At 63.3% G+C, this 55,667-nt stretch carries 55 protein-coding genes, 1 tRNA gene and 1 pseudogene (1 of these 57 running past the window's edge); 28 read left to right on the top strand and 29 right to left on the bottom strand.

The window, feature by feature from the left end; translation table 11 throughout:
• Nucleotides 1-114: the end of a LysR family transcriptional regulator gene (locus ACFE8X_RS11810; protein ID WP_375451675.1), read on the top strand. The gene continues 777 nt to the left of window position 1, outside the view; 114 of the gene's 891 nt are visible here — the last part of the coding sequence; its start codon lies beyond the left edge, outside the window; its stop codon occupies nt 112-114.
• Between the two features lie 224 nt (nt 115-338).
• Here ACFE8X_RS11810 and ACFE8X_RS11805 read toward each other — a convergent pair whose 3' ends face one another.
• Nucleotides 339-695 carry a hypothetical protein gene (locus ACFE8X_RS11805; RefSeq protein WP_375451674.1) on the bottom strand — a complete coding sequence of 119 codons (357 nt, stop codon included), beginning with the start codon at nt 693-695 and terminating at the stop codon, nt 339-341.
• Nucleotides 696-763: 68 nt separating this feature from the next.
• Between ACFE8X_RS11805 and ACFE8X_RS11800 the strand changes: the two genes are divergently transcribed.
• From ACFE8X_RS11800 to ACFE8X_RS11785, 4 genes are all read left to right on the top strand, one after another.
• Nucleotides 764-1,243: a hypothetical protein gene (locus ACFE8X_RS11800; RefSeq protein ID WP_375451673.1), complete on the top strand. Its 480-nt coding sequence runs from the start codon at nt 764-766 to the stop codon at nt 1,241-1,243.
• Between the two features lie 110 nt (nt 1,244-1,353).
• Nucleotides 1,354-2,001 (top strand): hypothetical protein, encoded by a 648-nt coding sequence (locus ACFE8X_RS11795; protein ID WP_375451672.1) that lies wholly within the window; start codon nt 1,354-1,356, stop codon nt 1,999-2,001.
• 13 nt (nt 2,002-2,014) lie between these two features.
• A complete protein-coding gene (locus tag ACFE8X_RS11790; RefSeq protein ID WP_375451671.1) occupies nt 2,015-2,395 on the top strand; it encodes a hypothetical protein in 381 nt (126 codons plus the stop codon).
• The gene (locus ACFE8X_RS11785; RefSeq protein WP_375451670.1) at nt 2,392-2,922 is read left to right on the top strand and encodes a recombinase family protein; all 531 of its coding nucleotides are present in this window, start codon (nt 2,392-2,394) and stop codon (nt 2,920-2,922) included. Before ACFE8X_RS11790 ends, ACFE8X_RS11785 begins: the two co-directional genes overlap by 4 nt.
• A 144-nt stretch (nt 2,923-3,066) precedes the next feature.
• Here the strand turns inward: ACFE8X_RS11785 and ACFE8X_RS11780 are convergent.
• Nucleotides 3,067-3,189 (bottom strand): annotated as a pseudogene (locus ACFE8X_RS11780) (hypothetical protein); the annotation flags it as partial.
• 48 nt (nt 3,190-3,237) lie between these two features.
• Between ACFE8X_RS11780 and ACFE8X_RS11775 the strand changes: the two are divergent.
• Nucleotides 3,238-3,675 (top strand): zinc ribbon domain-containing protein, encoded by a 438-nt coding sequence (locus ACFE8X_RS11775; RefSeq protein WP_375451771.1) that lies wholly within the window; start codon nt 3,238-3,240, stop codon nt 3,673-3,675.
• 268 nt (nt 3,676-3,943) lie between these two features.
• Here the strand turns inward: ACFE8X_RS11775 and ACFE8X_RS11770 are convergent.
• The 3 genes from ACFE8X_RS11770 to ACFE8X_RS11760 form a co-directional block, all read right to left on the bottom strand.
• Nucleotides 3,944-4,036 (bottom strand) — tRNA-Ser (locus ACFE8X_RS11770).
• Nucleotides 4,037-4,156: 120 nt separating this feature from the next.
• Nucleotides 4,157-4,861 (bottom strand): glutathione S-transferase family protein, encoded by a 705-nt coding sequence (locus ACFE8X_RS11765; RefSeq protein ID WP_375451669.1) that lies wholly within the window; start codon nt 4,859-4,861, stop codon nt 4,157-4,159.
• A 92-nt stretch (nt 4,862-4,953) separates the two neighbouring features.
• Nucleotides 4,954-5,394 (bottom strand): glyoxalase superfamily protein, encoded by a 441-nt coding sequence (locus ACFE8X_RS11760; RefSeq protein WP_375451668.1) that lies wholly within the window; start codon nt 5,392-5,394, stop codon nt 4,954-4,956.
• 379 nt (nt 5,395-5,773) lie between these two features.
• Here ACFE8X_RS11760 and ACFE8X_RS11755 point away from each other — a divergent pair, with 379 nt between their 5' ends.
• The gene (locus tag ACFE8X_RS11755) at nt 5,774-6,541 is read left to right on the top strand and encodes a sulfite exporter TauE/SafE family protein (RefSeq protein ID WP_375451667.1); all 768 of its coding nucleotides are present in this window, start codon (nt 5,774-5,776) and stop codon (nt 6,539-6,541) included.
• 138 nt (nt 6,542-6,679) lie between these two features.
• Here the strand turns inward: ACFE8X_RS11755 and ACFE8X_RS11750 are convergent, their stop codons facing one another.
• From ACFE8X_RS11750 to ndk, 6 genes are all read right to left on the bottom strand, one after another.
• Complete coding sequence (locus ACFE8X_RS11750) at nt 6,680-8,818, bottom strand: molybdopterin-dependent oxidoreductase (RefSeq protein WP_375451666.1); 2,139 nt, start codon at nt 8,816-8,818, stop codon at nt 6,680-6,682.
• A gap of 227 nt (nt 8,819-9,045) precedes the next feature.
• Complete coding sequence (locus ACFE8X_RS11745) at nt 9,046-9,642, bottom strand: hypothetical protein (protein WP_375451665.1); 597 nt, start codon at nt 9,640-9,642, stop codon at nt 9,046-9,048.
• A gap of 233 nt (nt 9,643-9,875) precedes the next feature.
• Nucleotides 9,876-10,190, bottom strand: a complete 315-nt coding sequence (sugE, locus tag ACFE8X_RS11740) for a quaternary ammonium compound efflux SMR transporter SugE (protein WP_375451664.1) — start codon at nt 10,188-10,190, stop codon at nt 9,876-9,878.
• Between the two features lie 132 nt (nt 10,191-10,322).
• Entirely contained in the window at nt 10,323-11,132 is an 810-nt protein-coding gene (locus tag ACFE8X_RS11735; protein ID WP_375451663.1) for a hypothetical protein, read from the bottom strand.
• Nucleotides 11,133-11,158: 26 nt separating this feature from the next.
• Complete coding sequence (locus ACFE8X_RS11730) at nt 11,159-13,039, bottom strand: DEAD/DEAH box helicase (protein ID WP_375451662.1); 1,881 nt, start codon at nt 13,037-13,039, stop codon at nt 11,159-11,161.
• Nucleotides 13,040-13,414: 375 nt separating this feature from the next.
• Nucleotides 13,415-13,837 (bottom strand): nucleoside-diphosphate kinase, encoded by a 423-nt coding sequence (gene ndk / locus ACFE8X_RS11725; protein WP_375451661.1) that lies wholly within the window; start codon nt 13,835-13,837, stop codon nt 13,415-13,417.
• 207 nt (nt 13,838-14,044) lie between these two features.
• Between ndk and ACFE8X_RS11720 the strand changes: the two genes are divergently transcribed.
• From ACFE8X_RS11720 to ACFE8X_RS11710, 3 genes are all read left to right on the top strand, one after another.
• Nucleotides 14,045-14,860 (top strand): hypothetical protein, encoded by an 816-nt coding sequence (locus ACFE8X_RS11720; protein ID WP_375451660.1) that lies wholly within the window; start codon nt 14,045-14,047, stop codon nt 14,858-14,860.
• Nucleotides 14,861-15,001: 141 nt separating this feature from the next.
• Nucleotides 15,002-16,861 (top strand): ABC-F family ATP-binding cassette domain-containing protein, encoded by a 1,860-nt coding sequence (locus tag ACFE8X_RS11715; protein WP_375451659.1) that lies wholly within the window; start codon nt 15,002-15,004, stop codon nt 16,859-16,861.
• Between the two features lie 74 nt (nt 16,862-16,935).
• Nucleotides 16,936-17,841 (top strand): DUF4344 domain-containing metallopeptidase, encoded by a 906-nt coding sequence (locus tag ACFE8X_RS11710; RefSeq protein WP_375451658.1) that lies wholly within the window; start codon nt 16,936-16,938, stop codon nt 17,839-17,841.
• 189 nt (nt 17,842-18,030) lie between these two features.
• On the opposite strand, the gene ACFE8X_RS11705 is transcribed toward ACFE8X_RS11710, so the two are convergent.
• Nucleotides 18,031-18,477, bottom strand: coding sequence for a DNA polymerase III subunit chi (locus ACFE8X_RS11705; RefSeq protein ID WP_375451657.1), 447 nt, complete (start codon nt 18,475-18,477; stop codon nt 18,031-18,033).
• A 33-nt stretch (nt 18,478-18,510) separates the two neighbouring features.
• The gene (locus ACFE8X_RS11700; RefSeq protein WP_375451656.1) at nt 18,511-19,998 is read right to left on the bottom strand and encodes a leucyl aminopeptidase; all 1,488 of its coding nucleotides are present in this window, start codon (nt 19,996-19,998) and stop codon (nt 18,511-18,513) included.
• Nucleotides 19,999-20,210: 212 nt separating this feature from the next.
• Between ACFE8X_RS11700 and ACFE8X_RS11695 the strand changes: the two genes are divergently transcribed.
• From ACFE8X_RS11695 to rsmA, 6 genes are all read left to right on the top strand, one after another.
• Nucleotides 20,211-21,281: an LptF/LptG family permease gene (locus ACFE8X_RS11695; protein WP_375451655.1), complete on the top strand. Its 1,071-nt coding sequence runs from the start codon at nt 20,211-20,213 to the stop codon at nt 21,279-21,281.
• Entirely contained in the window at nt 21,278-22,348 is a 1,071-nt protein-coding gene (locus ACFE8X_RS11690) for an LptF/LptG family permease (protein ID WP_375451654.1), read from the top strand. The genes ACFE8X_RS11695 and ACFE8X_RS11690 overlap by 4 nt, the downstream gene beginning before the upstream one ends.
• Nucleotides 22,349-22,374: 26 nt before the next feature.
• Complete coding sequence (locus ACFE8X_RS11685) at nt 22,375-24,636, top strand: LPS-assembly protein LptD (protein WP_375451653.1); 2,262 nt, start codon at nt 22,375-22,377, stop codon at nt 24,634-24,636.
• A 99-nt stretch (nt 24,637-24,735) separates the two neighbouring features.
• On the top strand, nt 24,736-25,644 hold the full coding sequence (locus ACFE8X_RS11680; RefSeq protein ID WP_375451652.1) for a SurA N-terminal domain-containing protein: 909 nt from the start codon (nt 24,736-24,738) through the stop codon (nt 25,642-25,644).
• Between the two features lie 41 nt (nt 25,645-25,685).
• The gene (gene pdxA, locus ACFE8X_RS11675) at nt 25,686-26,693 is read left to right on the top strand and encodes a 4-hydroxythreonine-4-phosphate dehydrogenase PdxA (RefSeq protein ID WP_375451651.1); all 1,008 of its coding nucleotides are present in this window, start codon (nt 25,686-25,688) and stop codon (nt 26,691-26,693) included.
• Nucleotides 26,690-27,547 carry a 16S rRNA (adenine(1518)-N(6)/adenine(1519)-N(6))-dimethyltransferase RsmA gene (rsmA, locus tag ACFE8X_RS11670; protein WP_375451650.1) on the top strand — a complete coding sequence of 286 codons (858 nt, stop codon included), beginning with the start codon at nt 26,690-26,692 and terminating at the stop codon, nt 27,545-27,547. Before pdxA ends, rsmA begins: the two co-directional genes overlap by 4 nt.
• On the opposite strand, the gene ACFE8X_RS11665 is transcribed toward rsmA, so the two are convergent.
• From ACFE8X_RS11665 to ACFE8X_RS11630, 8 genes are all read right to left on the bottom strand, one after another.
• Nucleotides 27,544-28,242 (bottom strand): TetR/AcrR family transcriptional regulator C-terminal domain-containing protein, encoded by a 699-nt coding sequence (locus tag ACFE8X_RS11665; RefSeq protein ID WP_375451649.1) that lies wholly within the window; start codon nt 28,240-28,242, stop codon nt 27,544-27,546. The two genes, rsmA and ACFE8X_RS11665, sit on opposite strands and share 4 nt — an antisense overlap.
• 202 nt (nt 28,243-28,444) lie before the next feature.
• A complete protein-coding gene (gmk, locus tag ACFE8X_RS11660; RefSeq protein ID WP_375451648.1) occupies nt 28,445-29,086 on the bottom strand; it encodes a guanylate kinase in 642 nt (213 codons plus the stop codon).
• A gap of 69 nt (nt 29,087-29,155) precedes the next feature.
• Nucleotides 29,156-30,268: an endolytic transglycosylase MltG gene (mltG, locus tag ACFE8X_RS11655; RefSeq protein WP_375451647.1), complete on the bottom strand. Its 1,113-nt coding sequence runs from the start codon at nt 30,266-30,268 to the stop codon at nt 29,156-29,158.
• A gap of 163 nt (nt 30,269-30,431) precedes the next feature.
• Entirely contained in the window at nt 30,432-31,694 is a 1,263-nt protein-coding gene (gene fabF / locus ACFE8X_RS11650) for a beta-ketoacyl-ACP synthase II (protein WP_375451770.1), read from the bottom strand.
• Between the two features lie 28 nt (nt 31,695-31,722).
• Nucleotides 31,723-31,959: an acyl carrier protein gene (locus ACFE8X_RS11645; RefSeq protein WP_035100440.1), complete on the bottom strand. Its 237-nt coding sequence runs from the start codon at nt 31,957-31,959 to the stop codon at nt 31,723-31,725.
• A 199-nt stretch (nt 31,960-32,158) separates the two neighbouring features.
• Complete coding sequence (gene fabG, locus ACFE8X_RS11640) at nt 32,159-32,896, bottom strand: 3-oxoacyl-[acyl-carrier-protein] reductase (protein ID WP_375451646.1); 738 nt, start codon at nt 32,894-32,896, stop codon at nt 32,159-32,161.
• A 45-nt stretch (nt 32,897-32,941) separates the two neighbouring features.
• Complete coding sequence (fabD, locus tag ACFE8X_RS11635) at nt 32,942-33,892, bottom strand: ACP S-malonyltransferase (protein WP_375451645.1); 951 nt, start codon at nt 33,890-33,892, stop codon at nt 32,942-32,944.
• Between the two features lie 168 nt (nt 33,893-34,060).
• A complete protein-coding gene (locus ACFE8X_RS11630; RefSeq protein ID WP_375451644.1) occupies nt 34,061-34,369 on the bottom strand; it encodes a hypothetical protein in 309 nt (102 codons plus the stop codon).
• 281 nt (nt 34,370-34,650) lie between these two features.
• On the opposite strand from ACFE8X_RS11630, the gene rpsF reads away from it, so the two are divergent.
• The 10 genes from rpsF (at nt 34,651) to ACFE8X_RS11580 (ending at nt 44,492) form a co-directional block, all read left to right on the top strand.
• Nucleotides 34,651-35,058, top strand: coding sequence for a 30S ribosomal protein S6 (rpsF, locus tag ACFE8X_RS11625; RefSeq protein WP_375451643.1), 408 nt, complete (start codon nt 34,651-34,653; stop codon nt 35,056-35,058).
• 17 nt (nt 35,059-35,075) lie between these two features.
• Nucleotides 35,076-35,330 carry a 30S ribosomal protein S18 gene (rpsR, locus tag ACFE8X_RS11620; RefSeq protein WP_375451642.1) on the top strand — a complete coding sequence of 85 codons (255 nt, stop codon included), beginning with the start codon at nt 35,076-35,078 and terminating at the stop codon, nt 35,328-35,330.
• Nucleotides 35,331-35,547: 217 nt separating this feature from the next.
• Nucleotides 35,548-36,120: a 50S ribosomal protein L9 gene (rplI, locus tag ACFE8X_RS11615; protein ID WP_375451641.1), complete on the top strand. Its 573-nt coding sequence runs from the start codon at nt 35,548-35,550 to the stop codon at nt 36,118-36,120.
• 378 nt (nt 36,121-36,498) lie between these two features.
• Nucleotides 36,499-37,983, top strand: coding sequence for a replicative DNA helicase (locus ACFE8X_RS11610; RefSeq protein ID WP_375451640.1), 1,485 nt, complete (start codon nt 36,499-36,501; stop codon nt 37,981-37,983).
• A 1-nt stretch (nt 37,984) separates the two neighbouring features.
• The gene (gene alr / locus ACFE8X_RS11605; RefSeq protein ID WP_375451639.1) at nt 37,985-39,109 is read left to right on the top strand and encodes an alanine racemase; all 1,125 of its coding nucleotides are present in this window, start codon (nt 37,985-37,987) and stop codon (nt 39,107-39,109) included.
• Nucleotides 39,110-39,347: 238 nt separating this feature from the next.
• Nucleotides 39,348-40,745 carry a DNA repair protein RadA gene (gene radA / locus ACFE8X_RS11600; protein ID WP_375451638.1) on the top strand — a complete coding sequence of 466 codons (1,398 nt, stop codon included), beginning with the start codon at nt 39,348-39,350 and terminating at the stop codon, nt 40,743-40,745.
• Nucleotides 40,746-40,872: 127 nt separating this feature from the next.
• Nucleotides 40,873-41,505 carry a CvpA family protein gene (locus tag ACFE8X_RS11595; protein WP_375451637.1) on the top strand — a complete coding sequence of 211 codons (633 nt, stop codon included), beginning with the start codon at nt 40,873-40,875 and terminating at the stop codon, nt 41,503-41,505.
• Nucleotides 41,506-41,648: 143 nt separating this feature from the next.
• Nucleotides 41,649-43,139, top strand: a complete 1,491-nt coding sequence (gene purF, locus ACFE8X_RS11590; protein WP_375451636.1) for an amidophosphoribosyltransferase — start codon at nt 41,649-41,651, stop codon at nt 43,137-43,139.
• Nucleotides 43,139-43,873, top strand: coding sequence for an SDR family NAD(P)-dependent oxidoreductase (locus ACFE8X_RS11585; RefSeq protein WP_375451635.1), 735 nt, complete (start codon nt 43,139-43,141; stop codon nt 43,871-43,873). The genes purF and ACFE8X_RS11585 overlap by 1 nt, the downstream gene beginning before the upstream one ends.
• 13 nt (nt 43,874-43,886) lie before the next feature.
• A complete protein-coding gene (locus ACFE8X_RS11580; RefSeq protein ID WP_375451634.1) occupies nt 43,887-44,492 on the top strand; it encodes a GNAT family N-acetyltransferase in 606 nt (201 codons plus the stop codon).
• Between the two features lie 399 nt (nt 44,493-44,891).
• Here the strand turns inward: ACFE8X_RS11580 and ACFE8X_RS11575 are convergent, their stop codons facing one another.
• The 4 genes from ACFE8X_RS11575 to ACFE8X_RS11560 all read right to left on the bottom strand — a co-directional run bounded on the left by ACFE8X_RS11575 (nt 44,892) and on the right by ACFE8X_RS11560 (nt 49,504).
• Nucleotides 44,892-46,154 carry a hemolysin family protein gene (locus ACFE8X_RS11575; RefSeq protein ID WP_375451769.1) on the bottom strand — a complete coding sequence of 421 codons (1,263 nt, stop codon included), beginning with the start codon at nt 46,152-46,154 and terminating at the stop codon, nt 44,892-44,894.
• 313 nt (nt 46,155-46,467) lie between these two features.
• Nucleotides 46,468-47,919, bottom strand: a complete 1,452-nt coding sequence (der, locus tag ACFE8X_RS11570) for a ribosome biogenesis GTPase Der (protein WP_375451633.1) — start codon at nt 47,917-47,919, stop codon at nt 46,468-46,470.
• Between the two features lie 37 nt (nt 47,920-47,956).
• A complete protein-coding gene (locus ACFE8X_RS11565; protein ID WP_375451632.1) occupies nt 47,957-48,781 on the bottom strand; it encodes a tetratricopeptide repeat protein in 825 nt (274 codons plus the stop codon).
• Nucleotides 48,782-48,868: 87 nt separating this feature from the next.
• Entirely contained in the window at nt 48,869-49,504 is a 636-nt protein-coding gene (locus ACFE8X_RS11560; RefSeq protein ID WP_375451631.1) for a 2'-5' RNA ligase family protein, read from the bottom strand.
• A gap of 262 nt (nt 49,505-49,766) precedes the next feature.
• Between ACFE8X_RS11560 and ACFE8X_RS11555 the strand changes: the two genes are divergently transcribed.
• Entirely contained in the window at nt 49,767-50,249 is a 483-nt protein-coding gene (locus ACFE8X_RS11555) for an AAA family ATPase (RefSeq protein ID WP_375451630.1), read from the top strand.
• A 46-nt stretch (nt 50,250-50,295) separates the two neighbouring features.
• Here the strand turns inward: ACFE8X_RS11555 and guaA are convergent, their stop codons facing one another.
• A complete protein-coding gene (guaA, locus tag ACFE8X_RS11550) occupies nt 50,296-51,861 on the bottom strand; it encodes a glutamine-hydrolyzing GMP synthase (RefSeq protein ID WP_375451629.1) in 1,566 nt (521 codons plus the stop codon).
• Nucleotides 51,862-51,983: 122 nt separating this feature from the next.
• Here guaA and ACFE8X_RS11545 point away from each other — a divergent pair, with 122 nt between their 5' ends.
• A complete protein-coding gene (locus ACFE8X_RS11545; RefSeq protein WP_375451628.1) occupies nt 51,984-53,177 on the top strand; it encodes an acyltransferase family protein in 1,194 nt (397 codons plus the stop codon).
• On the opposite strand, the gene ACFE8X_RS11540 is transcribed toward ACFE8X_RS11545, so the two are convergent.
• From ACFE8X_RS11540 to ACFE8X_RS11530, 3 genes are all read right to left on the bottom strand, one after another.
• The gene (locus tag ACFE8X_RS11540) at nt 53,174-53,659 is read right to left on the bottom strand and encodes a TspO/MBR family protein (RefSeq protein WP_375451627.1); all 486 of its coding nucleotides are present in this window, start codon (nt 53,657-53,659) and stop codon (nt 53,174-53,176) included. The genes ACFE8X_RS11545 and ACFE8X_RS11540 overlap by 4 nt on opposite strands.
• Nucleotides 53,660-53,727: 68 nt before the next feature.
• Nucleotides 53,728-55,020 (bottom strand): RsmB/NOP family class I SAM-dependent RNA methyltransferase, encoded by a 1,293-nt coding sequence (locus ACFE8X_RS11535; RefSeq protein ID WP_375451626.1) that lies wholly within the window; start codon nt 55,018-55,020, stop codon nt 53,728-53,730.
• 3 nt (nt 55,021-55,023) lie between these two features.
• Entirely contained in the window at nt 55,024-55,461 is a 438-nt protein-coding gene (locus ACFE8X_RS11530; RefSeq protein ID WP_375451625.1) for an MAPEG family protein, read from the bottom strand.
• Between the last annotated feature and the right edge of the window lie 206 nt (nt 55,462-55,667).

Below are 55,667 nucleotides of genomic sequence, written 5' to 3'. Positions count from 1 at the left end.
ACCGATTCCGGCGCAATCCACGCCCGCAATGCCCTCAACCGCCCCAATGTGCGCGACTATCTGAACCTTGCGCGAGACCACGCAAGCGCTTTGGCGGACGAGAGGAAAGTCTAAGCTGCGGACGGATACAGTCCCGGCTCTTACCCCCAAGGTCGCTCCTGTCTAGAGGGGCTTGGGGTAAGCGATGTTGGCTTTTGAAGCCGATCACCGGGATACAAGGCATGAGTTTTGAAGGAAACTGGCGGACATAGATGTAGTAACATCGAACTCCGTATTTGAGACATTAGAAGAGTGGACCAAACAGCTCAAGTTCGCAAATGTCCAAGTAGAACAGCCTATTAGCCAACGTGTCGGCCCCACGCGCCGGGGGCCGACACCATGACGCGGGATACCTCTTCCTCCGACCTTCGACAGGCTTTTGCCCATTCTTCAGAGAAGCTAGCGGGCACAACCGTGAGCCAGGGCATGCCCGGTTTGGAGGTGAGGCGATGCCGCTTGGACAGTTCGTGGGCCGCCATGGCTTTGAGACCAAACAGGATGTCGGCGAGCGGCACTTGCCCGGTTTCGATTTTGGCGTCGCACACCGAGCGGTATTCCAGAACCAGGCAATGCGGTTTGATCGCGCGCCAGAATTCTTCGTAGTTCATCGGCGCCAGCCACGCATCGACATCGTCTCGATAACGAAATTTTTCCATGCGGGAATTGTCGCAAATTGAGAAGGTCAAATGCAAATCGGCGCGAAAAACTCTGAAGGATCAGCACCATGAGCCTGACCGACGATATTCGCGATACGTTTCGAAAAGCGGCGCTTCAAAATGAGGCTGCTAAAGGGCTCAACAGTGATGATTGGGCTCAATACCGTCAAATTCTCTCCGACCATGAACGGCACAAACGTGACGAGCTGCAGTCGCATCACGGCAACTACCAGACCCGTCTGGAAGCTGTGCGCAGCTACCTTATCGATCAGGCGGCGAGCAAGGGCCGGCCTCTGTTGCCGCGGATGTTGGGGCGCGATGGTTTCAACCGGGCGGAGATCGACCGGCAGGCGCACCGGGCTGTGCAGGACGATCATTCGCAAAAACTCGCTCAAATCGACGCTGGCAAAGACGCAAAACTCAAGGCCCTGACGGATGGGGCGCAACAGCGCCAAGTCCTCAAAAACCAACTCAAAGAGGACTTTGCAGGGGCCACCGACCGCAGATCGATTGCTGAGCGCCGAACAGGCCCCAAGCGTCTGCACTGAAGTTACGAAAAGTAGAACGCAAGAATCTTGCGCAACTTCTACTTGCACAATGTAGGAATTATATCCTATTGTTCACTATATGTTCTATCATAGCAGAAAGGAGACTGAGCATGAACCAGTATTATGATCCGAAAGAAAATGAACGGGTCGCCATAGCCCGAGAAAGCTTTTCAGGCCGTTTGCTTACCGACCGCCAATTTGATGAGGCCATGGTGATTACCGGCATCATCGAGAGCGAAATCCGCCAGTCGGGGTCGTTCAAAGAAAAGCTGGGCGACTATGCATTCGCTTTTTCCCGCACAGAAAAGTTTGATGCCACCAAGTCCGAAACGATCATCCGGGACCTGTTCAAAGAGCGAACTGGCCAGAGCATGAATCAGATGCGCGAGGATTTGGTAAAGCGCGACGAGGCCGTAACGGACAACGATCGCACTTTGGCCTATCGGGAGGCGACTGCCATTGGCGACTTGATGGAAGACGGCATCACGATGCCTTTCAACCGCGCCTATGCCCATCAGGCGCACCAGATTGCCGAGCAGATCGGTGTGACTGACGCTTGTGCCAAGCGTCTGATGCGGGAGGAGTTCGCCGAGGTCGAAGGCTCCGAGCTTCTGGCCTGGGGCAAGGATTTGGACGAAACGATCTACCGTCCCAAGATCGAGGCCGAGAAAGCCGAGCGTGAGTCGTCACGAGAGCAGGAAAAGCCTTCGCGCGGTGCCGGCCGGGGAACTGTTCGTTCTCGATCCGGCCCCCAGTAGGTGGGCCCTGTCCATGAAAGACGCGTTCGACGACATCGCTGGACCGACCGGGGCGGACGTTTCCGCCCCGGCGCTGCCCGCCGCGCGCCCGGTCGTGACGCTCGATGTGGCGCTTTATGAGCGCTATCTCACGGAGAGCGACATGACCGACGAGCAGAAACGGGAATTTCTCGAAATGCTCTGGACGATCATCGTCGGCTTCGTTGATCTGGGCTTCGGCGTCGATCCTGTGCAACAGGCGATTGAGGCCGAGGGCTGTGGGCAGAATGTCGAAAACAGCGGATCCCACAATGCCGGGTTGGTATCATCAGAACGCCAACTAACACCACCGGATACAACCCCAAACCAGCAGGCCGATAATGTGGCGGCAGTGCGGAAAGGAAGGAGGACATGAACCAGTTTTACAAGCGTGACCGCGACGAAAACGCCGAGCCGCTGAAGGCCATAATCTATTGCCGCGTATCAAGTATCGCTCAAACGAAAAAAGGCGATGGGCTAGCGTCGCAAGAGTCACGCTGCCGGGAATATGCGGCCTATAAAGGGTACATAGTGGTGAAGGTCGTCTACGACCGCGCCGTCTCCGGTGGACTGTTCGACCGTCCCGGTATCAAGGAGGTAATCCAGTTCCTCAAGCGCGAAAAGCACGCCGAGCAATATGTCGTGGTGTTCGACGATATCATACTGCTCCAGCGTGATCAGGCCGTCGTGGTGGCCCTTGCGCAAGGTTACACCCCAATCAGCGACTTCGATGTATCCAGCGTAATGCTGACGCGTCAGCAATCGCATGACGTCTTCGTAACGAATTTCGGCGCGCTTCTTACTGATCATGAATTCCGGCCGGGCCTCGAGATAGCGTTTCACCTCGCCCTGGGTTTGCAGGCGCCCCGATGCAAAGCCTTCGAGAGCCTCCTGAATGATTGACGCTATTGGCTCATCTCGGACCAGCAGGTTGCCATGTCCCGCTACCTTGCTGAACACGTATCCCGGTGGGGCATGAAACGGCCAGTAACCGTTCATGGCGCGGGAGCGCATTCGGTTTTTGGTCTGCTCGGCATTCTTGAGCCGATAGTGCTCGGCATTGAGGGCTTGCATCCCCTCAAAATACAGCCCGTCCGAGTCCTGCCGGAACTCCATGGTCGGGCAATCCATCTGGGCACCCGTCGCAAAGATGGCATCGCGCAAATCCATGTGGATGCGGACGTTACGGGCCAGGCGGCTGAGCGCATCCAGACCCGGATGAATGAGGATGCTCGTGCGCCAGCCCGCAAGGACATCAACGAAGACTTCGTCTTGCGAGGTGCTGTCGTCTGTGCCGACTGCGAGGGTTCTCTCACGGCATGCTGGTCAAAAAGCAAAACCGGCAAAAAGCATCCGTATTATCTCTGCTTCACCAAAGGCTGCCAAAGCTACCGCAAATCCATTCCGCGTGAGCGGATCGAGGGTGACTTCGAAGCCCTGCTGCAGCAGATGACCCCGACGCAAGAAGTATTCGAGATTGTGCGCGCCATGTTCAAGCAAGCGTGGGACACGCGGCTGGATCAGGCCACTCAGGCGGCCGTCACGCTCAAGGCTGATATCGTCCGCCTCGACAAGCAAATCGACCATCTGATGGATCGGATCGTGGAAGCCACGAGCGGATCCATGATTACTGCCTACGAACGCCGTGTCGCCTAGCTTGAAAAAGAAAAGTTGCTGGCCTCTAAGAAGCTCTCAAGAAAGCCCGGTCCCAAGCGCCCCTTCGAGGAAATGTTCGAACTCGCCTGCGACTTCCTCTCAAGCCCTTGGAATATCTGGCATTATGAATCGCTAGCAGCTCGCAGAATGGTCCTCAAACTCTTGTTTGCGGAACGTCCGGCCTACGGCCGGAATTCGGGATTTCGAACCCCAAAAACTACCTTACCATTCAAACTGTTAGGAGACCTTCACATGGGAAAGTGTGAAATGGCGGAGAAGAAGGGATTCGAACCCTCGAGACAGTTTTTGACCATCTGCGCCCTTAGCAGGGGCGTGCCTTCGACCACTCGGCCACCTCTCCAAGACGGGCTGGTACATGAAAATTGCAGTGGGAGGCAAGGCATTTCTGCCCAGGTGAGGAAGAAACTTGGGAGTGATGGTGCCGTAACGAAAAGGCCGCGCCCAAGGGCGCGGCGATTGGTCAGCGGGCGCGCTGGTTGAAGAGGATTTTGGCGGCGTCCTTGTTGTCGACAGCGCTGGTACCGGGCGCTTCCTTGCCGATGCCGAGGCCCTTGGCAACAGCCGGGCGGGCATTGAGCCGGTCGAACCAGGCATAAAATTGCGGGAACTCGTCGCGAGTGATGCCGTAACGCTCGGCGCTCTGGGCCCAGCCGATGGCAGCAATGTCGGCAATGGAATAATCGCCGGCAATATAGTCGCGACCCACCAGGCGCTTCTCCAGCACGCCGAACAGGCGGTGGGTTTCATCGCTGTAGCGTTTCATGGCGTAAGGGATTTTTTCGGGAGCGTAGACGTTGAAGTGGTTGTTCTGGCCCAGCATCGGGCCGAAGCCGCCGACCTGCCAGAACAGCCATTCATCGACCTCGACCTGGGCGCGCATGTCGATGGGGTAGAACTGGCCAAACTTCAGGCCGAGATATTTGAGGATGGCGCCGGACTCGAACACGGAAATGGGCTGGCCGCCGGGACCTTCGGGATCAACGATGGCGGGGATCTTGTTGTTGGGCGAGATGGCCAGGAACTCTGGCGTGAACTGTTCGCCCTTGCCGATATCGATACGATGGTAAGTGTATGGAATGGCAAGCTCTTCGAGCATGATGTGCAGCTTCTGCCCGTTCGGGGTCGGCAGGGAATAGGCTTCGATAGGCTTGGTCTGGGTGGTCATGGCGCGTCCAATCAGCGGGAGGAGGCGGCCACTTTATCGGTAAACGACGATGAAGGGCAAGGCTGGGCGACGGTGCCCTGCCCTCTATCGGATTAGTCGGCGCGCAACTGCAGCTGGGGGATGCCGTTGCCCGTGCGGGCCGGCGAATTGCCATGAATATCGATGGTCGCGGTGACGCGCTGGCGAAAAGCCGAGAACATGAAGGTGGGCGTGACGTTGACCGGATCATCGAATTTTACCGTGATCTGGTAGTGCTGCATATCGCTCATCACGCTAACGGCGATCAGCAATCCCCTGAAAGGTCGAGATAAATACTTGCCGGTTACGCGCATGCCAAGCTGGAAAGGCACGGCCACGCGTTCGGGCAGGCTGGCACGAGCGGTGTTCCAATCGCGAAAACCATGAGCGCGGGCGACGGCTTCCAGCGCAGCGCCCTGGGACAGGGTTTCGCCGGCCTTGGCGCGGTCATCGCGCAAAGCCCTGGCTTCGGATTTGAGGGTCTGGGCACTTGGGGTATCGAGAGAAAACGACATGACAAAGGTCCTTCACAATGCGTGAGGCGTCTCTTCATGGGGCTCGCCTTGCCATGCAGCGCCTCGCAAAGGGAACCAGCATGCTGGATGTCTTGCTCAACGAACTGGCTTCACCATCGGGATATCCCGGCGAGCGGCAGGTGCCAAAAACCTGCTTCGTAATTGCGCCGGCGAGAGGGATTTGTCAATTGTGCAAACCGGGGCGGTATCAAGATGGGTGATGGGGAAATCAGGGAAATGCGTTGGGCGGGGTGGTGCGGTGAGGGTATGGAGGGGCGGTGGTCGACCCGAGATAATCCCCACCCAGCCTTCCCCTGGGAGGGGGAGGAGCAGGAGGCCGACGGGTCACGATGGAGAGGCGGGCGCCTCAGGAGAGCTGATGACGGAGTTGCTGCTGCTGATCGCGGGCTTGCTGGGTGGAGCGGTCAATTCGCTGGCGGGCGGAGGATCGTTCATCGTGTTTCCGGCGCTGCTGGCTGTCGGAGTCACGCCGGTGATCGCCAATGCGTCCAACACCTATGCGGCGCTGCCCGGTTATGTGAGCGGCGCAGCGGGTTACTGGTCGGGCATCGTGGCGCACAAGCACCGGCTGGTGGTGTATTCCATCGTGGCGCTGATCTTTGGCTATGTGGGCGCCGAACTGCTGCTGGTGGTGTCCAACGCGCAGTTTTCGCTGGTGGTGCCATGGCTGATGCTGTTCGCCGTGGTGCTGTTCATCTTCGGCAACCGGATCAACGCCTATGCCGCCCGGCGCGGCGGCGGACGGCGGGGCATGAAGCTGCTCGGCACGCTGCTGCTGATGGTGTTCCTGGCGCTGGTTTGCGTCTACGGAGGGTTCTTCAATGCGGGGCTGGGCTTCCTGACGCTGGCGTTTTTGGCGACGGCGGGCATCAGCGACATCCATGCCATGAACGGGCTAAAGATGTGGATTGCCGCGGTTGTGGCGGTGGTTGCGGTGGGGCGGTTCGCGCTGAGTGGGTCGATCGACTGGTATCACGGCTCGATCGCCATGGTGGGGGTGACAGTGGGGGCGTATGTGGCAGCGCGGAATGCGCACCGGTTTCCCAGGCAGGCGATCCGGGCGGGGGTGATCGTTTACGGGATCGGGATGACGGCGTGGTTTTTCTGGAAGGCTTATTTCGTGTGAGCTTTCCTTCTCCCTGGAGAAAGAAGGTGTGCGTGGAATGGATGGGGGTTCTGCGCTCAGGGGCATTGAGCCATGGGCGTGCGCGGCACCCCTCACCCTGCTTACTCCGCTGAACGCGTCGCAAGCTGTCCCTCTCCCTCAAGGGGCGAGGGTGACGACTGATAGTCCTCCCCCGGACACAAACTCATCGGCCTTTTTTAGCCAGACTGCAGCATCGTGGAACGCCGCGCCGCCGAAGGGGGGCGCGGGAGCGGCGCTCGTCAGCGTGTTGATGCCCTGGCCGCGGCGGTGGGCCTTGTTGGGATGGAGGCCTTCGGCGACGAGGACGCCGAGGGACATGCCGGTGGAGATGCGGGCGGTCAGGTCGACGGAGCCGCGGCGGTTGCCGAGGGTCACGTAGTCGCCATCGGCGATGGCGTGGGCGGCGGCGTCGTCGGGGTGGATGAAGACGGAGGGTGGGCCTTCGCGGCGCTGGCTGCCGGGGGTTTCGTTGAAGGTGGAATTGAGGAAGCCGCGGGCCGGGCTGGTGGCGAGGCGAAAGGGATGCTCGGTTGTGGCGTTCTCGATGATGTCCCAATGGTCGGCAAAGCGGGGCATGTCGGCAGGGTCGCAGGTCCAGAGATAGCCCTTGCGGTCGGCAACGCCCTGCCAGTCGGGCGCGAAGCGAAAGCGCTTGTCGGGCCAGGCGAAGCCATCGGCGTAGCGCGCCATGGCATCGGGGCGCTCGCGGTCGACGAAGCCGGTTTTTTCGATGTCGTCGAGTTCGCCATAGTTCGAGCGGCGGAAGGTGTCGGCGACGACGTCGCGGTCGCAGGTGCGGAAGATGGGGTCATCAAGGCCAAGGCGCAGCGCCAGGGCGTTGATGACTTCGTGGTTGGACCAAGTCTGGCCGGGGCGCTCGATGACTTTGGGGCCATAGAGCACGCGGGTGTGGCCGCCCCGGGTGTAATAGTCGTTGTGTTCGAGGAACATGGTGGCGGGCAGCACGATATCGGCCATTTCGGCCGTTTCGGTCATGAACTGCTCATGGACGACGAGGAACAGGTCCTCGCGGGCCAAACCCTGGCGGGTCAGATTCTGGTTCGGCGCGACGCTGGCGGGATTGGTGTTCTGTACGATCATGGCCTTGACCGGGCCGCCACCCTTGAGCGCCTTGGCGTCGCCAGTCAGGATGGGACCGATCTCGGACATGTCGAGCTGGCGCGGATCGCCCTTTTGCAGATGGGTGCCGGTGAGGCGGGATTTGTCGAGGGCCCAGGTGCCCGAATTGGAGTGGAAGGCGCCACCGCCGCGATGCTGCCAGGCGCCGGTCATGGCCGGGATGCAGAGGGCCGCATGCATGGCGGTCGCACCGTTGCGCTGGCGGGTGAAGCCATAGCCCAAGCGGAAATAGGAGCGTGGCGTGGTACCAACGAGGTGGGCGAAGGTTTCGATCTCGGCGATGGTCAGGCCGGTGATGCCGGCGGCCCATTGGGGCGTGCGGGTGGCCAGATGGGCGGCGAAGTCCGGGCTGAAATCGGTGTAGTTTGCCATATAGGCGCAGTCGGCCAGATTGTCGCGCAGCAGCACGTGCATGACGGCGACGGCCAAGGCGCCATCGGTGCCGGGACGAACGATGAGGCCGAGATCGGCCTGGTCCATGGTGGCGGTGCGGTAGATGTCGACGACGACGATCTTGGCGCCACGTTCTTTCCTGGCCCGCATGGCGTGGGTCATGACGTTGACCTGGGTGTGCACGGCATTGGTGCCCCAGATGACGACGCAATCGCTTTCGGCCATCTGTTCGGGGTTGACGCCGCCCAGCATGCCGGTGCCGGCGATATAGCCGGGCCAGGCGGTGCCGGTGCAGATGGTGTCGTACTGGTTGGAATAGCCCCTGGCGGCGCGCAGGCGATCAATGCCGTCGCGGTGCACATGGCCCATGGTGCCGGCATAATAATAGGGCCATATGGCCTCGGCGCCGTGGTCGGCTTCGATGGCGAGGAAGCGGGCGGCGATTTCGTCGAGGGCTTCGTCCCAATCGATGGGGGCCCACTGCCCTGCCCCCTTGGCACCGACGCGGCGAAGCGGGTGGGTCAGGCGATCTGGATGGTGGATGCGCTCGGCATAGCGGGCGACTTTTTCGCAGATGACGCCAGCGGTGTAGGGATCGTCCTTGGCACCGCGGACGCGACCGATGGTGCGCGCGTCGATGATCTCGACGTCCAGCGCGCAGGCGGACGGACAATCATGCGGGCAGACCGAACGGGCGATGCGGGCGACGATGGGCTTGTTCATGGACCGCGAGGGTATCCGAGCGGGCGGTGAGGCTCAATGTGATTGTGGTGATGGATGGGATGAATGGTGGTGATGGGGGTGGTTATATTGGGAAAGATCGGAGCTAAGCGCCACCCCCACCCAACCTCCCCTTGACAGGGGAGGAGCCGACCGGTGGCGGTGGCAGAATGGTGCTAAAGCCATAGGTGATAGCGGGCCTGCGGGGGAGATTCGGCAGCCCTGTCGGACTACAGCGCGAAGGCCTTGGTGGCGGTTTCGGCGTTGCGGCGGGCGCGGTTGGCGGCGTGGCGGGCGAGTTGGGCGGCGCCGGAGTGGAACTGGGAGAAGGTGACCCGCCGGCGGTCCGGTGTAGCGATAGTGATGCCGCGCCAGTTGGGACGGACCGAGTGGACGTCGGACCAGGCAATGATGGTGGCTTTGCCCAGCGCACTGCGGTGTTCGAGGGTGGTGGTGTTCCAACGCACCTTGACGAACAGACCGCCAAGCCCAACCAGGAGAGCGCCCGCGCCAACGGCGAGAGAGGCGATGAAGGTGGCGATGATGTGGGCGGGATCGACGACCTTGGTGCCGCCGATGACGATGACAGCGGACATCAGGATTACGGCAAGGGCTGCGGCGCCGTAGCAGGCGAAATATTCAACCATCGAGGGGCGCAGTTCGGCCCAGCCATCAACCTGGACGGCCTCCTCGGCCTGAACCAGGCGCAGGGCGAGAAAGGCGGCATAGCCAAATGCCACCACGCCGGCCGCGCGGCCGACCGGCAGCCCATCGAAAAAGGCTATGTGCTTGAAAACAAGAAGGACGACGATCACGACCAGTGGCACAGCCACTTCCTGCCAATGCAAGGGCACTATCTGCTCTCCGAAACTGCGGGCCGGTGACGCAAACACGGCATTTCAATGCGCTGGAATCTAACAAAGAACGCAGCACTGACCATCAACTTTTTCGGGAAGCGCAATAATGGAATGGAACACGAACTTTTTTGTCACACTCCACAGCGGTCGGGTTTGGCGCAAGCAGCGGGCAAACTGATTCCGCCCGCTGCGCCAAGTCATTGTCAGGACAAGAGTTTCAGACCCGCGATGCCAGCGATAATGAGACCGATCGAAGCCAGGCGGGCGATGGTGGCGGGATCACCGAACAGCATCATGCCCAAGATGGCCGTGCCGACGGTGCCAATGCCGGTCCAGAGCGCATAGCCGGTGCCGACGGGCAGGTCGCGCAGGGCCAAGCCGAGCAGCACGACGCTGGCAACCATGGCGGCGACAGTCAGGACAGTGGGGGTAAGCCGCGAAAATCCTTCAGTGTATTTAAGACCGATCGCCCAACCCATTTCGAGGATGCCGGCGATGACGAGATAGACCCAGGCCATTGGATTGCTCCAAGTTGCGGGTCGTCCCGGTGAAATGTGCGGTAATCCGGCCGTCCGGATACCGCGATACATAGGGGATGCGGCTGTCAAAGTGAAGGGCCGGGCAGACGGTCCGCCGGTGCATGGATGCGCTCAGGCGGGAGGTGAAATGGCAATTTCCTCGCGTTCGCAGAGCGTTGCCAAGGCGCTGCCCGGCGCGGGCAAGGGCATTTCGGCGCGGCCCCGCCGGGTCAGTTGGCTGCGCCAGAGATGGACGGCAAGGGTTTCGGGGCGGATGGCGGGATCGATGCTCGAGCCGGGCTGCATGAGCGAAGGAATGGCTTCGTAGGGGATGGGGTAGAACACGGCGCTGGGCTGGACCAAATGCGCAAGGCCCCGCCTTTGCATGTAGTGGGTCAGCGCCATCGGGCCGGTGGCGCCATATTGCATGTGTTCGGGCGCGATGGTTTCGCCAAACAAGCGCCGGACCGCGACCTCGAAGCGGCGCAAGGGCTGCAAATGCGGCTCGAACAGCGGCCGTTCGGTCGCGGTGAAAATGGCCAGCAGATCATCAAGCAGGGGCGCATCGGCGGGGATGTGCAGCACCGCGCCATTGATCGAGCCCGGGCGCTCATAGGCCATGAGGTAATCGGGCGGGCCGGTGATGGGGCGCATGCAATAGACGTCGAGATCGGCATAGACGCCGCGGGCCTGCTTGAGCAGGCTCATGCGGAAATAGTCGGAAAAGACACCAGGGGTGCCCCGGCCCTTGTAGAACACCAGCTTGTCGCGGGGGAGCACTTCGGCGGCGTCGCGCGCGACGGCGCCCGGCGGCAGCCCCGCCACCGGGTCGTAGGAATAGACCTCGACGGGGTGGCCCTGGCGGCGGAACGAGGCGATGGACAAGGCTTCGAGCCAACTCATGGGGCCGTGCCAGAAGCTGACAATGGTGGGGAGCGTCATCTTTGCCTCGATACCGACGGAGGTGGTCAAACCTGCGGCTTGCGCTTGGCCTTGTGGTCCTTGGGCTTGTAAACCTTGGTCTTTTTCGGCGGAGCGTCGGCGGTCGATTTCGGCTTGCCCTTGTCCTTGGGAGGACGCGGCTTGTCGTCGGCGAGGCGGACGGCGCCGTCGGTGGCGGCTGGATCGTAGCGCAGGGCGCGGTCGGCGCGTTCGGGGCGCGGGGCGGCGGGATCGTAGCGTTCGATGGGGCCGTCGGGGCGGCGCTGGGCGGCCGGCGGGCGGGTGCGGCCTTCGGTGCGCTCGCCGGGACTATCGATGGCGGTGATGAGGACGCCGCGTTCGCCGGAGCCGTTTTTGTCGATGGATTTGGTGAAGGCGTCGGCCTTGGCGGCGGCGACTTCGAAGTGGGATTCGGTGTCGAAGATGCGGATCGAGCCGATGGCGGTCTTGGTGACATTGCCGGCCTTGCACAGCATGGGCAGCAGCCAGCGCGGCTCGGCCTTGTGCTTGCGACCCACGGAAACCTTGAACCAAGTGCCGCCTTCGAACTTTTCGCGGGCGCGGGGATCGCTGTCGCCGGGCTTGGCGGGCGCGGCGTTTTCGGTGACTTCCTCAGGGGTGGGTCGGGCGGCGAGTTGCTGGCGCAGGTAGGCCGCGGCGATCGCTTCGGGGGCGTATCGCGTTAGCAGTTCGTTAACAAACGGCGTCTCATCGGGGCTGATTTCGGTGGTCAGTGCGGCATCGGTCAGGATCGATTCGCGATAGCGGGCATCGATGTCGGCGCTGGTCGGGGGAGCCATGCCCTGAACGTCGAGCTTGGCGAGCTTGAGCGTGCGCTGGACGGCGTTGCGGCGATGCATCGGCACGATGAGGACGCAGGTGCCCTTGCGCCCTGCCCGCCCGGTGCGGCCGGAACGATGCAGCAAGGTATCGGGATTGGTCGGCATGTCGGCATGGATGACGAGATCGAGATTGGGCAGGTCGATGCCGCGGGCGGCGACATCGGTGGCGACGCAGATGCGAGCGCGGCCGTCGCGCATGGATTGGAGCGCATTGGTGCGCTCGGCCTGCGAGAGTTCGCCCGAGAGGGTGACAACGTCGAAGCCGCGATTGTGGAGGCGCGAGGAGAGGTGCTTGACCCCTTCGCGGGTGGAGGCGAAGACCAGGGTGTTGGCGCTGTCGAAATACAGCAGCGTGTTGATGATGGCGTTCTCGCGCTCGGCGGCGGGGACCAGCATCAGCTTGTAGTCGATATCGGCGTGCTGCTCGGCAGCATTGGTGGCCGAAATGCGCAGAGCGTCGTTCTGGAAGGTTTTTGCCAGCTGGGCGATCGGCTTGGGCACGGTGGCGGAGAACAAGAGGGTGCGGCGATCCTCGGGGGCGGCATCGAGAATGAATTCGAGGTCTTCGCGAAAGCCCAAGTCGAGCATTTCATCGGCTTCGTCGAGGACGACGGCGCGCAGGGCGGACATGTCGAGCACGCCCTTGGTGATGTGATCGCGCAGGCGCCCCGGGGTGCCGACGACAATGTGGGCGCCGCGTTCGAGGGCGCGGCGCTCGGTGCGCATGTCCATGCCACCGACGCAGGACGCCGTCTTGGCGCCGGCCTCGGCGTAGAGCCAATCGAGTTCGCGCTGCACCTGGAGGGCGAGTTCGCGGGTCGGGGCAATGATGAGGGCCAGCGGCGCGCCGAGGTCGGTGAAGCGCTCGGCGTCACCCAGCAAAGTGGGGGCGATGGCCATGCCGAAGGCGACGGTCTTGCCGGAGCCGGTCTGGGCGGAGACGAGCAGGTCGCGGCCGGCGGCCTCGTCGGCGATGACGGCATCCTGCACGGCGGTCAGGGCTTCGTAGCCCTTGGCGGCAAGGGCGCGAGCGAGCGGGGCGAGGATCGTTTCAGGTAGGGACAAAGCAATTCTTTCAGGTGGGATAAGAACCCCTGCCCGGCACTCCCCTTTATCGTTGGGAGGCAGCGAAGGAGCTGTGGATTAAAGTGCCTTATAGCACAAACAAGCAAAAAGGCCGCCTGGCGGGCGGCCCTAGCAGAGATTTGGCAGTCGTCAGCCTTCTCCCCTTGAGGGAGAAGGTGCCCCGAAGGGGCGGATTATGGGTTCAATGCTCGCCAGAAAATTGAAGCATGGGCGGGCGCAGGACCCCTCACCCTGACATTTCTGCTGAACGCAGAAATGTCTGTCCTTGTTCGGCTCAAGACGCTCCACTGGAGCGTCTTGTGGCTTCGCTAACGCCTCCAAGTCCCTCAAGGGGAGAGGGTAGGAAGATGGGGCTTAGCCGACGAGTTCTTCGTCGGTGAAGAAGAACTTGATTTCGGAGGCTGCGGTTTCGGGGGCGTCGGAGCCGTGGACGGAATTTTCGCCGATGGAGAGGGCGAATTCCTTGCGGATGGTGCCGTCGGCGGCGTTGGCGGGGTTGGTGGCGCCCATGACTTCGCGGTTCTTGAGGATGGCGCCTTCGCCTTCAAGCACCTGGATGACGACGGGGGACGCGATCATCTGCTCGACCAGTTCGCCAAAAAAGGGGCGATCCTTATGGACGGCGTAGAAGCCCTCGGCCTGGGCGCGGGTCATGTGGATTTTCTTGAGCGCGATGGGGCGCAGGCCGGCGGCCTCGAACTTAGCGAGGACCCTGCCGATCAGGTTGCGGCGGACGACATCGGGCTTGAGAATGGAAAAGGTGCGTTCGAGAGCCATTGAACTGGTCCTTAGTCTTGCGTTGGTCTGGAAGGGTCGCGCCTTGTAGCGGCAGAGTTTGACGGAGGCAAGACGCGGCTACGCAGCAGACTGTCCGGGCGGCGGCGGGCGGCACGCGCAGGGGTTTACCTTCGCGGCTGCGCACGGCTAAGACATGGCGCATCTGATTGATTGGTCAGTTCAACCCCGTTTTTCATCGAGTTTTTCATGGATCCTGTTTTCAACGCCTTTCCGACAAGACCGGTGCAGATCGCCAAGAGCGGCATCAACTCGCCCTTGGGCAGCGTGGCGTTCGCGCTGATCCTGTTCGGCCTGCTGATCGCCGGCGCGCTCTGGGTCGGGCCCAACCTGACGCGCGATTTCATTATCCAGGCCGATCCGGTCGAAGTGCCCGAAGCCGATATCAGCAATGGGGAGTGCTCGACCTATCGCGGGATCGTCACCAGTTGCGGGGCCGATATCGCCTACGAGATCAAGGGCAAGTCGGTCACGGCGTCGCTGTCCTATCTGTTTCTCGATCCGTCCAACAGCGACTATGAAGTCAGCGTGATCCGCTCGGCGAGCCATCCGAGCATGGCCACGCTCAGCCTGGGGCTGGACATGCTGTGGAACCGCGCGATCGTGGCAGGGGCGATCGCGCTGGCGTTGCTGGCAGGCGGGCTGGCGCTGTTGCGCACGGCGCGGGGCGCGGCGCGGTTCCAAAGGTCGCTGAGCGAGCCGGTGGAACTGGTGCCGGTGGCGGCGACGGTCAGTATCGCGCGCAAGTTGCTGTTCGGCCTGTTGGGCACCACCTATTCGGTCAAGTACACGCTGGACGGCAAGAAGTATCTGAACGCCCATAGCGGGTTCAGGGGCAAGGAGCGGCCATTCGTGCTGGGGCTAGATGGCAAGAAGACCGTTCTGCTGGCGGCGATCCCGCGGCGGGGCGGCATGCTGATCCTGCTCGATGCGGCGCTCAACCGGGTCGAATTCACCGATGCCGAGCGCGAGGCGATCGGGGCGGCGATGGCGGCAGCGGCCTAGGCGCACGGGCCGCCAAGGCAGCCATGTGCGCGCAGCGGTTGCCAAGGCGGGCGCCAGACACTATCCAGCATGCTGAATTGAGCGCGCGCGGTTTTGCTGCGGCTCCAAGCCCGTTTTTCTCGTTTTGCAGATCGTCGCGCCATGCTGTCCATCAACAACCTCATCTATCGCATCCAGGGGCGCGAGCTGTTCGACGGCGCTTCGGTGGTGTTGCCGACCGGCTCCAAGACCGGGTTCGTAGGCAAGAACGGCACCGGCAAGACCACGCTGTTCCACCTGATCCAGGAGCATCTGCAACCCGATGCCGGCGGCATCGAGCTGGTCAAGAAGGCGCGGATTGGGGCGGTGGCCCAGGAGGCGCCGGCGGGCAACGAGAGCGTATTGGAGGTGGTGATGGCCGCCGACAAGGAGCGCACGGCGCTGATGGCGGAGGCCGAAACGGCGACCGATCCCGAGCGGATCGGGGAAATCTACATGCGGCTGGCCGATATCGATGCCCATACTGCCGAGGCGCGGGCATCGACGATCCTCAAGGGGCTCGGCTTCGAGCATGACCGCCAGCACGGGCCGACCCATGAGCTGTCGGGCGGCTGGCGCATGCGGGTGGCGCTGGCGGGGGTGCTGTTTTCGCAGCCGGACCTGTTGCTGCTGGACGAGCCGACCAACTACCTGGATCTGGAAGGCACGCTGTGGCTGGAGAAGTACCTCGCCACCTACCCCTATACCGTGTTCATGATCAGCCACGATCGCGACCTGCTGAACAAATCGGTCTCCTCGATCATCCATCTCGAGCACAAGAAGCTGACCTTCTACAAAGGCAATTACGACACGTTCGAATCGACGCGGCGCATGCAGATGGAGCTCAATAACAAGGGCCGCGAAAAGTCGCTCGACCAGATCGCGCATATGCAAAAGTTCGTCGATCGCTTCAAGGCATCCGCAGCCAAGGCCAAGCAGGCGCAGGCGCGCATGAAGATGATTGAAAAGCTGCGGCCGCCGGCGGCGATGTTCGACGAATATTCGGCGCCGTTCACCTTCCAGCAGCCCAAGGCGGAAGCGGCGACGCCGATGATCACGCTGGACGCGGTTTCGGCGGGGTATGGCGACAAGACCATCCTGCGCAACATCAACATGCGGATCGACCCGGAAGACCGGATCGCGCTGATCGGGGTCAACGGCAACGGCAAGTCGACCTTCGCCAAGCTGTTGGCGGGCGATATCAAGCCGATGGGTGGCGCCTTCAACAAGGGCAAGAAGCTGGAAATCGCCCATTTCGCCCAGCACCAGATGGACAAGCTGAAGCCGGAATGGACGCCGTTCGAGCATGTCATCGAGCTGATGCCGACCGACAGCGAAAGCAAGCGGCGCTCGCGGCTGAGCCAGATGGGGCTGACCAAATCGCGCATGGACACCGTGGCCAAGAACCTCAGCGGTGGTGAGCGGGCGCGGCTGCTGATGGGGCTGATCACGTTCAGCGGGCCGGGCATGATGATCCTGGACGAGCCGACCAACCATTTGGATATCGACAGCCGCGACGCGCTGGTGCATGCCTTGAACGACTACGAGGGCGCCGTGCTGATCATCAGCCACGACCGACATCTGGTGGAAGCGACCTGCGATACGCTGTGGATCGCCGAAGGCGGCACGATCAAGGTTCTGGACGAGGACCTGGACAGCTACCAGCGCTCGATCACCGGCGCCAAGGAGCCCAAGGGCAGCAAGGAAGACCGCAAGGCCGCCAAGCAGGAAGCCGCCGCCCGCCGCGAAGCCGTCGCGCCGCTCAAACAATCAATCAAGGATGCGGAAGCCAAGATCGCGCGCCTGAAGGTGGAAATCAGCAAGGTGCAGAGCCAGCTGGACGATCCCAAGATCTATAACGGTGCGTCCGACCGGCTGATCGCCCTGGGCAAGGACAGGGCGCGCTTCGCCGCCGACCTGGAAACCACCGAGGAAAAGTGGCTGGCGCTGAGCGCCGACCTGGAAACCGCCGAGACCGCATGAGGGCTCGGAGTTGAGTTGACTCCGGCGGACGGTTGGCTTTTGCTGGCGCCAGTCCTGTGGTTCGAAAGTCACTCATGCGCCGCTGCAGTATTGGGCTGATCCTGATTGTCGTCGCAATGGTGGCGGCAATGAGCGGGGTGGCGGACGCCAAGGAAACCAGCAAGGCCGAGCGTACCGCCATGCGGCGGTTTGCCGCCAATAACAGCCTGTTCGTGCTGTATCATGAAATGGGACACCTGCTGGTGCACCAGCTCGACCTGCCCGTCCTGGGCAAGGAAGAGGACGCCGCCGACAATGTGGCGACGTGGACGCTGCTGCGCAAAGGCACGCCCGAAGCCGACCAAACGCTGGCCGACGCGGCACAGGGCTGGCTGCTGACCGGGTTGCGCTATGGCACCGATTTCGTGGATGAGGATTTTTACGGCAATCACAGCCTCGACCGGCAGCGGGCGTTCCAGATCGTCTGCCTGATGGTGGGCAGCAACGATACCGCGTTTCGGCCGATCGCCAATCAATATGCCATCGACCGGGACCGGCAGGACAGCTGCGCCGATGATTACCATACGGTCAACCGCAGCATGGAGGGCCTGCTGGGCGCGCGCTCCAGCAAGAATGGCGGCCCCAGCGTGGTGAATGTGACCTATCACGACGCCACGGGGGACCTCAAATCGGCAGCGGTGGCATTTCGCGCCAGCGGCGTGTTCGACGCGGTGGCGGACGAAATCCGCACGCATTACAGCCTGCCGCAGCCGATCGCGTTCAACGCGCAACGCTGCGGGGAGGCCAATGCGTTTTACGATCCGGAAACGGTCGAGGTGATCTTCTGCTACGAATTGATGCAGGATTTCATGGATTTGTATGCTGCCGACAGTCCGACGGAAACCATATCGATCGCGCCGCGGCCCACGGGCACCGGCAAGACCAAGACCGCGCCGATGTCGAACGGAACGATGGTGTCGCCGAAGAATATCGAGAACTAGGCGAGGGTGTGAGGTTTAAGTCATAACAATTGCGGCGTCATTTGCACGGAGGCGGGAAGCTATTGCTTGTCGAAGACGATTGAAGTGGGTTCCCGCTTTCGCAGGAATGACGCGTTGGGGCGGCATGCGCGGTGCGAGGGGGATGATGCCGCGGGGAAAGCATTCCAATTTTGAACGCGCCGGATGGGTTCAGGCTTTCTTGGCCCAGCGGCCGTCGGGTTCCTGCTGCCAGTAGGTTACGGTGTTGCCGGGCAGCAGGGCTTTCCAGGCGAGGCGGGCTTCGCCGACGGCGTCGGGATCGTGGCCGGAGAACAGGTAGACGATGCGCTGGTAGCCATCGGCGGATTGGGGCACGGCGCGATCGACGAAAAAACGGACGGCGGCGGCGTTGGGATTGTCGCCCGTGGTGGTGATCAGGATGGGCTGGAGCGGGTCGGTGTCCTCGCCGGCAAGACCATGGGCCAGGAAACTATCGTCGCGATAGGTCCAGAGATGGGCATCGAGGGCCTCGGCACGCTCAGTGCTGCCCACCTCGATCACGGCGCGCCAGCCGCGTTCGAGGGTTTTTTCCAGCAATTGCGGGATCACCGCCTCGAGTGGGCGTTGTTCGAGGTGATAAAACAAGACGTCCGCCATCAAGGCATCCTGAACTGCATCGCCGCACGCATTCTAGTTTTGGTAATGGTCCCTGACCAGCCGGTCGAGCAGGGCGACGCCGTAGCCGGAGGCCCAGGAGGTGTTGATCTCGTTGGCGGCGGTGCCGAAGGCCATGCCGGCGATATCCAGATGGGCCCAGGGCACGCCATTGACGAAGCGCTGCAGGAACTGGGCGGCCAGGATGGCGCCGCCGGGGCGGCCGGCGGAATTGCGGATATCGGCGAACTTGGACTCGATGATCTTGTCATAGGCAGGGCCCAGCGGCAGGCGCCAGAGCTTTTCGTTGGCGGCAAGGCCGGCACCGAGCAATTGGGCCGAAAGGGCGTCGTCGTTGCAAAACAGGCCGCCGTGATCGTGGCCAAGGGCGACGATGACGGCGCCGGTCAGGGTGGCCAGGTTGATCATGAAGCGGGGCTTGAAGCGATCCTGGGTGTACCAGAGCGCGTCGGCCAGCACGAGGCGGCCTTCGGCATCGGTGTTGATCACCTCGATGGTGGTGCCGCTCATGGCAGTGACGATGTCGCCGGGGCGCACGGCATTGGCGGAGGGCATGTTTTCCACGAGGCCGATGATGCCGACGGCGTTGACGGGCGCCTTGCGGGTGGCGAGGGCGAGCAGGAGGCCGGTGACGGCGGCGGCACCGCCCATATCGCCCTTCATGTCCTCCATTGAGGCTGCGGGCTTGATGGAAATGCCGCCGGTATCGAAGACGACGCCCTTGCCGACAAAGGCCAGCGGGGCCGAGGCCGGATTGCCGCCGCGCCATTGCATGACGACCAGGCGAGCGGGACGGGCCGAGCCCTGGGCGACGCAGAGCAGCGAATTCATGCCCAGGGCCGCCAATTGCTCGGGCTCGAGGATTTCCACGTCGACGCCGAGGGTGGCCAGTTCGGCGGCGCGGGCGGCGAATTCGACGGGGCCGAGCGTATTGGCCGGTTCGTTGATCAGATCGCGCGCCAGGAGCGTGCCGGCGACGGTGGCGCCGCGATCGGCGATGGCGGCGTCGGTGGCGGCAGGATCGGGGACGACGAGGGTAATGGTCATGGTGCCCGAAGCATCGTCGGGGCGGGCGGATTTGTATTTGTCGAACCGGTAGTGGCGCAGGCGCAGGCCGGCGGCGAGTTCGGCGATCGCGATGGGCGTGGCGTCGGGGCCATCAAGGATGACGGCGATATCGGTGGCGCGCAGCGGGGCGAGCTTGCCGAGCAGCGAGCCGCCGCGATCGGTCCAGGCATTGAGGGGCGCCGTTTCGCCCAGCTTGCCGGCGCCCAGCACCAACAGGCGGGAGGCGGTGACGCCGTTGGGCGCCAGCAGGTCGAGCACCTGGCCCTGCCGGCCCTTGAAGCCGGCGGTTTCGGCCACGGACTGCCAATCGAGGCCGGTGGCCTTCCAGATGGCGGCGCCGGCGCCCATCGGGGCGACACGCTCATGGGCGTAAATGACGCTCAAGGGCGCCGTGCCCGGCTGGGAGGCGGTGCGGATAACCAGGTTTTGGGACATGCAAAGGGCCTTCGTGGGCAATAGGCGGGTGGGTGGCCGGCAAGAATGGCAGAGGCGCGAACCGGGCCAAGGATTGTTGGCTTTGCCAGCCGCGTCAATCCCGCAACACGGCACAGGCAAATCCGGGCCGAAGCGCACCAATCCTTGTCTGGGGCGCCGAACTGGCCGAATGATGGGATCGGTAAAAAGCAATCGGGTGCACGAAAAGACAGATGAGGCGACTGACCCGCTACCTGGCACAGCTGTTCGCCGTCGACGCGCTGATCCTGTTCGCGGTGGTGTGCGTGCTGCTGTGGCTGGTCAATTGCCTGCGCGGGTTCGACCTGATCTCGGTCAAGGGGCAAGGCTTGTGGGTGCTGGCCTATCAGGGAGTGCTGGCCATGCCGCCCCTGGCGCTGGTGTTTTTCTACGTGTGCATCGGCATCGGCATGGCGCGGGCACTGCAGGCGCTCAAGATCAACCACGAGCTGCACATCATCCACACCACGGATGGCCTGCGCGGGCTGGGCGGGGCAACCGCGACGGTGGCGGTGGTGGGGATGATCTGCGTTTTGGCACTGTCCAATTTCATCGAGCCCTGGTCGATGCGCGGGCTCAACCAGCTGAGCGCCAGCGTGGCGGCGGACCTGGTCAGCTCGACGCTCAAGCCCAAGCGCTTCACCCAGGTCAGCCCCGGCGTGGTGCTGCTGATCGGCGGGCGCTCGGGGGAAGGCGCGATCACCGAATTTTTCGCCGACGACCGGCGCGATCCGGAGATCAGGCGCACCTATATCGCCCAGACCGCGCGGGTTTCCAGCGATGGGGAAAACTACGTGCTGGAGCTGCATGACGGCTCGCTGCAATATGCGGAGGCCAGCGGACGGTTCTCGGAAATTTCCTTTGCCCGCTACGATCTGAACGTCGACCGGCTGGCGCAGCCGCTGGACCCGGGGGACGAACTGGCGGAACGCGACAGCCTCGAGCTGATCCGAACGGGGCTGGCGACCGGCGAATGGTCCGAAGCGAGTGTGGAGCGGCTCAATACGCGGATGGGCGAGGCCCTGCGGGTCGCGGGCATCTGCATGCTGGTGCTGGCGATTTCGGGTTTTCCCAGCGGACGGCGGGGGAGGATCACCTTGCCGATGGAGGTGATCGTGCTGTTGCTGGCGTTTGTCGAGCGCGGCATCAGCTCATACAGCCCCCTGGGAGAGATCACCGGATCGTTGCTGATGATCCTGGGCGCCGGGTTGGTGCTGATCGCGCGTACAAGCGGGCGCAGCACCAGGGCGGCGGTGGCGCCATGACGCGGATCGACTGGCTGGTGCTCAAGCGGGTCGGCAGCCGCATCGCGGTCACGGTGCTGGTCATCTACGGCATCATCGCGCTGGTGGAATCGCTGGATACCTATCGCTTCAATTTCATTGCCAGGAACAGCGGCGTGGTGCTGGCGATCCTGAGCGTGGCGGCGAGTGCGGTGCGCTGGACCATCAAGACGCTGCCGGTGACGGTGCTGATGGGGGCGATCCTGGGGTTCATCGATCTCAAGACCAAGCACGAGCTGACCATCATCAAGGTCAGCGGCCTGTCGATCTGGCGCGTGGTGCGGGCCCCCACGATTGCCTTGATCATCGCCAGCTTCGCCGTGGCGCTGGGCGTGGAGACGCTCAGCACGCAAGTGGTGCGCCAGCTGATCCCCACCCCGCCGGGCGAGGCGGCACTGCTGACGCCGCCGGGCGAAATCTGGCTGGAGCAGCGCAGCGGCACGCAACATTACATCATGATGGCCACCGACATGCAGCCCGGCGGCACCGTTCTGGGCAATGTGACGATATTCCAGATCGGGGAAAGCCGGGAACCGCGGATCGAGGCCAGCGAAGCGCGCCTGGAACCCGGTCGCTGGGTCTTGCCGACGGCAATCGCGCGCAGTCCGGAGGGTCCGGCGCGACGGCTGGACAATTATGCGCTGCCGACCACGTCCACAGCGGCGGACCTGAACCTGCGGCTGTCCTCGACGGAAGACCTGACGTTTTTCGAGCTTGCCAGCCTGCTGCAAACCGGGGTCACCGATAGCGAAATCCGAGCGGCAGCGACCACAAGGCTGTTCAAACTGCTGGCGCTGCCGCTGGTGCTGACGGGGTCGCTGTTCATTGCTTTTGCATTTACCGCGGGTTATCGAAGGTCCGATAAATATGGTCGGGCGGTTCTTTACGGGATCGTGTTGGGTTTTGTTGTGTTCGTGATTACCGAGATGGCCGACCGGTCAGGGTCTGCCGGCGTTCTCGACCCCACGTTTGCGGCGATCGGCCCGGCATTTGTGGCCATTGTCATCGGGGTGACGGTGCTGCTGTACAAAGAAGACGGGCGCACGTGAGCAAACGGGGCTGGGGCAGCATCACAATGCCATTGCGACTGGCCGCGGCCGGCGCACTGACCCTGTGTTTGCTGGCGACCGCGAGCCTGGCACAGGGGCTGGTGCCAAACGATTTCTTCAATGCGCCGGTCGATGAAAGCCTGCCGACGGCCGTGGAAGCCGATAGCCTGGAACTGGACGCCAAAAGCGGCGTCGTCACCGCCAGCGGCGACGTGGTGCTGGGCTATGGCGGCTATACCATCAAGGGGCAGCGGCTGGTGTATAACCGGACCAGCAATGCCGCCCATTTCGTGGGCGCGGTGAACATCATCGACCCATCGGGCAATATTGCCGTGACCGAGGACCTGGAGGTCACCGACGGCATGATGCGGGCGCTGGTGAGCGCGCTGACCATCACCACCTATGACGGGGCGCGGATCACCGCCGACAGCGCCGACTATGACAAGGCGCTGCGCACGCTGCTGGAAAACGCGACCTATTCCCCATGCGGGGACTGCATCGATGCGAAAGGCCGGCGCATCGGCTGGTCGGTCAAGGCGGCGCGGATCACCTATAATGCCGAGGACGGCTCGCTGGCGATGGAACAGCCAAGCCTGGCGCTGCTCGGGGTTCCCGTGGCGTGGCTGCCCTATTTGTGGCTGCCGGACACCAGCCAGAGCGCGCTGGCCAATGTGCGCTTTCCATCAATCGACTACAGAGAGGACATCGGGCTCAAGGTGGAGGTGCCGATATCGGTCTATTCCAGCAAATGGACCGATATCGTCCTGACCCCTACCCTGCTGTCGCGCCAGGGCGGGCTGCTGGGTGCCGAATGGATACAACGGTTCGATCAGGGCTCGTTCCAGATCAAGGCATCGGGTCTGTATCAATTCGACCGCGATGCCTTTGCCGGCAGGGTGGGCGATCGGGACTGGCGCGGCGCCATCCAGACATCGGGCGACTTCGTGCCGGCCAAAGACTGGACCGCGGGCTGGTCCTATACCGTCTTCACCGATGCCGCCTATTTCGACGATTATCGCATTTCGGAAGCTCGCTCGTCGGTGAACGAGGTCTATGCGACGCATCTGACGCGCGACACCTATTTCGATGCCCGCCTGCAACAGTTCAACAAACTGGGCGAGGTGCTCGAGAGCACACAGGACCAGCAGGGCAGTGCCCTGCCGATCGTGCGCTTCGAGCACATGCTGAACCTGGCGCCGGGCCAGGGCCGGGTGGAAATCAGCGGGCGCCTGCTCGGCGTGCAGCGCGAGGCGGATAGTTCAGGCATCGTCAATGGCGTGCCCTATGACTTCGGCTATGCCGGCAACAAGACGCATGCCGCATTCCAGGCCGGTTGGCAAAACCAGTTTATCGGCGGCGGCGGGTTCGTGGCGACGCCCTATCTGGGGGCGCGCGCCGACGTGGCCTATTATGACGGCGACAGCGCCATCGGCCCGGAAGAGGCTAGCCTGTGGAGCGCGACGCCGATCGCGGCCATGGATGTGCGGTTTCCGCTGGCGGGAAGCGACGGCTCGACGGTGCACCTGGTCGAGCCGATCGCGCAATTGGTCTATCGCGGCGATACCAGCCTTCCCGGGATCACCAATGACGATTCCCAGAGCTTTGTTTTCGACGATACCAACCTGTTCAGCTATAATCGCTTTTCAGGGATCGACCGGCAGGAAACCGGGCTGCGCGCCAATATCGGGGGGCGCTACCAGGTCAATTTCGCCGATGGCGGCTATGTCGAACTGGTTGCCGGGCAGTCGTTTCATCTTGCCGGCACCGATAGCTTTACCGTGACCGACCCGACCCAGGTCGGGCTCAATTCGGGTCTCGACGTGTCCCCGTCCTACGCGGTGCTCGGGGCCTATGGCAAGTTTGCCCAAGGCATCAGCCTGGGCGGCAAGCTGCAGGCCGACACCGAAGAGACGCGGGTGACGCGCGCGGAACTCAGCGCACGATACGACAGCGCGAGGTATTCGCTGGGCGTCAAATACGCCTATATCGCCGACGACCCCGAAAGCGGCGTGCTGATCGACCAGCAACAGATCGGAGCCGATTTCGGCGTGCCGATCGACGACTACTGGAGCGTGACCGGCAATGGTTCCTGGGACATCGCGAGCAACAGGTTCCTCAAAGTGGGCGGCGGGCTGGTTTATGACGACGGCTATCTGGTGATCGGGGGCAGTGCGGCCCGAACGGGGCCGACCCATACCTCGCCCGACGATACCCAGTTCACCGCGACGTTCCGGCTCAAGAGCCCGGCCGGGCTGGATGTCGGCTTTACCGGCGGGACCGGCAACTGAGCCGGCGCGTACCGGATTTTAGCCGCAATTTTTGGGCAATTGACAGCGCATAGTTCCCGCCGCATTGAGAGTGGGGCGACATTGAACAGGCGAGTGACGATGATGGCGAACAGTGTTTGGCGGCGCGCGGCTGGCGCCTTGATCCTGAGTCTGGCGCTTTGCGTTACCGCATCGCTCCCCGCCCTCGCCGCCATCGTGGTCACGGTCAATGGCACGCCGATCACCGACATCCAGGTGTCGCAGCGGGTCAAGCTGTTTGCCATGGAAGGCAACCGCACCGGCCAGCGCGGCGCCCGCGACCAGTTGGTGGACGAGGCGATCATGATGAGCGAGGCCAAGCGCCTCAACATCACCGTTTCCAATGCCCAGATCGACAGCGCGCTGCAGGACGTGGCGCGCAACGTGGGGTTGAGCCAGGACAAGCTAATATCGATGCTGCAGCAAAGCGGCGTCGGCATGGACACGCTGCGCGACCGACTGCGGGCCGCAATCGCCTGGGCCGCGGTCACCGATCAGGCCGTTGCGCCCAATGTGCAGATTTCGGACGCCGAGCTGGACCAGCAGGCGGAGAGCCGGATCGCGGACTATCAGAAGTTCGACTATATCCTCAAGGAAGTGCTGTTCCTGGCGCCGGGCGGCCAGGGCGCGGGCGGGCGCACATCGCAGGCCAACCGCTATCGCAGCGCCTTTGCCGGATGCGACAGCGCCGTGGAACTGTCGCTGGGCTATACCGACGCAGCGGTGCTCGACGTGGGGCGGCGCAACGCCACCCAATTGCCCGAAGCGGTGGCCAAGGAGCTGGCAGGCCTCAATGTGGGCGGGATCAGCAAGCCGCGCGTGACCGACAGCGGCGTGTCGATGCTGGCGATCTGCCAGAAGACGCAGGCGGAAGACCTGACCTTCATCAAGGGCGAAATCCGCGCGGAAGACGGCAACACCGCCGTGGCGACCGAGGCCAGCAATTATCTTGCGACCTTGCGCTCGCAGGCCAAAATCATCAACAACTAGTCGATAAGCGCCCACCGGGCGCACCATCGGTGGGGGCCGAGATGGACAAGCCGCTGGCGATCAGCATGGGCGAACCCGCCGGCGTGGGTCCCGACATCATCCTGCAGCTCTATGGGCGGCGGGCGGAACTGGAGCTGCCGGCGTTCTGCGTATTCGGGCAGGTGGCGTTTCTCCGGGCGCGGGCGGAGCGGCTGGGCTTGAGCGTCGCGATCGCCGCCAGCAGCGCCGAGCAGGCAGGCGCGGGCTTTGCCGACGCCTTGCCGGTGGTGCCGGTGGAGGGGCTGGTGCCCGATCATCCGGGCCAGGCCAGCCCGGTTTCGGCCACCGCGGTGATTGGCGCCATCGAGGGGGCGGTGGCGGCGGTGCTGACCGGCGCCTGTCGCGGGCTGGTGACGGCGCCAATCCACAAGGGGGCGCTGTATCGCTCGGGCTTCAAGCATCCCGGGCATACCGAATTTCTGGCCGAGCTGTGCGCGAATGGCGGCAAGCCGCGCCTGCCGGTGATGATGCTGGCGCATGGCGGGCTGCGGGCGGTGCCGGTGACGGTGCATGTGCCGATCAAGGACGTGCCGGGCCTGTTGACGCGCGAGCTGATCGTGGCGACGGTCAAGGTCGTGGCGCGCGACCTGCGGGGGCGGCTGGGTATTGCCGAGCCGCGGATTGCGGTGGCGGGGCTCAATCCGCATGCGGGCGAAGGCGGGGCGATCGGGCGCGAAGATCTGGAGATCGTGGCGCCGGCAGTGGCGCAATTGCAGTTCGAGGGCGTGGCGGTAGAGGGCCCCCTGCCCGCCGATACGCTGTTTTATCCGACCCATTGGGCAAAATATGACGCCGTGGTGGCGATGTATCACGACCAGGCACTGATCCCGATCAAGACGGTGGCGTTCGAGGATGCGGTCAATATCACGCTGGGGCTGCCGATCGTGCGGACCTCGCCGGACCACGGCACGGCGTTCGACCTGGCGGGAACGGGCCGCGCGTCGCCACGCAGCTTCATCGCCGCGATCCGGATGGCGGACGCCATGACCAGGGGCCAGGCCGGGGCATGAGCCAGATCGACACGCTGCCGCCTTTGCGCGAGGTGATCGCCGAGCATGGCCTGCGCGCCAAGAAGGAGCTGGGGCAGAATTTCCTTTTGGACATGAACTTGACGGCGCGCATCGCCCGGGTCGGCGGTCCGCTCGAGGGCGTCCGGGTGATCGAGGTGGGGCCCGGGCCGGGGGGATTGACGCGGGCGCTGCTGGCGGAGGGCGCGCGCGAGGTGATCGCCATCGAGCGCGATCCGCGCTGCCTGCCGGCGCTGGCGCAGATTGCCGATGCCTATCCGGGGCGGCTGACGGTGATTGCCGGGGATGCGCTGGAGACCGATTATCGGCTGCTGGCGGATGGACCGACGCGGATCTTGGCCAATCTGCCGTATAATATCGCGACGCCGCTGTTGACCGGCTGGCTGACCTGCGAGCCGTGGCCGGCCTGGTTCGAAAGCATGACGCTGATGTTCCAGCGCGAGGTGGCGGAGCGCATCTGCGCCAAGGCGGGCGAGGACGCCTATGGGCGGCTGGGCGTTCTGGCGGGGTGGCGCAGTGCGGCGCGAGTTGCCTTCAATGTGGGGCGGCAGGCCTTTACGCCGCCGCCGAACGTGACCTCGGCAGTGGTGCATCTGGTCCCCAAGGCGATTGCCGGAGACGTTGCGGTCAAGGATGTGGAGCAGATCACGCGCGCGGCATTCGGGCAAAGGCGCAAGATGATGCGTCAGAGCCTCAAGGCCACCGGGGTTCCGGTCGAGGGACTGCTGGCGGCGGGGGGGCTCAAGGGCGACGAGCGGGCCGAGGAGCTGGCGGTGGAGGTGTTCCTTGCCATGGCAAGGGCCCTGCCCGGTTTGCGGCGGGCCGGATCAGCCTAACGCTTGGTGGCGGCCTGTTGCATCAATTCGATGAAGCGGGCGACGCCCCGCTCGGGCGCCGGCGCTTCGGCGGCCTGTTCGCCAAGGCCGCGGATCAGCAGATCGAGGCCAAAGGCAAAACGGGCATCCTGATCGGTATCGAGGAAATCCGGCAGGGCGGCCATGAGGTTGGGATAACCGTCGGCCATATGGGCGGCGAAGCGCCGGGCGATGGCTGCCGGCGGGGCATTGTCGGCCTGCCGGACGAGCAGCGCCTGCTCCTCGATGGTGAAGCCGAGCACGTAATGCAGCAGCGAACCATTGGCGCGAACCGCGGTGGCGCTATCAAAGCCGGCGCTGACCAAAGCGCCGATGACCGTATCGGCCAGGCGCATCATGTTGTGGCGGATCACGAAGGTTCCGGCGAAAACGCGAGCGCCATCGCGGCGGCTGAGGAAGGCGCGCCGCAGCTCATCGGCCGACTGGTGCAAAACGACGCGGAAGTCCTCCGCCGGGCCATTGGCAAGGGCAACGTCGTTCAGCAGCGCATCGGCCATGTCGTCGAGCAAAGCGGGTTTGCCCTGGAAGTGCCAATAGAGCGAGGGCGCCTGGATGCCCAGCGCATCGGCGAGCTTGCGCATGGTCAACCCGTCCAGCCCCGTCCGATCGAGCAGATCGAGGGCGACGGCGACGATACGCGTGCGTTCGAGAGTCATGCGAATCTCCATTGCCCGCGATGCTAACACTGGCAACGCCGCCGAACATCGTTAGATTTTTGAGATGCACCAGCGGATTGAGCCGTGGATGCTGGCGCCATTCTAGCGGAATTGGGTGCGCCAAGGTGAAACCGCAGCCGACGAATTGATTCAAGTCGCGCGCTTTAGCGACTGTTCGGATTGGGGTTCTGGCGCGAATGGGCTAGAGCAGATCGATCTGGTTTTGCAGATCCTTGACGAAATTATCCAACTGCGTCAGCCGGGCGCGGGACAGGCGGGCCGCCGCGAGGATGGAGCGCACCTTCTGAGTGGAGGCTTCGAGGTCGTCATTGATGATGATGTAGTCGTATTCGTTGTAATGCTGCATTTCGAGCTTGGCGTTGCGCAGGCGCTTTTCGATGGTTCCGACGCTGTCCTGGGCGCGGCGCTCGAGACGGGCGCGCAATTCCTTGATGGTTGGCGGCAGGATGAACACCGTGACCATATCAGCGCGGCTGCGCTCATAGAGTTGCAGCGTGCCCTGATAATCGATGTCGAACAGGATGTCGTTGGCGGCGGCCAATTGTTCTTCGACCCTGGCGCGGGGGGTGCCGTAATAATTGTCGTGCACCTTGGCCGATTCCAGCAGTTCGCCCTCGGCCTTCATGCGCTCGAAGGTAGGCACATCGACAAAGTAATAGTGGGTGCCCTCGACCTCGTCGGTGCGGCGGGCGCGGGTGGTGACCGAAACGGACAGGCGGATGTTGGGGTCCTGCCCGAACAGGGAGCGCGAAATAGACGATTTGCCGGCGCCCGAAGGCGAGGCAATCACCAGCATGACACCGCGACGCTGCGACTCGATCACGGCAAGACCCTATTGAAAACTGTGTATGCGCAGGCGTGGGTGCGCGATCGCCGTGTCATGGTCAAGCGGTTATTGCGGGGCCGCTTCATCAACACCTTCCGCCTCGCTGGCTTCGAGGGCAGCCTTGGCGGCTTCGGCATCGATCTGGGCCTGTTCGCGCTCGATGGCGCGGAACTTGGCAACGTTGGCCTGGTGTTCCCTGTAGGTTGCGGCAAAGACGTGGCCTTGGTCAGGCGTCGCGCCCTTGGCGACGAAATAGAGATAATCGTGGCTGTCGGGATTGGCCACGGCCTCGAGCGCATCGATGCCGGGATTGGCAATCGGGGTCGGCGGCAGGCCGTCGATCTGATAGGTATTGTAAGGCGTCTCGGCTTCGATCTCGGAACGCCTCAGACCCCGGCCAAGGGTCTCCTGCCCCTTGGTGATGCCGTAGATGATGGTGGGGTCGGACTGCAGGCGCATACCCTGCTTGAGGCGATTGACGAAGACGGCAGCAACCTGGGGGCGCTCGGTGGCAACGCCGGTTTCCTTTTCCACGATCGATGCCAGCACCAGTAATTGCTCGGGCGTCTGGATCGGCAGGTCCGCTCGCCGGGTTTCCCAGGCGGCGGCCAATTGGGTGGTCATAGCAGCCTGCATGGCATCGAGCACCGACTGGCGGGTATCGCCGGGGTTGAAATTATAGGTGTTGGGCAGGATCGAGCCTTCGGGTGGCACGCCCGTCAGTTCGCCGATCAAGTTGGGCGTTTCGTCCAGCCGCTGCACGACCTGCCAGGAGGTCCAGCCCTCGGGGACGGTGACGGCATAGAGCACGGGCTTGCCCTGGAGCAGTTCGATCAGGATGTCGGACATGCTGGCCTTGGCTGGAATGCGATATTCACCCGGCTTAAGTGTACCTTCGACGTTGGACACGCGGCGACCCAAATCAAAGACGTAGCGATTGGAGATCAAGCCGAGGCTTTCCATGCGTTCGGAGGTGGAGCCCAGCGTGTCGCCGCTCTGGACGATGAAGGCGGTATCCTGGGATATGGCGCTATCGCCATAGAACTGGGACGCGAGGAAGAGAAGTCCCCCGCCGACCAGCAGCATGGCCAGCACGGCCAAGGTGAGGAACCCGTTGAGGATTTCAATCAAACCGTTGCGGCGGCGGGGGCGCGAACGCCTGGCCTTGCGATCATTCATTGCTGCGTCACCCTGCAAGCCCGCTGGTCAAACCGCGGCTTTCGTATTGGCGCCAAATCACGGCGAAACCGCGCGCATTTTTTACACGGCCCGGCGCAAAGGCAAAGATAAAGATAAAGATCACGCTGAGACGCGATGTGATCAAGCGCACTGGTCGAGCCGTTCAGGCGACCTTGCGCATGACAAGAGTCGCGTTGGTGCCGCCGAAGCCGAAGGAATTGGACAGCGCCACGTCTATGTTCTTGTGCAAGGCCCTGTGCGGCACGAGGTTGATTTCCGTTTCGACGGACGGATTGTCGAGATTGATGGTGGGTGGCGCCACATTGTCGCGCATCGCCAAGAGGCAAAAAATGGCTTCGACCGAGCCGGCGGCGCCAAGCAGATGGCCGATGGCCGACTTGGTGGAACTCATGACCGCCTTGGAGGCAGCATCGCCGAGAACGCGGGTCACGGCACCCAATTCGATTTCGTCTCCCAAGGGTGTCGAGGTGCCATGGGCGTTGATGTAGTCGATGTCGGCGGCGTTGATGGCGGCACGCTTGATGGCAGCGCTCATGGCCCGGAAGCCGCCATCGCCATCGGGTGACGGCGCAGTGATGTGGTAGGCGTCGCCGGACATGCCATAGCCGATGATTTCACCATAGACCCTGGCGCCGCGGGCCTTGGCGCGCTCGTAGTCTTCAAGCACGACGATCCCGGCGCCCTCGCCCATGACGAAGCCGTCACGGTCCTTGTCATAGGGGCGCGAGGCTTTTTCGGGCGCATCATTGAAATTGGTGGACAGTGCCCGGGCCGAGGCAAAGCCGGCCATGGCGAGGCGATTGATGCAGCTTTCGGCACCGCCGGCGATCATGACATCGGCATCGCCCAGGGCGATCAGGCGTGCAGCGTCACCGATGGCGTGCGCACCGGTCGAGCATGCGGTGACGACGGAATGATTGGGACCCTTGAGCCCGAACCGGATGGAAACATAGCCGGAGGCGAGATTGATGAGCCGGCCCGGAATGAAAAATGGACTGATGCGGCGCGGACCCTTTTCATGCAGCACGATGGATGCATCATAAATGCCGCTGATGCCGCCAATACCCGAGCCGATCAAGACGCCGGTGCGCTCCTGATCGTGCTGGGTTTTGGGTTCGACGCCGGCATCCTGGATCGCCTGGGTGGCGGCGGCCATGGCGTAAACAATGAAGGGATCAACCTTGCGCTGATCCTTCACGTCCATCCATTCGTCAGGATTATAGCCACCATCCGCATAATCGCCCAGCTGGAGCTGGTTGGCGATCTGGCAGGCGATATCGTCGACCTCAAAGCTTTCGATGCGCCGGGCCCCGGATTTGCCGGCCAGAATATTGGCCCAGGTGGCCTCAACTCCACAGCCCAAAGGCGTAACGAGGCCCATTCCGGTAACGACGACGCGGCGCAATTCCATGGTCAACGAGCCGATCCGGTTATTAGCCGACGGCTTTGGTGAGGAACGAGACAGCATCACCAAAAGTCTGGATGGACTCGGCGGCGTCGTCGGGAATCTCGACCGAAAACTCTTCTTCGAACGCCATTACCAGTTCAACCTGGTCCAGGGAATCAGCGCCCAGGTCATCGATAAAGCTGGCCTTCTCGACGACCTTCTCGGCATCCACGTTGAGATGTTCCACAACGATCTTGCGGACACGATCAGCGACATCGCTCATATTGATTTCCCTTTTGTCTAAATCGAAATTTCGTTTCGCTTCTTATTGGTGCGGCGCCAAATCTTCAAGCGCCGTGTTGGCTTGCACCCAGGCAATCTAGGGCCCACACGGCCGGCCCGCAAGGCAGACAGGCCCGAACGCGAGGTCCGCGAGCCCCACGAACCCTGGAACTTGCCCTAGCTATCAACGCCTTAGCCATTCAGACCATGGCCATTCCACCGTTGACGTTCAAGGTATGGCCGGTGACGTAGGCGGCCGCGTCGCTGGCGAGGAATACTGCACAACCCGCAACTTCGGACGCCGTTCCCAGCCGCCGGGCGGGAATTGTGGAGAGAATGGATTCGCGCTGCTTGTCGTTCAGATCGTCGGTCATGGCCGAGGCGATGAAGCCGGGCGCGATGGAATTGACGGTGATATTGCGCGAGGCAACCTCGTGGGCCAGGGCCTTGTTCATGCCGATCAGGCCGGCCTTGGAGGCGGCATAATTGCCCTGCCCCGGATTGCCGGTGACGCCCACCACCGAGGAAATGCCGATGATGCGGCCAAAGCGCTGTTTCATCATACCGCGCAGCACGGCGCGGGTCAGGTGAAAGGATGCGGTCAGGTTGACGGCGAGGACCTCGTCCCATTCCTCGTTCTTCATGCGCATGAACAGATTGTCGCGGGTCATGCCGGCATTGTTGACCAGAATATCAAGGCCGCCCAAGGCCGCCTCGGCGGCGGGGACGAGTTTGTCGACATCATCCAGGTGGGACAAATTGCAAGGCAGGACGGGGCTGTCGCCGCCGATTTCACCCGCGACGTCCTCCAGGGCGCCGATGCGGGTGCCGCTGAGGGCCACGCGCGCGCCAGCCGCTGCCAGCGCCTTGGCAATCTCGCGGCCTATGCCGCCGCTGGCGCCGGTGACCAAAGCGCGTTTACCAGTCAGATCAAACATCCAGGCGTCCTCACGGAGAATTTGAATCGGGCAGCGAAGGGCGGATCATAGACCAAGCTGGGCGACGAAGGCGTCGATATCGGCAGGGGTGGAGACGGCCGTGGCGATGGCTTGCGGATCGATGCGTTTCGCCAGGCCCGTCAGGACCTTGCCGGTGCCCAGTTCGGCCAGATTGGTGACGCCGCCAGGGCCGGTGAGCCAGCGGACGGACTCGGTCCAGCGCACCACGCCGGTCACCTGCTCGACCAGAAGGCGGCGAATTTCGGCTGGATCGGAAACCGGAGCGGCCAGCACATTGGCGACCAGCGGCAAGAGCGGCGCGCGCATCTCGATTTCGGCAAGCGCCTGGGCCATCGCATCGGCGGCCGGCTGCATGAGGGCGCAATGGAACGGCGCACTGACCGGCAGCAGGAGCGCCCGCTTGGCACCCTTGGCCTTGGCCAGTTCGACTGCCCGCTCGACGGCAGCGACAGTGCCGGAAACGACGACCTGGCCGGGGGCATTGTCGTTGGCGACAGCGCAGACCTCGCCCTGGCTGGCCGCGTCGGCGACTTCGCTGGCAACGGCCAGATCAAGGCCGAGCAGCGCGGCCATGGCGCCATGGCCAACCGGCACGGCTTTTTGCATGGCTTGGCCGCGAGTCTTGAGCAGGCGGGCGGTGTCGGCAATGGTGAAGGCACCGGCAGCCGCAAGCGCGGAATATTCGCCCAGGGAATGGCCCGCCACATAGGCGGCATGGCCGGAGACGCGCAGGCCCCTGGCCTCCAGCACGCGAACGATGGCGAGGCTAACCGCCATCAGCGCAGGCTGGGCATTTTCGGTAAGGCGCAGTATATCCTCGGGGCCCTCGAACATGATGGCCGAAAGACGCTGGCCAAGGGCCTCATCGACCTCCTGGAACACGGCGCGCGCTTCTGGATAAGCGGCGGCAAGATCCTTGCCCATGCCGACGGCCTGGCTGCCCTGCCCCGGAAAAGTGAATGCATAGCTGGTCATGGTGGCCCCCTCGAAGCAGGCAGTTAGACAAACCATAGGTGGGCTGTCCAGTTGCGCGGCGTTTGCCGGGAGTGTGTGGCGGAGTCAAGGCGGGAGGGGTTGAAGCGATTCCAACATCGCATTCATCGTCCCGCGCGCCGAACGCGTAAGGACCGGCAGTTCGCCTGCTTAAAGAGCGCAAGCCTTTTGCCAATCCGCCATGGCAATGAATTTTGGACCTGACCCCACCCTGCCCTCGCCTGCCTCTGCCCAGAAAATCCAACCATCGACCTGCTCACTAAGCCGACGGAGTTCCGAACGCACGTTCGGCGTCAGGATTGCGTTGCCCCATTCGCCATCGTCATTGAGATCCGACACAAAAGCCCAAAGACGATACTCGGTGTCATCCATCCACCCGGCGCAATACGCTAATTCGCTGATTTCACTAATGTACATATGAAGCTCGTCCTGAGCTTGCGTGAGACGAGCATTCGTCATTGGTCGATCCGAAGATGGAATGTATTGCCCAAGCCTAGCACGAAACCTGGCGGGTCGCGACACGAGAGGGACTTGCCTTTGGCTCCCCTTTCCCCTATGTCACCGCCAGCATTCGTTTGGCCGGGGGCTGAACGGAGGGTTTGCCTTTGGCAAATAGGGTTTTGAAACCCGGCCTCCCGTGTTCCCGCTCTTTGCAAGACTGCTTTGATGCCCTTCCCGGCTTCAAGGAGGCTCCGCGCCAGCCAGTGCAGTGTGTTGAACCACTTAAGGAAGGCCCATCCATGGCCCTTTACGAGCATATCTTCATGGCGCGCCAGGACGTGTCCCAGCAGCAGGTCGAGGAATTGACCGCGTCGCTGACCGAAATCCTGGCCGCAAATGGCGGCAAGGTCACCAAAAACGAATATTGGGGGCTCAAGGGTCTCTCCTACCGCATCCGCAAGAACCGCAAGGCGCATTATTCGCTGATGAACATCGACGCACCGGCTCCGGCCGTGGCGGAAATGGAACGCCAGATGCGCATCAATGAAGACATCCTGCGCTTCATGACGGTGCGCGTTGACGAGCTGGAAGAAGGCCCGTCGGCGATGATGCAGAAGCGCGATCGCGATGACCGCGATGGCGGTGGCCGTCCCGATCGTGGTGGCGACCGTTTTGGCGGCGGCGAACGCCGTCCGCGCCGTTTCTAAGATAAGGACCCAAAGCTATGGCAATTCGTGACCTCACTACCGCCCAGGCCCGCCGTCCGTTCCAGCGCCGGCGCAAGACCTGCCCATTCTCGGGCGAAGGCGCACCCAAGATCGACTACAAGGACGTGCGTCTGCTCAGCCGCTACGTTTCGGAGCGCGGCAAGATCGTGCCAAGCCGCATCACCGCCGTTTCGGCGCTGAAGCAGCGCGAGCTGGCTCGGGCGATCAAGCGCGCCCGCTTCATCGGCATCATGCCGTATGCCATCCAATAAGTTCGTTGGGACGGCGATCTAGCGGCGATCGGCTGCGCTCCCGGTGCGCACGTACCCTAAGGTACGCTCCGCTCCGGTTCTCGCGGACCACCCTATCTGACTCGTCCAGCCGACTTCTTGTTCGGCATACTGCGTCCACTGGATGCAAACGTTGGGGTTCCGGATGGTCCGGGGCTCCTAACCACCCCAAGGGTGGGACAGCCAAAGGAATATTTCCATGAAAGTTATTCTGCTCGAGCGCATCGCGCGCACTGGTTCGATCGGCGACGAAGTCAGCGTCAAGGACGGCTTTGCCCGCAATTTCCTCCTGCCCCAGGGCAAGGCGCTACGCGCTACGGAGGGCAACCGCGCCAAGTTTGCGGTGGAACGCGTCAATATCGAAAAGCGCAACGACGAACGCCGCAATGCAGCCGCCGGCATTGCCGAAGGGCTCAACGGCAAGACCGTCGTCATCATCCGCCAGGCCGGCGAAACTGGGCAGCTTTACGGTTCGGTCGCCTCGCGCGACGTGGTCGAGGCGCTGCAGGCCGAGGGCTTTACCATCCAGCGCTCGCAGGTCGACCTGGCCGATCCGATCAAGTCGGTGGGCGTACACACCGTGTCGCTGAACCTGCACTCGGAAGTGGCCGTGACCATTAACGTCAACGTCGCCCGCTCGACCGATGAAGCCGCTCGCCAGGATGCCGGCGAGGACATCACCGTGGTTCAATATGAAGAAGACGAAGCCGGCGATTTCGCCGCCGGCCAGAAGGATGCCCAGCAAGACGACCGCTTCGACGACGACGCGTGAGTTTTGGGAGTTTCAGGGTGAGGAGGCCGGGTGGAAGCCCGGCCTTTTTGTTTGTTGAAAGACTGGAGGCACGCCCTCGTGGTTCGAGGCTCGGAAGGCCTCGCACCTCACCATGACGGCTACTGATGGGGTTGCAATTCCTCAGTAGCCCTCATGGTGAGGTGGCAGCGCAGCGACCCTCGAACCACGAGGGCGTGGCACCAAGCCCGCGACTCGGCCATTTTGCTGCCTTGTGGGCATGCAAAACAAAAAGCGAACATTCCCCGTTGTCCACACAGTTCACAGCCGGGTTTCCGACGCGTTAACCTTTGGCGCTTAGTGCGAGACTCCTTACCGACCCGCGTGGTTAAGAAACGTTAACGTTTATCCGAGGCTCACATGGCAGAGATTGCACGGCTCCATCCGGTCGAAGACAAATCCTTTCGCCTTGCCCCGCATAATGTGGAGGCCGAGCAGGCGCTGCTGGGCGCGATCCTGGTCAATAACGAAGCATTCTACCGCGTTTCGGATTTCCTCGAGCCGCTGCATTTCTACGAGCCGATCCACCGCGAAATCTATGAGGTGATCGGCAAGTTCGTGCGCGCGGGCAAGTCGGCCGATCCGATCACCATCAAGACGCACCTGCCCGAGAACCTTTTGGCGGACGTCACCATGCCGCAATATCTGGCGCGGTTGGCGGCGGAGGCGACGACGGTGTTGAACGCTGCCGACTATGGCCGGGCGGTGCATGACCTGGCGCTGCGCCGCGCGCTGATCCTGATCGGCGAGGAGATGGTATCGACCGCCTACGAGTCGGAGGTGGAGGTGACCCCGGACAAGCAGATCGAGGAGGTCGAAGGCGCGCTGTTCCAGCTGGCCGAAAAGGGCCGCTATGACGGAGGGTTTCAGCCATTCAACGCGGCGCTCAAGGATGCGATCCAGATGGCCGGGGAGGCCTATGGGCGCGACGGTTCGCTTTCGGGCATGGCGACGGGGCTGAGCGATCTGGACCGGCTGATGGGCGGGTTGCAGCGCAGCGACCTGATTATCCTCGCGGCGCGACCGGCCATGGGCAAGACGGCGCTGGTCACCAATATCGCCTTTCATGCGGCAAAATCCTGGAAGGGCGATGTGACACCCGACGGACATCGCAAAACCGTCGATGGTGGGATCGTGGGATTCTTCAGCCTGGAAATGAGCTCGGAACAGCTGGCGACGCGCATCCTGGCCGAGCAGGCGCAGATTTCGTCATCGGACATCAGGCGCGGCAATATTCACGAGAGCCAGTTTTCCAAACTGGTGGACACGTCCAACCTGATGGCCCAGATGCCGCTTTATATCGACGATACGGGCGGCATCAGCGTGGCGCAGCTGGCGGCACGGGCGCGGCGGCTGAAGCGGCAAAAGGGGCTGGACCTGCTGATCGTGGATTATCTGCAATTGCTGTCGGGCTCGAGCAAGGCGGCCAGCCAGAACCGCGTACAGGAATTGACCGAGATCACCACTACGCTCAAGGCGCTGGCCAAGGAACTCGAAGTGCCTATCATCGCGCTCAGCCAGCTGTCGCGGCAGGTTGAAAATCGCGACGACAAGCATCCGCAACTGGCGGATTTGCGCGAATCGGGGTCTATCGAGCAGGACGCCGACGTGGTGCTGTTTGTGTATCGCGAGGAATATTACCTCAAGAACAAGGAGCCCAAGGAGGGCTCGCCCGAGCATATGGCCTGGCAGGGGGAAATGGAAAAAGTGCATGGCAAGGCCGAAGTGATCATCGGCAAGCAGCGCCACGGCCCCACCGGCACGGTGCAGCTGTCGTTCGAGGCGCAACATACCCGCTTCGGCAATCTGGCGCGGGCCGATTATCTTCCTGAACGCATGGAATGACATGAGCGTCACGTCGGGCCTGGGGGGCCTGCTCAGCATCGATCTGGGGGCACTGGCGCGCAATTGGCGGGCGCTCGACAAGGTGAGCGCCGGCGCGCTGACCGGCGCCGTGGTCAAGGCGGATGCCTATGGCACGGGCATCGGGCCATCGAGCAAGGCGCTGTATGCGGCAGGGGCGCGGTTTTTCTTCGTGGCGACGCCCGACGAGGGCCTGGCGGTGCGGACCGCCCTGCCCGACGCCCATATTTTCGTTCTGGACGGGCTTTATCCCGGCGCGGCCAATCTTTACGTCCGGCAAAACCTGATGCCGGTGATTTCCTCGATGCCGATGCTGGAGGAATGGCTGGCCAAGTGCCTGGAACGCAGCGAAGCTTATGCGTCGGCGTTTCATTTCGATACCGGGATGAACCGGCTTGGATTTCGCCTCAACGAGGCAAGCCTGGTCAAGCAGCGGATCGAAACGCTGGCCTACCAGCCGCAGATGATCATGAGCCACCTGGCCTGTGCCGATCAGCCCAACCACGAGAAAAACCGCACGCAATTGGCGCTGTTCGGCTCGGTGATGGCGCAATTTCCCGGGATTCCGTCATCGCTGGCCAATTCGGCCGGGCTGATGACGGGCCGCGATTACCATTTCCAGATGGTGCGGCCGGGTATCGCGCTTTACGGCGGGCGAGCGGTCAACGGGCGCAAGAACCCGATGGCGCCGGTGGTGACGCTGCATGTGCCGGTCTTGCAGGTCAAGGAAGCGCGCACCGGTGAAACGGTGGGCTATGGCGCCAATTATACGCTGGTGCGCGACAGCCGGCTGGCGATCATCGCGCATGGTTATGCCGACGGATTCCTGCGCTCCGCCTCGGGCTCCAATACGCGCCAGGGCGGCAGGGTGGTGGTGAACGGACGGGTGTGCCCGGTGCTCGGACGGGTGTCGATGGATACCAGCATCATCGACGTGACCGAACTGGGCGATAACTTGCCCCGACCCGGAGAGGGCGTGGAAGTGCTGGGGCCGACGCTGAGCGTCGATGACCAGGCGGACGCCGCAGGCACGATCGGGTACGAGATTTTGACGTCGCTCAAGGGGCGCTACACGCGCAACTACGTGGGCGATGGCAATCTGGGGTAATGTTCGCTATTTGTTCTTGCCAATGGTTTTGTCCTGTGCCTTTATCGATGGCGCTGCTTATGCTCGACCGGTGTAATTCCGGCGCAAGCGCGACCCATTCCTGGTTGCGTGCGGCCAGATCGTGAGAATGGATTCCCACTTGCGTGGGAATGACGTGGTGGGGAAACGCGGTGACAGTCGTGACGTGGCGAACACCATGGCTCTGGCCGAGACGCTGCGCAGTTAAGGAACCATAGCCTTGGCGAAATCCCGTTCATCCTTCGTTTGCCAGGCTTGCGGCGCGGTGACTTCGCGCTGGCAGGGGCGATGCGATGCGTGCGGGGACTGGAACACCATTGTCGAGGAATTGACCGATAGCGGCGTCGGGGCGGGGCCCAAGGCGGCCAAGGCCGGGGGCAAGCCGGCCAACCTGGTGCCGCTCTCGGGTGAAACCGAGAGCGCGGCGCGGGTGGTGACGGGCATCGCCGAACTGGACCGGGTAACCGGGGGCGGGTTCGTGATGGGCTCGGCGCTGCTGGTGGGCGGCGATCCGGGGATCGGCAAATCGACCCTGCTGCTGCAGGCGGCGGCGGCACTGGCACTTGCCGGCAAGCGGGTGGTTTACGTTTCGGGTGAGGAGGCGGTGGCGCAGGTGCGGCTGCGGGCGCAGCGGCTGGGCCTGGGCGAGGCCGACGTGCTGCTGGCGGCCGAGACCAATGTGGAAATCATCCTGGCCACACTCGAAAGCGGGGCGCCGCCGGATCTGGTGATCATCGATTCGATCCAGACGCTGTGGACCGACCGGGTCGACAGTGCGCCGGGCACGGTGACGCAGGTGCGCACCTCGGCGCAGGCCCTGACACGATTTGCCAAAAAGAGCGGCGCGGCGGTGGTGTTGGTCGGTCACGTGACCAAGGACGGGCAGATCGCGGGGCCCCGCGTCGTCGAGCACATGGTCGATGCCGTGCTGTATTTCGAGGGCGACAGCAGCCACACGTTCCGGATTTTGCGCGGCGTCAAGAATCGCTATGGCGCGACCGACGAAATCGGCGTGTTCGAAATGACGGCGCTGGGGCTGGCGCAGGTGGCCAATCCTTCGGCGCTGTTTCTGGACCAGCGCGACGAGGGCGCAGCGGGCTCGGCGGTGTTTGCCGGCATGGAAGGCACGCGGCCGCTGTTGATCGAAATCCAGGCACTGGTCGCGCCCTCCCCGCTGGGCACGCCGCGGCGGGCGGTGGTGGGCTGGGATTCGGCGCGGCTGTCGATGGTGCTGGCGGTGCTGGAAACGCGGTGCGGGGTGCGGATCGGGGCCAACGACATTTATCTCAACGTGGCGGGCGGGCTCAAGATCAACGAGCCCGCAGCAGACCTGGCGGTGGCCGCGGCGCTGATCTCGTCACTGACGGGGTCGCCGCTGCCGTCCGAGTCGGTGTATTTCGGGGAAATTTCGCTGGCGGGCGGGATCAGGCCGGTGGTGCACGGATCGCTGCGGCTGCGCGAGGCGCACAAGCTGGGGTTCAAGTCGGTTTCGACGGGTCGGCTGAGCGCAGCCGACCGCACCAGCGGGCTGGAGGTATCGGAGTTCACGGCGCTGTCCGAACTGGTGGGGCGGATCGCGGCTAAGGGCAAGCCGGTCAAGGTGGACGAATGGGCGTGAGACGCCTGTATGCTTTGGGGGAACATCGGACGTGCGCGGCCCACGCGCCCTTGGCAGCGGCGGCTAAAGCGGCTAAACGAAGCGAAAGACGGGGCTTTTGGCGGCAATTGGAGCTGGCGAAACAATTATGCTGACTGCGTTCGACGTTGGTATCGGGGTGCTTGTGCTAATCTCGGCGATCCTCGCCACGGCGCGGGGATTGACGCGCGAGGTGCTGTCGCTGGCGACCTGGGCCGGCTCGGCCGCCATCGCCATCTATATGTGGCAATATCACCCTGAAATCGCGCGCGGCTATATTGCCGATGCCAATGTGGCCGATATCGCCACGGTTGTGGTGACCTTCATCGTCGCGCTGATCGTGTTGCACCTGTTGACCATGCGGATCGCCGATTTCGTGGTGGACAGCAAGATCGGGCCGATCGACCGGACGCTGGGCTTCGTGTTCGGAGTGCTGCGTGGCCTCTTGATCGCCATCGTCGTGACCATTTTCGGCACTTGGCTCCTGGGCACCAATCTGCCGCCCTGGGCCAAACAATCCCAGGCGCTGCCGCATTTGACCGATATGGGCGATGCACTGATTGCCATGTTGCCGCCGGACCTCGAAAACCAGGTCACCGAGATTCTCAAGGGTGGCACTGGATTGACCGACGATCCGGCCGATCCGACGGGCGCGGTCCAGGAAGGCACCGACGAAACCGAAGATTCGACCGTGCCGCCGCCGCTCGACGGAACGCCGACAGTGCCGCAAACCAATACCTGATCATTTTGTGGTGAGTGGCGGGCGCCCACCCCATGGTCAGCCATAAGGGCGCTATGGTGGGCGGCGTTGTATCGGGTCGGCCGGCGTGGGTGACGGCAGACCCTGATTCGGGCAAGTGATGCGGCATTGCAATGGAGAGCCCGGTGGACCATCCGAACGGCGACAGCTTCGACATCAATGGCGATACCCTGCGCGAAGAGTGCGGGGTGTTCGGCATTTTGGGCCACCCCGATGCGCCGACGTTGACCGCGCTGGGGCTGCATGCGCTGCAGCACCGGGGGCAGGAAGCGGCAGGCATCGTCACTTTCGACGGGCGGCAATTTCATTCAGAGCGCCAGTTGGGACTGGTGGGTGACCACTTCACCGACCCCGCAACGCTCAAGCGCATTCCGGGCCACATGGCGATGGGGCATGTGCGCTATTCAACCACCGGCGAAACCATTTTGCGCAATGTGCAGCCGCTGTTCGCCGAACTCGAAGTGGGCGGCATCGCCATCGCCCATAACGGCAATCTGACCAATGGGCTGACGCTGCGGCGCCGGCTGATCGCGCAAGGCGCCATCTGCCAATCGACATCGGACACCGAGGTGGTGCTGCACCTGATCGCGCGCTCGCAACGCACCTCGTCCTCGGACCGGTTCGTGGATGCGATCGGGGCGGTCGAGGGCGCCTATGCCATGGTGGCGATGACGCGCACCAAGCTGATCGGCACGCGCGACCCGCTGGGCATTCGCCCGCTGGTCCTGGGCGAACTCGACGGCAAGCCGATCTTCGCCTCTGAGACCTGCGCGCTCGACATCATCGGCGCCAAGTTCGTCCGCGACGTGGAAAATGGCGAGGTCGTGGTGTGCGAAATCCAGCCGGACGGATCGGTGAGCATCGAGTCGCACCATCCATTCCAGCCACGGGCGGAGCGGTTGTGCCTGTTCGAGTATGTTTATTTTGCGCGGCCCGATTCCGTGGTGGGCGGGCGCAGCGTCTATTCGGCGCGCAAGCGCATGGGCATCAACCTCGCGCGGGAAGCGCCGGTGGAGGCCGACGTGGTGGTGCCGGTGCCCGATGGCGGTACGCCGGCGGCGATCGGCTACGCGCAGGCCAGCGGCATCCCGTTCGAACTGGGCATCATCCGCAACCATTATGTGGGACGCACCTTCATCGAGCCGACGCAATCAATCCGCGCCTTCGGGGTCAAGCTCAAGCATTCGGCCAACCGGTCCGAAATCGTCGGCAAGCGCGTGGTGCTGATCGACGATTCAATCGTGCGCGGGACAACGTCGCTCAAGATCGTGCAGATGATGCGCGAGGCGGGAGCCACGGAGGTGCATATCCGCGTTGCCAGCCCGATGATCCTTTATTCCGATTATTACGGCATTGACACGCCCGACCCGGACAAGCTCCTGGCCAACCAGCACAAGGACATGGAGTCGATGTGCCGATTCATCGGCGCTGATTCGCTGGGGTTCCTGTCGATCGACGGGCTCTATGAGGCGGTGGGCGGGGAGAAGCGCAACAACAGCGCGCCGCAGTTCACCGACCACTATTTTACCGGCGACTATCCGACGCAGTTGACCGATTTGAACGGTCGGGCCAAGAACGAGCCGAAACAAATTTCCCTGCTTCGAGAGGCCGGCTAGTGGCTGACACGCAAGACCTGGCCGGAAAAGTCGTGCTGGTGACCGGTGCGTCGCGCGGTATCGGCTATGCCAGCGCCCGGGAGGCGGCGCGGCGCGGCGCCCATGTGGTGGCGGTTGCCCGTACGGTTGGCGGTCTTGAGGAACTCGACGACGAGATCGGCGATCTGGGATCGTCGGCTACGCTGGTGCCGCTCGATTTGCGCGATGGCGACGCCATCGACCGGCTGGGCGCGGCGATCTTCGAGCGCTGGGGGGCGCTGGACGGGCTGATCGCCAATGCCGGCATGCTGGGTACATTGTCGCCCCTGCCCCATATCGCGCCCGAAGAGTTCGATAAGGTGATGGCGGTCAACGTCACCGCCAATTATCGTTTGTTGCGATCGACCGACCTGCTGCTGCGCCAGGCCGATGCCGGGCGGGCCGTGTTCGTATCGTCCTCGGCGGCACGCTCGGCGCGGCCCTATTGGGGGCTTTATGCGGCGAGCAAGGCGGCGGTGGACGCCATGGTCAAATCCTATGCCGGGGAAATTGCGCAGACCAAAGTGCGGGCCAATGTGTTTTATCCCGGCGCGGTGCGCACGGCGATGCGCGCCAAGGCGATGCCGGGGGAAGACCCCGATACGCTGCCAGGCCCATCGGACGTCGCGCGGCTCCTGGTCGATCTGGTGGCGCCCAAATTGACGCAGAACGGACAATTGTACGACGTGGCGCAAAGCGGGTTCGTGGCGCTGTGAGCGGGCAGCGCCAATGAGCATCGTTCGGCCCTTCGCACCAGCCGATCTCGACAGCCTCTACGCCATCTCGCTGGCGACGGGAGATTCGGGGCAGGACGCGGCGCCGCTGCACACGGATGGCAAACTGATCGGCCACATCTATTCGGCGCCCTATGGCGTGCTGCTGCCCGAACTGGCGTTCGTAGCGGAGGATGATGAGGGCGTCGGCGGTTATGTGGTGGGCACGACCGATACCAGTGCTTTCGATCGGCAGTTGGAACGCGACTGGTGGCCGGCGCTGCGGCAGCGCTATCCCGATCCCTCTGGTACTGCGCCCGACACGCGCACGGCCGACGAGAAGCGCATTTTTGCCATTCATCATCCGGCCCCCACGCCCGACGCAGTGCTCGAGGCGTTTCCGGCGCATATGCATATGAACCTGTTGACGCGGCTGCAGGGCACCGGCATGGGCAGGCGGTTGTTCGAACGCTGGATCGAGCAGGCGCGGGCGCGGGGGGTGCGGGCGGTGCATGTCGGGGTCAGCCCGACCAATGCGCGCGGCCTAGGCTTCTGGCAGGCGATGGGGTTCCGGCAAATTGCAACGCCAAGCGGCGTTTGGCTTGGGCAGGCGGTCGACTAAGCTGTTGGAGAGTTGGGGTTGTGCCTTTTTGGGCGAGGTGGTCCTGCCTTGAACCTCCTCTCCAAGGACACGGCTATCGTATCTAGCTTGTGGCGCGATGCTGCCGGTGTCACAGAGCGGCGCCTTCCCCTGCCAGCGGACGCTGGGTAGGGGGTGTGACAGCCCTGATATCGGGGCTAGTAACCCCCACCTTGATCCTCCCCCTGGGAGGGGGAGGTGTCGACTGGGGCATTTTGCCAAGAGTTTGCCGGTATGCGATGGCCCTGTCTCCACGAGGAGGGATTGACGAGGTCGCGGGGGCATCGGGATGTCGAATGGTGCTCGTTGTGACGGTTGGGTGAACCAACTGGTCCTGAAATCTCAGTTGTAAAAAACCGCCCAGGCCTGAAGCGGGAAGAGTTATTCCAGCCGGGTCATCAGCATCTTGTCGATGCGGCGGCCGTCGAGGTCGACGACTTCGAATTTCCAGCCGTCGTGTTCGAAGGTTTCGCCTTCGGCGGGCAGGCGATTGATGATGGACAGGACGTAGCCGGCGACGGTTTCGTAGCGGGGGTCCTTGGGAATGGCGACGCCGAGGCGATCGGCAAATTCGTCGACGGGCATCCAGCCGGCGACGAGGAACGAGCCGTCCTCGCGGCGCACTACGGCGGGATCGTCGCCGGTTTCTTCCTGGAACACGCCGGTGATGACTTCGAGGATATCGCCGGAGGTGACGATGCCTTCAAAATGCCCATACTCGTCGACGACCAAAGCCATGTGGACGGTGGAATTGCGGATGGCGCGGACGACGTCGAGCGCATCGGCGTGATCCATCACCACCGGCACCGGGCGGACGAACTTGCGGATTTCGAGCGGCTGGCCGTTGGCGAAGGTCGAGATCAGGTCGGTAATGGCAACGACGCCGATGATGGAGTCGGCATCGCCATCCTGCACCAAGAGGCGCGAGCGGTGGGTGCCGACAATGGTGCGGCGGATTTGCTCGGGGACGTCGGAGAGATCGATCACCTCGACGTCCAGCCGGGGCGTCATCAGGCCGCGCGCGGAGCGATCGGCCAGGCGCATGACGCCCGAGATCATCGAATGCTCGTCGCTTTCGATGACACCGGCCGTCGTGGCTTCGGCGATAATGGTCTTGACCTCTTCCTCGGTCACGGTTTCCTCGGGTTCGCCGCGCTGGCCGAGGGCGGTGAGCACTGCCTTGCCGGACATATCCAAAATCCAGACGATGGGCGCCCCGATCGCGGCAATCAGCTTCATGGCCGGTGCGACGCGGGCGGCAACGCCTTCGGCATCGCGCAGGGCGATCTGCTTGGGAACGAGTTCCCCCAGGATCAGCGACACGTAGGTGATCAGCACGACGACAATGCCGACGCCCAGCACATCGGCCACGTTATCGGCGACACCGACCGACTGCAGCCAATTGGTGAGCCGGAGGCCGAGCGTGGCGCCGGAGAAGGCGCCAGACAGGACGCCGACCAGGGTAATGCCGATCTGTACCGAGGACAGGAACCGGCCGGGATCTTCGGCTAGGCGAATGGCAACGGCTGCACCGGTGTTGCCCTGGTCGGCCATGGCCCGCAGGCGTGCCGGGCGAGCGGAAACGACGGCCAGTTCGGACATGGCCAAGGCTCCGTTGACGATGGTCAGAACGAAGACAATCAGAATTTCTAAAAACAAGGTGGTTTCACGATATGCGGCCCCGCACTCAGCATCGGGTCGCTCAGGACGGTCCAGTTATAGGGGCAATCGGGCCGATTGCACTATGGATGGGTTAAAAATATCAGAATGTTTGAATTGGACCATTTTAAGGATGAACAGCGCCTAATGGTCGCTGGACCCCGCCCTCAACGGTGTTCCTGCGCGGCGTTCATCTTTTCGGTTGCGGAGTAGAGTACGAATGGGTTCCCGCTTTCGCGGGCATGACGCCGTGGGCGGGCGGTGGGTGATGGAGTTGGTGGATCTTGAAATGTTGGGATCAGCCCAGCTTGCGCTTGGAGACGTCGTCATAGGGGTTCTTGCTGCCGGCGCGGACCCAGAGGCGGATGGGGGCGCCCTGGATGTCGAAGGCTTCGCGCAGGCCATTGGTCAGATAGCGCAAGTAGGCCGTGGGCAATGCGTCGGGTCGCGAGGCAAAGAGGATGAAACTGGGTGGCCGGGTCTTGGCCTGGGTCATATAGCGGATCTTGAGGCGCCGGCCGGACACGGCCGGGGGCGGATGCCCCTCGACCATGCTGGCGAGCCAACGATTGAGCCGAGCGGTGGACACGTGGGAATTCCATGAGCGCTCGATCTTGAAGATGGCGTCCATCAGCTTGTCGATGTTGCGGCCGGTGAGGCCCGACAGGGTGACGAGGGGCACCCCGCGCAGTTGCGGCAACAGCCGGGTACAGGCTTCCTTCAACTCGGCCAGGGCCGCGTTCTTGTCCTCGATCAGGTCCCATTTGTTAATGGCGATGACGAGCGCCCTGCCCTCGCGTTCGACCAGATCGGCCAGCGCCAGATCCTGCTTTTCAAACGGAATGGTCGCATCGAGCATCAGCACGACGACTTCGGCATACTGGATAGAGCGCAGCGAATCGCCCACGGCCAGCTTTTCGAGTTTTTCCTGGACGCGCGAGCGGCGGCGGATGCCGGCGGTATCGACCAGGTTGATCACCCGGCCTTCCCACTCCCAGGGCACGAGAATGCTGTCGCGGGTAATGCCGGCCTCGGGGCCGACCAGCACGCGGTCCTCGCCCACCATGCGGTTGATCAGGGTGGACTTGCCGGCGTTGGGGCGGCCGACGATGGCGACGTTGAGATAACGCCTGGGGTTCCAACGCAGCGTGGCTTCGTCGCCCTCGCCTTCGAGCATATCCTGGGTGATATCGACGTCGACGTCGGGCATGGCCTCGAGGTCGCCGATTTCGTCTGCCTGCTGCGCGATGGCGGCTGCATCGATGGCCTGCGAGACAATGGAGTACAGCTCGGACAAGCCCAGGCCATGTTCGGCCGAAAGCGCGATGGGTTCGCCGAAACCGAGCTTGAAACCTTCAACGAGACCGGCTTCGGCAGCGCTGGATTCGGCCTTGTTGCCAACCAGGTGGACATCCTTGCCGGCCTTGCGCAGCACCTGGGCAAAGCGCTGGTCGAGCGGGACGACGCCGGCGCGGGCATCGATCATGAAGAGTATAACGTCGGCTTCCCGGATCGCCAATTCGGTTTGCTGGCGCATGCGGTCCTCGAGACTGCCATCGGTGACATCCTCGTAGCCAGCGGTGTCGAGCACGCGAAAGGTCAGGTCGGCAATGCGGCCCTCGGCCTCGCGGCGATCGCGGGTCACGCCCGGCGTGTCGTCGACCAGCGCGATCTTGCGGCCGACGAGACGGTTGAAGAGCGTGGATTTGCCGACATTGGGACGACCGACAATGGCAACGGTGACGGTCATTGGGGCAAATTATCCGATCATGCAGACGGCGGCCGGCCTATTCCAGGGACGGCTCGACCGGCGGGGGCGTTGCGGGGGTGGCCGCCTGGGGCGCGGGCGTGGCAGCCGGAGCTGGCGCTGGCGTGGTGGCCGGCGCGTCGTCGCCGATGATATCCTGAACCGCCGCGGCAGCGTCTTCGGCGGCCTTATCGGTCGGAGCCGGCGCAATGGCACCCTCGGACAGCAATTGGGCCAGGTAATAGCCCATGCGGTTGCGGACGGTGCTCTGGCTTTGCGGGTCGTTGACCACGGCCTCAAAGCTCGCCTGCGCGGCGGGGAAGTCGCCAGCCTTGTACTGGGCGAGGCCAAGCGCCTCGCGCGCCGCGTTGCGCAGCGGATTGCCCTCGGCGGCAATGGTTTCGACGCGCTGCTGCACATCGGCCAGGGTGCCGGTATCGACCAGAAGCGTGCCGGCGAGCACCAAAGCCAGTTCGCGCAGGCGCTGATTGGAATTATCGATCGCCAGGGCATCATAGGCGGCAACAGCTTCAGCGGTCTTGCCGTCCTTGCCGAGCAGGCCGGCCTGCTTGAACTGGGCCAGCATGGGATAGCTGCCCGAACCGTCGGCGATCAGCGTATCGAGCTGGGCCTGCGCCGCGGCAATATCGCCGCCATTGGCCAGATCGAAGGCAGCATAGAGTTCGTCGGAGGAGTTGGCGGCATTGTTGGCATGGTACCAGCTCCAGCCTTCGTTGACGGCAACGCCGACCACAACCAGACCGGCAGCGCCGATAATATAGGGCGCGAAACGGCGCCAGAACGAGCGCATCCGATCGGAGCGCAGTTCCTCGTCGACTTCGCGAAAGATATTGTCCTGGGACATGGCCTGCCTAAAGGTCGAAACGTGAATGGGGCGCACGTTTAGCATGCTGGGGAGGGAATGCAAATGCGCCAGGACACGCCGCGCCGCTCAGCCCAAGGACCATTCGCCCATAGTATCGGGGCGCTTCTGGCCGGCTGCGGTGCGGACCAGCCAGAACTTGCGCACGGGCCAGCGAAACGGCCGCTTCAGCAGCCGTTCGGGCACGCGCTGCGGCCCATACCAGATGGTGAGATGAGGCACGGTGGACTTCGCGCCGACCGGCATGCCCAGCCGCTGCATCTCGCGGCGAATATCGGCATAGAGCGCCACAACCTCGCGGGCGCCATTGGAGCAAGTGAGCACCGTGGGGACGATGCTGCGACCGCCCGTCTGGGAGCGGCTTTGGCCGGCAAAGGTCAGCAGCGTGTCAAAGGCGATATCGAAACCGGGACGACGGACCGCGTTCCCGACCTCCAACGCGTCGTCCAGCAGGACGGACTCGATCTCGTCCGTGCTGCGCCACACGCCGTTGAGGGACACGTGCAGCCGGTCGGCGCGGATGAGATTGCGCGCGCCGTGGCGGCGGGCCAACAGCGCGGCCCCGCGCTCGATATCCTGGGCCAGTGCCGGCGGCGGCAGGATGGAGAAGTAATAGCGGAATGTGTTGGCGTCGCGCGGCGCGTCCGGTGCCCTCAACCTGCGATCCGATCCGCCACCGCTAAAGAAATCGAGCTGTCCATCCATGTCATGGCCCTATGTTCCCTATTTGTTCTAGACTAGGACAATGGCCGAGATCGGTCAATTGTCGATCTGAAGATGTCAATATGCGGCCAGGCCGCGCGGTCTATTCCCGATTTGCGCGGTGCGATGGTCACGGAATCCAGAGTGGTGCTGGCCACGAAATCTAGTGCGGCTCGTCAGGTGCAGATCGGGCTGGACCGGTTGCTGTCCGACGCCAATGCGGCTAGAGGTGCCCTTGGTATCAAGCGGTTTCGGCGGGCTTTCAATGGCAATCCTTCACGCGATGGTGGGACTTCCAGGGAGCGGCAAGACGACCTTGGCGCGCCAGCTCGAGGTCAAGTATTCCGCTCTCCGGCTTACCGTCGATGAGTGGCACGTCAGTCTGTTCGGCAACGACGTTCACGACCATAGCGATGAGGCCGACTTCTCAAGACATAACGCGCGGCACGCGGCGATCGAGGCGCTGCTGTGGGAGACGGCCGCGAGAGCTTTGGTCCTGGGATTGGATGTGATCCTGGATTTTGGTTTCTGGACCAGAAGCGAGCGCGACGCGCTTCGGGCAAAAGCGCGCAAGCTGGGTGCGGGCTTTGCAATCCATTTTGCCGACGCCTCCGAAGAGGTGTTGCTGGAGCGCATCAAGGCCAGGAATGCGCAGCTTCCGCCGGGCACTTTTCATATTCCCGAGATCAAGCTCAAGGAATGGACGCGCCTGTTTGAACCACCATTGCCGGACGAGTTCGTTCCTTAAAGTTGTTTGCAGCAGCAGCGCCGGTCTTGCGCCGGCTCTTGCCGTCTTATTCCCACTCGATGGTGCCGGGGGGTTTGCTGGTGATGTCGTAAACGACGCGGTTGATGCCGCGGACTTCGTTGATGATGCGGGTGGCGGTGCGGCCGAGGAAGCTCATGTCGAACTGGTAGAAATCGGCGGTCATGCCATCGACGGAGGTGACGGCGCGCAGGGCACAGACGAATTCGTAGGTGCGGCCATCGCCCATGACGCCGACGGTCTGGACGGGGAGAAGCACGGCGAAGGCCTGCCAGATCTGGTCGTATTGCCCGGACTTGCGGATTTCATCGAGATAGATGGCGTCGGCGCGGCGCAGGATGTCGAGCTTTTGGGGGGTGATGCCGCCGGGGCAGCGGATGGCGAGGCCTGGTCCCGGGAAGGGATGGCGACCGATGAAGCTTTCAGGCAGGCCGAGTTCGCGACCGAGGGCGCGCACTTCGTCCTTGAACAGTTCGCGCAGCGGCTCGACCAGCGCCATGTTCATGCGCTCGGGCAGGCCGCCGACATTGTGGTGGCTCTTGATGGTGACCGACGGTCCGCCAGTGAAGGAGACGCTTTCGATCACGTCGGGATAGAGCGTGCCCTGGGCGAGGAACCTGGCGCCGCCCAGCTTTTGGGCTTCGGCCTCGAAGGTTTCGATGAACAGGCGCCCGATGATCTTGCGTTTGGTTTCGGGATCGGACTGGCCGTCGAGCTCGCGCAGGAAGACGTTGGATGCATCCACGTGGACCAGGGGGATGTTGTACTGGTCGCGGAACATGGTGACGACCTGTTCGCTCTCGTTGAGACGCATCAGACCATGATCGACATAGATGCAGGTAAGCTGGTCGCCGATGGCCTCGTGAATCAGCACGGCGGCGACGGATGAGTCGACGCCGCCGGAGAGGCCGCAGATGACCTTTTCGGACCCCACCTGGGCGCGGATTTTCTCGACCATCTTGTGGCGGTAGGCGGCCATGGTCCAGGACGCCTCGATGCCGCAGATGTGGTGCACGAAATTGGCGTAAAGCCGGGCGCCATCGGGGGTGTGCACCACTTCGGGGTGGAACTGGACGGCCCAGATGCGGCGTGTCTCGTTGGCGATCATGGCGAAGGGGGCGTTGGCGGAGGTGCCGACGACCTCGAAGCCCTCGGGCAGAGCGACGACGCGGTCGCCATGGCTCATCCAGACCTGGTGTTCCGAGCCGAGCTCCCAGACGCCGTCATAAAGGGCGGAGAGTTTTTGCACCTTGACCTCGGCGCGGCCGAATTCGCGGTGGTGACCGGCCTCGACTTTGCCCCCTAGCGCAATGCAGAGGGCCTGCTGACCATAGCAGATGCCCAGGATCGGCACGCCGGCCGCGAGAATGGCGGGATGTACGGTGGGGGCGTTGGCATCCAGCGTCGAGGCGGGGCTGCCCGATAGAACGATGCCCCTGGGGCGCATCGCAAGGACGGCGGCCTCGGCGTGCTGGAAGGGGTGAATCTCGCAATACACGCCGGTCTCGCGAATGCGGCGGGCGATGAGCTGGGTGACCTGCGACCCGAAGTCGACGATCAGGATGCTCTGGGACTCGATGGCTGGTGCTGTCATGGCGAGGCTTTAACGCCCGATCGGCGGTTGTGCAAGCGTTGGGACGCAGGGCGGGCTTGCGTGATTTGACATTTGGGACGGTTTTCCCGACGGTCGCGCCGCGTGCTGGAGGAAACACCGTAATGGCCGTCGACAATCGCCTGCTGGGCGCCGATTTCGTGCGGGCCAGCGCCTGCTGCATCGTGCTGGCGCATCACCTGGCGCAACGGGTCGATGGCGGCTCGGCGCTGGGGCGGCAGCCGCTGGTCCATATGTTCAATATCGTGGGCGGGTTCGGGGTCGCCATGTTCTTCGTGCTGAGCGGGTTTTTGCTGGCGCGTCCGTTCTGGCAGGCAATGGACCGGGGCGAGCCGATGCCGTCGCTGCGCATCTATGCCTTGCGGCGGCTGGCGCGCATCGTGCCGGGGTTCTGGCTGGCGTTGACGGTGAGTTTCGTTTTGAGCTTTGCGGTATTCGGGTTCAAGCTGAATATCTGGCTGGTCTGGCGCTATGTGGCGGGGCTCTTGCTGATCAGCGACTGGCACTGGACGACGTATTTTCCGGTCGAGATCGATGGGCCGCTGTGGTCGATCGGCATGGAGGCCAGCTCCTACGTGATGTTGCCGCTGGGGTTCTGGGCGCTGTTCGCACTGGGGCGCGGCCGGCTGCAGGGGTGGCCGGCACGGCTCGCCTGGTTGGGGGTGATCGTCGCGGCGCTGGCGGCCCATTGGCTGTTCGTCAACCTGGTACAGGTCAGCCCGGTCAAGCGGGGCTGGAACAATGGCCTGCAGGGCGGGGCCAAGGTGTGGATGCCGTGGTTCAACCCGTTCGGCTTTTTCGCCATGTTCGCAATCGGGGCGCTGGCGGCCGGGGTCCAGTTGATGCTTGCGAGGAGCCGCTCGGTCGTGTTCGACCTTGGCGCGGTGGCGGGCATCGCGCTGGCAGGGTGGCTGTTGTGGCAATATGGATTGACGGAGCCGAGCGATTTTTACGGGCTCTTGCGCATCCCTTATGATTATCCAATCTATCACATCGTGGTCGGGATTATCCTGGCGCTGCTGCCCTCGACAGTGCTGGTGGGGCGGCTGCTGGACAATCCGGTCGTGGCCTTTGTCGCCAAGATTTCCTTCGGGCTTTATGTCTGGCATTACATCGTGCTCGAACTGGCGCGGCTATACTGGCTGCCCGATATCGCGCAGGGCATGATGGAGCGGCCGGATCGCTTTGCCTTGGGCAGCGCGGTCATCCTGGGCATCACCGGCGTGATCGCGGCGCTGTCGTATCGCTGGCTGGAAAAGCCGGTGATCGACTGGGCGCGATCGCTCGAAAAGCCTTAGTTGAGGATGCCGATCGAGAGGTTGAGCAGGCTGGCGAAACTGACCCAGGCCAGGTACGGCCCGAACAGCCAGGCAGCGGGCTTGTCGATCCGGCGGGCGGTGACGATGAAGGCGATGAGCAAGAGCCAGAGCACCATGATGATGGCGTAGGCGGCCCAGATCTGGTGGGCGATGAACCATACCGGCGACCAGGCCCAGTTGAACAGCATCTGGGCATACCAGATCTTCATGGTGGTGCTGGCGGCATCGATCATGAAGATGCGCCAGCCGGCGATGGCGATCATCACATAAAGGGCGAACCAGACCGGCCCGAAAATCCAGTTGGGCGGATTGAAGGGCGGCTTGGCCAGGGTCTGGTACCAGGCGCCGGGCAGCGATTGCGTGCCGATCAGCCCACCGACGCCAACCACCACGACCATGAAGGCGGCCAGGATGAGCCAGGGACGCGGGCTCTTGTAATCGGCGAGAGATGCGGTGGGCATGAGCGGACCTCACATCGGTTTCAGCTTAAACGTGGGATATCCGGAGGCGGTTCACTTAAAGACAAAGTTTAGCCGGGGCGGGTCAATGCGTTGAAATAGAATCCATCGGTGGCGGTGAGGCGCGGGGTCAGCGTGATGCCGGAGCCGGTGGTTTCAAGGTTTGGGGGTAAGTTCGAACCGAAAGCGGCTTGCCAGAGGTCGGCAGGCGGCAGCGACGCGAAATCCGGATGAGTGGCGATGAAGGCGGCGATCCGGTCGTCGTTTTCCCCGGGCAGGATGGAGCAGGTGATATAGGCCAGCACGCCACCCGGCTTGAGATAGCGGGCACCTTCGGCAAGAATGGCGGATTGCTCGGCGGTGCGGGCCGCCAGCAGGTCGGGGGTGAGTTTCCACTTGGTATCGGGGCGACGGCGCCAGGTGCCGGTGCCGGTACAGGGGGCATCGATGACGACGCGGTCCATCTTGCCGACCAGGTCATCGAGGGCGCCCGATGCGGGGGCGCGCACCTGAACGTTGCGAACGCCGTTGCGTTTGAGGCGGTCATAGATGGGCGCGAGACGATTGCGGTCGCTGTCATAGGCAAAAATCTGACCCTTGTTGGCCATGGCGGCAGCCAAGGCGAGGGTCTTGCCCCCTGCCCCGGCGCACAGATCGAGCACCTGTTCGCCCGGCTTGGCCCCGACGAGGGCGGCGACAATCTGGCTGCCCTGATCCTGCACCTCGAACCAGCCCTTGAGACAAGCCTCGTCGGTGGTGACGTTGGGGGTGCGCGCATCGCCCGGGCCGGCGGGCATGGTGAGCCCATTGGGTGCGATGGGCGTGTGGCGCGGGGCAAAGCGGGCGAGAGATTTGACGACGCGGTCGGGTTGGGACTTGAGCGTATTGACGCGCAGGTCCAGCGATGGACGGCCGGTCATGGCCTGGCCTTCGGCAATCCAGTTATCGCCAAAGGCACGTTCGAGCGATGGCGCCAGCCATTGGGGACTATCGGCCAGGATATGGGCTGGCGTGTCATCGGACAGTTGACCGGTGACGCGGGCGATTTCCTCGTCGCTCAGGGGCGCGGGGCCATGTGCGTCGGCGGCCAGGCTGGCGTTGAGGGCCACGGTGTCCTCGTCCCAATCGCGGATGGCAACGGCGAGCACCAGCGCACGGGGCGTGTCGTCGCCCATCAGGGCAGCATGGGAGGCGCGCCGGCGCAGCGCGTCATAGACCAGATTGCCGATGGCGGCGCGGTCGCCCGCTCCTGCGAAACGGTTGGCCAGGCCCCAGGACTTGAGCGCTTCGGACACCGGGCGTTTGCGCGTCTCGACCTCGCTCAGGACATCGATGGCGGCGGAGAGACGGCCGGGAAGGCGCATGTTTCAAATACTCGGAGCAAGGACGACCAGGCGCAGGACCAGCCACACCCACAGGGCGGCCAGCACGATCATGCCGGCTGTATAGGCGGAAAAGCGCGGGAGCAAGCTGTTGGACGTGGTGTGAATGGCGGCGTGAATATATCGCAGGACGACAAACAGCCAGGCAAGGAGAACCTCGACCCAGCCAACGCCATTGGTCCACAGGGCGAGCAGGGCTGCGATGTAGAACAGGACAGGCAGTTGGAACTGGTTGTCAAAATTGTTGGAGAGCAGGCGGGCGCGCAGCGGATAGGCGGTGCGGTCCACGGCGATGTCGGCCATGGGGATTTCACCGGACATGATGCGTGGAACGCGCTCGCGGCCCATCAAGACGAGGATGGCGAAGGTGAGGAGCACTTGCGCGGCAAGGGCGAGGATCAGGAGCTTGGCGGTCAGGGGCATGGTGAAGCTCTGGCAAAGAGTCGGGCGGTTCGGCTAACGGCTTGTAGCACAATCCGATCCGTTGGACGTGCGGATGCGCCGCGCGGGGTCACCGGGCGGTTGGATGGCAGTCAAACGGCATGCGGCGAGACGTGCCTCATGGGTTTGGTTGAGTATGCGAGACAGCGTCTCGCCGCATGCGACGGGATTTTACACGTGCGCATCGA

This window comes from uncultured Devosia sp. (assembly GCF_964244875.1).
GTDB lineage: Bacteria > Pseudomonadota > Alphaproteobacteria > Rhizobiales > Devosiaceae > Devosia.
The sequence above is the reverse complement of the archived record's forward strand: the minus strand, read 5'-3'. Positions and strand labels throughout refer to the sequence as shown.

Bases quoted from the DNA above. Each gene is read 5' to 3' on its own strand.
- ACFE8X_RS11805 (WP_375451674.1), bottom strand. From the start codon at position 695: ATGGAAAAATTTCGTTATCGAGACGATGTCGATGCGTGGCTGGCGCCG.
- ACFE8X_RS11800 (WP_375451673.1), top strand. From the start codon at position 764: ATGAGCCTGACCGACGATATTCGCGATACGTTTCGAAAAGCGGCGCTT.
- ACFE8X_RS11795 (WP_375451672.1), top strand. From the start codon at position 1,354: ATGAACCAGTATTATGATCCGAAAGAAAATGAACGGGTCGCCATAGCC.
- ACFE8X_RS11790 (WP_375451671.1), top strand. From the start codon at position 2,015: ATGAAAGACGCGTTCGACGACATCGCTGGACCGACCGGGGCGGACGTT.
- ACFE8X_RS11785 (WP_375451670.1), top strand. From the start codon at position 2,392: ATGAACCAGTTTTACAAGCGTGACCGCGACGAAAACGCCGAGCCGCTG.
- ACFE8X_RS11775 (WP_375451771.1), top strand. From the start codon at position 3,238: ATGAATGAGGATGCTCGTGCGCCAGCCCGCAAGGACATCAACGAAGAC.
- ACFE8X_RS11765 (WP_375451669.1), bottom strand. From the start codon at position 4,861: ATGACCACCCAGACCAAGCCTATCGAAGCCTATTCCCTGCCGACCCCG.
- ACFE8X_RS11760 (WP_375451668.1), bottom strand. From the start codon at position 5,394: ATGTCGTTTTCTCTCGATACCCCAAGTGCCCAGACCCTCAAATCCGAA.
- ACFE8X_RS11755 (WP_375451667.1), top strand. From the start codon at position 5,774: ATGACGGAGTTGCTGCTGCTGATCGCGGGCTTGCTGGGTGGAGCGGTC.
- ACFE8X_RS11750 (WP_375451666.1), bottom strand. From the start codon at position 8,818: ATGAACAAGCCCATCGTCGCCCGCATCGCCCGTTCGGTCTGCCCGCAT.
- sugE (WP_375451664.1), bottom strand. From the start codon at position 10,190: ATGGCCTGGGTCTATCTCGTCATCGCCGGCATCCTCGAAATGGGTTGG.
- ACFE8X_RS11735 (WP_375451663.1), bottom strand. From the start codon at position 11,132: ATGACGCTCCCCACCATTGTCAGCTTCTGGCACGGCCCCATGAGTTGG.
- ndk (WP_375451661.1), bottom strand. From the start codon at position 13,837: ATGGCTCTCGAACGCACCTTTTCCATTCTCAAGCCCGATGTCGTCCGC.
- ACFE8X_RS11720 (WP_375451660.1), top strand. From the start codon at position 14,045: ATGGATCCTGTTTTCAACGCCTTTCCGACAAGACCGGTGCAGATCGCC.
- ACFE8X_RS11715 (WP_375451659.1), top strand. From the start codon at position 15,002: ATGCTGTCCATCAACAACCTCATCTATCGCATCCAGGGGCGCGAGCTG.
- ACFE8X_RS11710 (WP_375451658.1), top strand. From the start codon at position 16,936: ATGCGCCGCTGCAGTATTGGGCTGATCCTGATTGTCGTCGCAATGGTG.
- ACFE8X_RS11705 (WP_375451657.1), bottom strand. From the start codon at position 18,477: ATGGCGGACGTCTTGTTTTATCACCTCGAACAACGCCCACTCGAGGCG.
- ACFE8X_RS11700 (WP_375451656.1), bottom strand. From the start codon at position 19,998: ATGTCCCAAAACCTGGTTATCCGCACCGCCTCCCAGCCGGGCACGGCG.
- ACFE8X_RS11695 (WP_375451655.1), top strand. From the start codon at position 20,211: ATGAGGCGACTGACCCGCTACCTGGCACAGCTGTTCGCCGTCGACGCG.
- ACFE8X_RS11690 (WP_375451654.1), top strand. From the start codon at position 21,278: ATGACGCGGATCGACTGGCTGGTGCTCAAGCGGGTCGGCAGCCGCATC.
- ACFE8X_RS11685 (WP_375451653.1), top strand. From the start codon at position 22,375: ATGCCATTGCGACTGGCCGCGGCCGGCGCACTGACCCTGTGTTTGCTG.
- ACFE8X_RS11680 (WP_375451652.1), top strand. From the start codon at position 24,736: ATGATGGCGAACAGTGTTTGGCGGCGCGCGGCTGGCGCCTTGATCCTG.
- pdxA (WP_375451651.1), top strand. From the start codon at position 25,686: ATGGACAAGCCGCTGGCGATCAGCATGGGCGAACCCGCCGGCGTGGGT.
- rsmA (WP_375451650.1), top strand. From the start codon at position 26,690: ATGAGCCAGATCGACACGCTGCCGCCTTTGCGCGAGGTGATCGCCGAG.
- ACFE8X_RS11665 (WP_375451649.1), bottom strand. From the start codon at position 28,242: ATGACTCTCGAACGCACGCGTATCGTCGCCGTCGCCCTCGATCTGCTC.
- mltG (WP_375451647.1), bottom strand. From the start codon at position 30,268: ATGAATGATCGCAAGGCCAGGCGTTCGCGCCCCCGCCGCCGCAACGGT.
- ACFE8X_RS11645 (WP_035100440.1), bottom strand. From the start codon at position 31,959: ATGAGCGATGTCGCTGATCGTGTCCGCAAGATCGTTGTGGAACATCTC.
- fabG (WP_375451646.1), bottom strand. From the start codon at position 32,896: ATGTTTGATCTGACTGGTAAACGCGCTTTGGTCACCGGCGCCAGCGGC.
- fabD (WP_375451645.1), bottom strand. From the start codon at position 33,892: ATGACCAGCTATGCATTCACTTTTCCGGGGCAGGGCAGCCAGGCCGTC.
- ACFE8X_RS11630 (WP_375451644.1), bottom strand. From the start codon at position 34,369: ATGACGAATGCTCGTCTCACGCAAGCTCAGGACGAGCTTCATATGTAC.
- rpsF (WP_375451643.1), top strand. From the start codon at position 34,651: ATGGCCCTTTACGAGCATATCTTCATGGCGCGCCAGGACGTGTCCCAG.
- rpsR (WP_375451642.1), top strand. From the start codon at position 35,076: ATGGCAATTCGTGACCTCACTACCGCCCAGGCCCGCCGTCCGTTCCAG.
- rplI (WP_375451641.1), top strand. From the start codon at position 35,548: ATGAAAGTTATTCTGCTCGAGCGCATCGCGCGCACTGGTTCGATCGGC.
- ACFE8X_RS11610 (WP_375451640.1), top strand. From the start codon at position 36,499: ATGGCAGAGATTGCACGGCTCCATCCGGTCGAAGACAAATCCTTTCGC.
- alr (WP_375451639.1), top strand. From the start codon at position 37,985: ATGAGCGTCACGTCGGGCCTGGGGGGCCTGCTCAGCATCGATCTGGGG.
- ACFE8X_RS11595 (WP_375451637.1), top strand. From the start codon at position 40,873: ATGCTGACTGCGTTCGACGTTGGTATCGGGGTGCTTGTGCTAATCTCG.
- ACFE8X_RS11580 (WP_375451634.1), top strand. From the start codon at position 43,887: ATGAGCATCGTTCGGCCCTTCGCACCAGCCGATCTCGACAGCCTCTAC.
- der (WP_375451633.1), bottom strand. From the start codon at position 47,919: ATGACCGTCACCGTTGCCATTGTCGGTCGTCCCAATGTCGGCAAATCC.
- ACFE8X_RS11565 (WP_375451632.1), bottom strand. From the start codon at position 48,781: ATGTCCCAGGACAATATCTTTCGCGAAGTCGACGAGGAACTGCGCTCC.
- ACFE8X_RS11560 (WP_375451631.1), bottom strand. From the start codon at position 49,504: ATGGATGGACAGCTCGATTTCTTTAGCGGTGGCGGATCGGATCGCAGG.
- ACFE8X_RS11555 (WP_375451630.1), top strand. From the start codon at position 49,767: ATGGCAATCCTTCACGCGATGGTGGGACTTCCAGGGAGCGGCAAGACG.
- guaA (WP_375451629.1), bottom strand. From the start codon at position 51,861: ATGACAGCACCAGCCATCGAGTCCCAGAGCATCCTGATCGTCGACTTC.
- ACFE8X_RS11545 (WP_375451628.1), top strand. From the start codon at position 51,984: ATGGCCGTCGACAATCGCCTGCTGGGCGCCGATTTCGTGCGGGCCAGC.
- ACFE8X_RS11540 (WP_375451627.1), bottom strand. From the start codon at position 53,659: ATGCCCACCGCATCTCTCGCCGATTACAAGAGCCCGCGTCCCTGGCTC.
- ACFE8X_RS11535 (WP_375451626.1), bottom strand. From the start codon at position 55,020: ATGCGCCTTCCCGGCCGTCTCTCCGCCGCCATCGATGTCCTGAGCGAG.
- ACFE8X_RS11530 (WP_375451625.1), bottom strand. From the start codon at position 55,461: ATGCCCCTGACCGCCAAGCTCCTGATCCTCGCCCTTGCCGCGCAAGTG.